The organism is Oerskovia rustica (genome assembly GCF_014836555.1).
In the GTDB taxonomy this organism is placed as follows: domain Bacteria; phylum Actinomycetota; class Actinomycetes; order Actinomycetales; family Cellulomonadaceae; genus Oerskovia; species Oerskovia rustica.
On sequence record NZ_JACSQQ010000006.1, the window covers coordinates 11,410 to 52,760 of the forward strand.

The 41,351-nt window shown below is 70.2% G+C and carries 26 protein-coding genes and 1 pseudogene; 16 read left to right on the forward strand and 11 right to left on the reverse strand.

What is annotated here, in order from left to right; all coding sequences use genetic code 11:
• Positions 1-77: 77 nt before the first annotated feature.
• Complete coding sequence (gene pknB / locus H9652_RS04780) at positions 78-2,216, reverse strand: Stk1 family PASTA domain-containing Ser/Thr kinase (RefSeq protein WP_191795177.1); 2,139 nt, start codon at positions 2,214-2,216, stop codon at positions 78-80.
• 126 nt (positions 2,217-2,342) lie between these two features.
• Here pknB and H9652_RS04785 point away from each other — a divergent pair, with 126 nt between their 5' ends.
• Positions 2,343-2,762 carry an Rv2175c family DNA-binding protein gene (locus H9652_RS04785; RefSeq protein WP_318243979.1) on the forward strand — a complete coding sequence of 140 codons (420 nt, stop codon included), beginning with the start codon at positions 2,343-2,345 and terminating at the stop codon, positions 2,760-2,762.
• 50 nt (positions 2,763-2,812) lie between these two features.
• On the opposite strand, the gene H9652_RS04790 is transcribed toward H9652_RS04785, so the two are convergent.
• Positions 2,813-3,937 (reverse strand): polyprenyl synthetase family protein, encoded by a 1,125-nt coding sequence (locus H9652_RS04790; RefSeq protein WP_191795179.1) that lies wholly within the window; start codon positions 3,935-3,937, stop codon positions 2,813-2,815.
• A 14-nt stretch (positions 3,938-3,951) separates the two neighbouring features.
• The gene (locus H9652_RS04795; protein ID WP_191795181.1) at positions 3,952-4,326 is read right to left on the reverse strand and encodes a hypothetical protein; all 375 of its coding nucleotides are present in this window, start codon (positions 4,324-4,326) and stop codon (positions 3,952-3,954) included.
• 330 nt (positions 4,327-4,656) lie between these two features.
• Between H9652_RS04795 and H9652_RS04800 the strand changes: the two genes are divergently transcribed.
• From H9652_RS04800 to H9652_RS04810, 3 genes are all read left to right on the forward strand, one after another.
• Positions 4,657-5,844 carry a DUF4192 domain-containing protein gene (locus H9652_RS04800; RefSeq protein ID WP_191795183.1) on the forward strand — a complete coding sequence of 396 codons (1,188 nt, stop codon included), beginning with the start codon at positions 4,657-4,659 and terminating at the stop codon, positions 5,842-5,844.
• Between the two features lie 116 nt (positions 5,845-5,960).
• Complete coding sequence (locus H9652_RS04805) at positions 5,961-6,356, forward strand: universal stress protein (RefSeq protein WP_191795184.1); 396 nt, start codon at positions 5,961-5,963, stop codon at positions 6,354-6,356.
• Positions 6,357-6,772: 416 nt separating this feature from the next.
• The gene (locus tag H9652_RS04810) at positions 6,773-8,335 is read left to right on the forward strand and encodes an RNA polymerase sigma factor (RefSeq protein ID WP_191795186.1); all 1,563 of its coding nucleotides are present in this window, start codon (positions 6,773-6,775) and stop codon (positions 8,333-8,335) included.
• 310 nt (positions 8,336-8,645) lie between these two features.
• Here H9652_RS04810 and H9652_RS04815 read toward each other — a convergent pair whose 3' ends face one another.
• A complete protein-coding gene (locus H9652_RS04815) occupies positions 8,646-8,852 on the reverse strand; it encodes a DUF7455 domain-containing protein (protein WP_030152534.1) in 207 nt (68 codons plus the stop codon).
• Between the two features lie 166 nt (positions 8,853-9,018).
• On the opposite strand from H9652_RS04815, the gene H9652_RS04820 reads away from it, so the two are divergent.
• The 3 genes from H9652_RS04820 to H9652_RS04830 are packed head-to-tail and all read left to right on the forward strand — an operon-like array spanning position 9,019 to position 12,219.
• On the forward strand, positions 9,019-11,145 hold the full coding sequence (locus tag H9652_RS04820; RefSeq protein WP_191795188.1) for a DNA gyrase/topoisomerase IV subunit B: 2,127 nt from the start codon (positions 9,019-9,021) through the stop codon (positions 11,143-11,145).
• Between the two features lie 58 nt (positions 11,146-11,203).
• On the forward strand, positions 11,204-11,665 hold the full coding sequence (locus tag H9652_RS20215) for a DUF4430 domain-containing protein (RefSeq protein ID WP_191795189.1): 462 nt from the start codon (positions 11,204-11,206) through the stop codon (positions 11,663-11,665).
• A complete protein-coding gene (locus H9652_RS04830) occupies positions 11,638-12,219 on the forward strand; it encodes a DUF6580 family putative transport protein (RefSeq protein ID WP_191795190.1) in 582 nt (193 codons plus the stop codon). The genes H9652_RS20215 and H9652_RS04830 overlap by 28 nt, the downstream gene beginning before the upstream one ends.
• Before the next feature lie 94 nt (positions 12,220-12,313).
• Here H9652_RS04830 and H9652_RS04835 read toward each other — a convergent pair whose 3' ends face one another.
• The 5 genes from H9652_RS04835 to H9652_RS04855 form a co-directional block, all read right to left on the reverse strand.
• Entirely contained in the window at positions 12,314-12,691 is a 378-nt protein-coding gene (locus H9652_RS04835) for a VOC family protein (RefSeq protein ID WP_191795191.1), read from the reverse strand.
• A gap of 143 nt (positions 12,692-12,834) precedes the next feature.
• Positions 12,835-13,275 carry a VOC family protein gene (locus H9652_RS04840; protein ID WP_191795192.1) on the reverse strand — a complete coding sequence of 147 codons (441 nt, stop codon included), beginning with the start codon at positions 13,273-13,275 and terminating at the stop codon, positions 12,835-12,837.
• Positions 13,276-13,288: 13 nt separating this feature from the next.
• On the reverse strand, positions 13,289-13,942 hold the full coding sequence (locus tag H9652_RS04845) for a dihydrofolate reductase family protein (RefSeq protein WP_191795193.1): 654 nt from the start codon (positions 13,940-13,942) through the stop codon (positions 13,289-13,291).
• A gap of 1,213 nt (positions 13,943-15,155) precedes the next feature.
• On the reverse strand, positions 15,156-18,098 hold the full coding sequence (locus H9652_RS04850; protein ID WP_191795194.1) for a 3'-5' exonuclease: 2,943 nt from the start codon (positions 18,096-18,098) through the stop codon (positions 15,156-15,158).
• Positions 18,099-18,173: 75 nt separating this feature from the next.
• On the reverse strand, positions 18,174-18,827 hold the full coding sequence (locus H9652_RS04855; RefSeq protein ID WP_191795195.1) for a response regulator transcription factor: 654 nt from the start codon (positions 18,825-18,827) through the stop codon (positions 18,174-18,176).
• 551 nt (positions 18,828-19,378) lie between these two features.
• Between H9652_RS04855 and H9652_RS04860 the strand changes: the two genes are divergently transcribed.
• The 7 genes and pseudogenes from H9652_RS04860 (at position 19,379) to H9652_RS04895 (ending at position 34,329) form a co-directional block, all read left to right on the forward strand.
• Complete coding sequence (locus tag H9652_RS04860; protein ID WP_191795196.1) at positions 19,379-24,181, forward strand: DEAD/DEAH box helicase; 4,803 nt, start codon at positions 19,379-19,381, stop codon at positions 24,179-24,181.
• Between the two features lie 8 nt (positions 24,182-24,189).
• Positions 24,190-25,941 (forward strand): UvrD-helicase domain-containing protein, encoded by a 1,752-nt coding sequence (locus H9652_RS20220; RefSeq protein ID WP_191795197.1) that lies wholly within the window; start codon positions 24,190-24,192, stop codon positions 25,939-25,941.
• A 157-nt stretch (positions 25,942-26,098) separates the two neighbouring features.
• Positions 26,099-29,176: a helicase-related protein gene (locus H9652_RS20225; protein WP_191795198.1), complete on the forward strand. Its 3,078-nt coding sequence runs from the start codon at positions 26,099-26,101 to the stop codon at positions 29,174-29,176.
• Entirely contained in the window at positions 29,176-31,245 is a 2,070-nt protein-coding gene (gene drmB, locus H9652_RS04875) for a DUF1998 domain-containing protein (RefSeq protein WP_191795199.1), read from the forward strand. Before H9652_RS20225 ends, drmB begins: the two co-directional genes overlap by 1 nt.
• Positions 31,246-32,006: 761 nt before the next feature.
• Complete coding sequence (locus tag H9652_RS04885; RefSeq protein ID WP_191795201.1) at positions 32,007-33,563, forward strand: DNA cytosine methyltransferase; 1,557 nt, start codon at positions 32,007-32,009, stop codon at positions 33,561-33,563.
• A gap of 33 nt (positions 33,564-33,596) precedes the next feature.
• Positions 33,597-33,851: pseudogene (locus H9652_RS04890) on the forward strand (metal-sulfur cluster assembly factor); the annotation flags it as partial.
• Positions 33,852-34,005: 154 nt separating this feature from the next.
• Positions 34,006-34,329: a hypothetical protein gene (locus H9652_RS04895; protein ID WP_191795203.1), complete on the forward strand. Its 324-nt coding sequence runs from the start codon at positions 34,006-34,008 to the stop codon at positions 34,327-34,329.
• A gap of 62 nt (positions 34,330-34,391) precedes the next feature.
• Here the strand turns inward: H9652_RS04895 and H9652_RS04900 are convergent.
• Positions 34,392-35,256, reverse strand: a protein-coding gene (locus tag H9652_RS04900) for an IS5 family transposase (RefSeq protein WP_318243980.1) whose coding sequence is annotated in 2 segments (ribosomal slippage) — positions 34,392-34,907 and positions 34,909-35,256 — 864 coding nt in all. Because the reading frame shifts where the segments join, the coding sequence is not laid out codon by codon here.
• A 346-nt stretch (positions 35,257-35,602) separates the two neighbouring features.
• On the reverse strand, positions 35,603-39,193 hold the full coding sequence (gene metH / locus H9652_RS04905; RefSeq protein ID WP_191795206.1) for a methionine synthase: 3,591 nt from the start codon (positions 39,191-39,193) through the stop codon (positions 35,603-35,605).
• 92 nt (positions 39,194-39,285) lie between these two features.
• Between metH and H9652_RS04910 the strand changes: the two genes are divergently transcribed.
• Together H9652_RS04910 and H9652_RS04915 are read left to right on the forward strand one after the other, a co-directional pair.
• Positions 39,286-40,404, forward strand: coding sequence for a GNAT family N-acetyltransferase (locus tag H9652_RS04910; protein ID WP_191795209.1), 1,119 nt, complete (start codon positions 39,286-39,288; stop codon positions 40,402-40,404).
• 91 nt (positions 40,405-40,495) lie between these two features.
• Entirely contained in the window at positions 40,496-41,284 is a 789-nt protein-coding gene (locus H9652_RS04915) for a lysoplasmalogenase (RefSeq protein ID WP_318243981.1), read from the forward strand.
• The last annotated feature ends 67 nt before the right edge of the window (positions 41,285-41,351 follow it).

Sequence of the window (41,351 nt, forward strand, 5' to 3'; positions counted from 1 at the left end):
GGGGCGCCCCCGTCGGGCTGCGTCGTGGTGCCGTGCGCGAGGGGCTGTTGCGCGGGCCCTCTATCTCGCGAGACCGGTCAGAAGACGTTGATGACGATCGTCGACCCCTTGGGCGCGGTCTTGCCCGCGCCTCCCGCCGGGTCCTGCGCGTAGACGATGTTGAGCGGGCTGATGCCCTGGGGGTGCCGGATCTCGACCGCGAACCCGGCGTCCTTGAGCATCTTCTCGGCCTCGGTGACGTTGCGGCCGTAGGTGTTCGGGATCTCGACGAGCGGCGGGCCGAGCGAGACGACGAGCGCGACCTTGTCGCCCCGGTGCCCCTCCGTGCCGTTCTCCGGGGTCTGGCTGATGACGAGGCCCGCGGCGACCGTCTCGGAGTAGTCGTCGGTCGAGCTCGGGTCCAGCCCCAGGTCCGTGAGGGCCGTGAGCGCGGCGTCCTTCCCGAGGCCCACGACCTGCGGGATCGTCACCGGGGCGGGGCCCTGCGAGACCGTCAGCACGGGGACCGTCGAGTGCGGCACCGAGGTGCCCTCGGCCTCGGAGACGCTGACCACGGTCCCGGCAGGGACGGTGTCGCTGTAGGCCTCGACGGGGTCCCCGACCGTGAAGCCGGCGTCCTTCAGCGCCTCGGTGGCCTCCTCTGCGGGCTTGCCGACCAGCCCGGTGGGGATCTCGATCATCTTGACGCCGAGCGAGACCAGGAGGTGCACCTCGCCGTCCTTGCGGACCTTCTCTCCCGCACCAGGATCGGTCGAGATGACCGTCCCGGCGGCGAAGGTGTCGTCGTAGGCCTCGGTCACGTCGCTGCGCAGGTCGACCGCGGCGAGGGTCTGCTCGGCCCCGGCCTGCGGGGCACCGACCAGGCCGCCGGGCACGATGGTGTAGGCGCCCGGGCCGCTGAGGAACCACCAGGAGGCACCGGTGAGGGCACCTGCGAGCAGCACGACGATCGCGAGGCCCCACCACCAGGCGCGGCGGCGACGCCCCGCGCGACGGAGCACCTCGTCCTCCGGCCCGTCCTCGGAGCCGGGCGCGTCGCCGTGCGCGGCGACCGTGGCGCGGTCGAGCGCCAGGGTGTGCTGCGTGCCGGCGCGATCGGTGGGCTGGGTGGCGCCCTCGCCGCGGGTCGCCCACAGGCCCGGGAGTGCGGTCGTGGGGGTCGAGTCCGGGGCCGTCGGCGGGGCCGGTGTCCCGGTGGTGCCCGACGGCGTGTCACCGGGCCTGGCGAGCGCTCCCGCGAGGGCGGCGGTCGCGACCCCGAGCACGGCCGTGTCGGGCGAGCCGGTGCTGGGGGCGGGCTCCGCACCCGACGCCGCCGCGGTACGGGTCGGGTGCGACGAGCGCCCCTCGAGGGCGGCGGGGTCGAGAGCCTGCCGGGTCTGGCGGACCAGCGCGAGGGCCGCCGACGCGTCGACCGGCCGGTCCTCGGGCGACCGGGCGGCGAGCGCGCACACGAGGACGTCGACCTCGGCGGGGATCCAGGGCTCGACGTCGGACGGTGCCGGGACGTCGGAGTTGACGTGCTGGAAGGCGACCTGCAGGGGAGTCTCGCCCGTGAAGGGGTGGCGCCCGGTGAGCATCTCGTACGCGAGCACCCCCACGGAGTACACGTCGGTGCGCGCGTCGCAACGTCCCGACGTGATGAGCTCGGGTCCGAGGTATGCCACGGTGCCGAGGATGGTGCTCGTCGCGGTCGACGCGCCCTCGCTCACGGCGCGGGCGAGACCGAAGTCCGCGACCTTGACCCGCCCCGACTCGTCGAGGAGGACGTTCTCCGGCTTGACGTCACGATGGACCAGACCCTTGCGGTGGGCCGCGGCGAGCGCGTCCAGGATCTCCTCGAGCAGGTCGAGCGTCCGCCCCACGCTGAGCGAGCCCTCGTCCTGCAGGACGTGGCGGAGGTTCGTGCCGGGCACGTACTCCATGGTCAGGTAGCTGGTCTCGCCGTCGACCCCCTGGTCGAACACGGCGACCACCCCGGGGTGGGCCAGGCGCGCCGCGGCGCGCGCCTCGCGCCGGAAGCGCGCGACGAACTCGCCGCCGTCGGTGCCCTCCGCGAGGTGCGGGTGCATGACCTTGAGCGCGACCTCGCGGTCGAGGCGCCGGTCCACCGCGAGGTACACGGTCGCCATGCCGCCCCGGGCGATCCTGGACACGACGTGGTACCGCCCGTCGACCAGGCGGCCAACGAACGGATCAGACGTCACAGTTGCCACGTCGGAAGTCTAGGCGTCCCGGAGCGCGGAACCGGTGAGGTCGTGCCCGGACCGCGTGCGGGTCGTGCGGACGGATCGTGACGGTGCCCGGCGGGCGCGAGCTCGCGCGCCACGTACGCTTGACCCGTGACTTCCGTGACTGACCTCGAGCAGCTCGTGACCGAGTGGCTGACCCTTCCCGACCTCGCCGAGGTGCTCGGCACCGACATGACCCAGGCCCGCAAGATCGCCCAGGACAGGCGTGTGGTCGGCGTCAAGCGCGGCGAGCGCTCCTCGTTCCAGATCCCCGCGGCGTTCGTCGTCCCGGCGCACCTGGCCAACCCGGCCAATGCCAAGCCCGCCCCCGAGAACCCCGACGAGGGCCGCCAGGTGGTCCTCATGTCGCTCCAGGGCACGATCGCCCTGCTCACCGACTTCGGGTACTCGGACGTCGAGATCCTGGAGTGGCTCTTCTCGCCCGACGAGGCGCTCGGGTCCACGCCCATGGCCGCGCTGCGCGCCGGACGCAAGGCAGAGGTGCGGCGCGTCGCGCAGGCGCTGCTCTGACACCGTCTCCGCACTGACGGGCACGGCCCCCCACCGGGGCGCCGTGCCGGTCAGGCCGAGCGCTGGACCGCGGCGCGCGCGAGCTCCGCGACCATCTCCGTGCCGGGTGAGGCCAGGCCCGCCGCGTCGAGCGCGGTGAAGGCCTCGTCCGTGAGGTCCGCGATGAGCTGCTCGACCGCGTCCACGGCCCCCGTCTCGACCAGCAGCCCCCGCAGGTTCTCGACCGCGTCCTGGTCCAGGTCGGGGTTCCCGAGGGAATCCAGGAGGAACGCGCTCTGCGTCGGGGTCGCGGTGCGCAGGGCCCGGGACACGAGGACCGTGCGCTTGCCCTCGCGCAGGTCGTCGCCCGCAGGCTTGCCCGTGACGGACGGGTCGCCGTAGACCCCCAGCACGTCGTCGCGGAGCTGGAACGCCTCGCCGAGCGGCAGACCGTACGACGGGACGGCAGCGAGGGCCTCCTCCGGGGCTCCGGCGAGCGCCGCACCGAGCGCGAGGGGGTGCTCGACGCTGTACCGGGCGGACTTCGAGCGGATCACGGCGCGCGCCCGGGCCTCGTCGGCGTCGAGGTCCGTGCCCCACGGCACGGCCTGGGCCAGCACGTCGAGGTACTGGCCGACGGTCACCTCGGTCTGCATGTCGTCGAACAGCGTGCGCGTGCGCAGCGCGACGTCCTCGGGAAGGTCGACGAGCCCCCTGCGGATCTCGGCCTGGCTCGCGATGAGGCACAGGTCGCCGAGCAGGATCGCGCTCGACGAGCCGTACTGCACGTCGCTGCCCGACCAGCCGGCCGCGCGGTGGTGGCTCGCGAACGCGCGGTGCGCCGCCGGGCGGCCGCGGCGGGTGTCCGAGTTGTCCATGACGTCGTCGTGGAACAGGGCTGCGGCCTGGAACAGCTCGAGCGCCGCACCCGTACGCACGGCGGCTGTCCGCCGCCCGTCGTCGACGTGTCCGCCGTGGGCACGCCAGGACCAGTAGCAGAACGCGGCACGCAGGCGCTTGCCTCCCGTGAGGAGGGCGGCGGTCGCCTCGGCCAGCGGCGCGGCGTCCTCGCTGATGGCGGCGAGACGGACCCGTTGGTCCTCGAGGAAGGCGCCGAGCGCGGCGTCCACGTCGGGGCGGAGGTTCTCACGGTCGACCGGCAGGGACGGAGCGGGCGCGGTGGCGTCGGCAGGCATGAGGGCAGCCTAGGTCACGCGGGCGGGAGGACCTGGCCGCTGATCGTGACCAGGCGGGCGACGGTCGTGTCGAGGACCCCGACGGACAGCGTCTCGGTCGCCCCGTCGGGCGTCGCCCGGTTGAAGGCCGCCTGGCCGCTGAGACCGCCGGGGACGCTCCCGGGCAGGGCTGCGAACCCCGCGGCCGTCATCGACGTGGTGTAGAAGTCCAGGACCTCCTGGACGGTCCCGGGGGAGGAGAGGTTCAGCGTCACCTGGCGAAGCGGGACGCCCTCGACGTCGGTCGCCGAGCTCGCCAGGACGTCTGCGTCCGGCGGGACGGGGACGACGTCGGCAGGGAAGCCGGCGACGAGGGACCCGGCGACCGAGGAGTCGTCGAACGTCGGCATCGACGCCTCGGGACCGGGAACCCCGTCGACAGGGAGGGCTCCGTCGTCCGAGGAGGGAGCTTCGGCCCCGGGGCCGGGTTCCGGCCGGTCGGCGGGGGTCGTGCAGCCCGCCAGCGCACCGGCCAGGAGGCAGACCGAGACGACGAGGACCGGTGCCGGACGGCGGCGACCGGACGGTGTCCCGGGGAAAGTCTCGGGGAAAGGTGAAGAGCGACGCACCCCCACACCGTAGTCAGTGCGCGGCACGGAGCCCGACCACAGTCCATCCCGCCGTCCACAGGACCGCCGTCCCGTCCCCGCACGCGCTGCGACGGCGCTGGGATGGGCCGCATGACAACGACGATCCGGGCCCGCGGGCCACGAGAGCTCCTCGCGTACATCCCGTTCCGCCTCGGCTACCGCCCGCAGGACAGCGGCGTCCTGGTCAGCCTGCGCACGTCCCGCGGCCGGGTCGGGCTCGTCGCGCGCGTGGACCTCGACGACCTGGCCGACCTCGAGCACGGACCCCAGGTGGCGCGCACCCTCGTGTCGCACCTCTCCTCGGACGGCGCCGCCCGCGCGGTCCTCGTGCTCTACGCCGACGTCGACCTGCGCGCAGGCGGGGCGCCCGCCGCTCGCGAGCGTGCCGCCGTCGAGCACTGGACCGAGGCCGCCGAGGGCCATCTCGGCGAGCCCGAGGTCTGGGTCGTCTCTGCGACGGGCTACCACGGCGCCGACTGCCAGGACGAGACGTGCTGCCCTCCCGGAGGGCGCCCGCTCGCGGACCTCGAGGCGACCGAGGTGGGCGCGCACATGGTCCTCGCCGGGGCCACCGTCGCGCCGAGCCGGGCGCAGGCGACGTCGATACCGGTGCTCGACGCCGTGCTCCGCCGCAAGGCCTCCCGGGCCGCGAACCGTTGGCGGGCCCGGCGGGACGCCGCGCAGGCCACGCACGACCACGAAGGGCTCACGGCGTGGCGACGGGAAGGTCTCGCCGCCTGGCGTGCCGCGACCGGGGTGGTCGAGCAGGCGCACCGCAGCATCGAGGAGGGTGCTCGGGCCCCGCTCCCCGCCGCCGTGCCGGCCACCGTCCTCGGACGCCTCGAGGTCGCGCTCGAGAGCGTCCCCGTGCGGGACGCGGTGCTGCTCGCGTTCGTCGCCGGCAACGACGAGCTCGCCGCGCTCACCGCCACGGCGGTCGCGGACGAACAGGTCGGGACGGGGACCGCGGCGGCGCTCGCGGCCGTCGTGGACCCCGACTCGGGGCTGCCGCCCGACCCCCTTCGGGCGCGGTGCGCCCGTGAGGTCCTCGAGGCGGTCGCAGGGGCCGGGCGGCGCGGGGCGCAGGCGCCCGCCCTGACGCTCCTGGCGCTCCTCGCGTGGTGGGACGGCGACGGCGTGCTCGCGACCGACAGGCTCGCGGCGGCGCTCGACGCGGACCCGTCCTACCAGCTGGCGCTCCTTCTCGAGCGGGCGCTCGACGCGGGGCTCGCGCCGGGATGGGCTCGGCAGCAGGGTCGCGCGGGACGGGCGACGTGAGGATCAGGGGCGGTTCCGGTACCGTCGCACGTGCCGGGGTGGTCCCGGATCGCGGCCCGAGCGCCACCCGCTCCACGCGCGCCAGCAGGCATGCCCAGGCATGACGGAGGAATCCCATGACAGTCGTTGTCGGTTACCTGTCCACCCCCGAGGGGCGCGAGGCGCTCGCGACCGCGGTCGGCGAGGCGATCGCACGTCGGAGCGAGCTCCTGGTGGTCGTGAGCGACAAGGGCGGGCACACGACTCCCGAGCAGGCCGGCGAGCGGAGCGAGGACATCGCCCGGATCATCGCCCCTCTCGACGCCGCGGGCCTGGAGCACCGGGTCGTCGCGGGCACGGGCGAGGTCGCAGAGGATCTCGTCGGCACGGCCGAGACGAACCAGGCCGAGCTCATCGTGATCGGCCTGCGGCGGCGCAGCCCCGTCGGCAAGCTCATCCTCGGCTCCAACGCGCAGCGCATCCTGCTCGACGCCCCCTGCCCCGTCCTCGCGGTCAAGCCAGACCGGTCCTGACACGAAGGGCCGGTCGAGGAGCGGCCGACCTGACCGTGGACGCACCACAGAGGCGTGGCGTGGACAGGAGAACCGCCGAGCGCTGACCGAGAAGCGGGAGCGGTCCGGCCGCGACCCGGCCGGGCGGTGTGTCCCGGTCTGCCCCGGTGTGCGTCGACGGCGGCGTGGTGAGGGCCGCGTGGTGTGACGCGACCCCCAGCGGAGGGAATCTTCGGCGCGGACGAGGCGTTGACCAGGGGACGACATCCAGCGGAGTGGACGTGTGCAGGCCCGTCGGCGGCGACTCACCCGTGTCGGAACTTCTTCCCCGGCGACCGTTGACGGATCGGCCGGTACAATATAGGTGTCCGCTCATGATCCGAGAGTCCTCCGATCTCCCGGGCACGCCCCTCCAGTGATTGCCGAAAGGTCGGTTTGTGGCGCCCTCTTCACAGAACCCCGCTCTCCCGCACGAGTTCGAACACCCCGCCCTGCAGGAGCTCCTGCGCAAGGGGAGTGAGAACGGTCGGGTCGACGCCGAGAGCTTCCGCAACGCCTGCGAGAGCGCGACGATCGGCGACCCCAAGCGACTGAAGGCCGTGCTCCGTGCACTGGCCGGTGCCGGTGTCGAGGTCGAGATCCCCGTCGCGACGAAGGTCGCCGCGGCCACCTCGTCGCGTTCCACGACGACGTCGCGAGCCGTGAAGCCCGCGACCAAGAAGGCGACGACCCCGCGAGCGAGCGCCGTCACGACGACGCGCACCGCGGCGGCCACCGAGACGGTCGACGCCCCCGAGGCGGCTTCCGCCGAGGACGCCGCACCTGCCGCCAAGGCTCCCGCGACCCGCAAGCGCGCCGCGACCGCCAAGACCGCTGCTCCCAAGGCCGCCGCCACGCGCAAGAAGCGCGGCGCCAAGGACGACGAGGACACCGACGAGGTCGTGGTCGAGGACCTGGTCGAGTCCGACGAGGAGACCGAGACCGCAGCCCCCGCGGCCAAGCCGGGCGAGGAGCCCGACGAGTCGCGCGGCTTCGTGTACTCCGACGCGGACGACGACGACGCCCCGGCCCAGCAGGTCGTGACCGCGGGCGCCACCGCGGACCCGGTCAAGGACTACCTCAAGCAGATCGGCAAGGTCGCGCTGCTGAACGCCGAGCAGGAGGTCGAGCTCGCCAAGCGCATCGAGGCCGGCCTGTTCGCCGAGGAGCGTCTGGGGTCGGGCGACACGTTCGAGCCCAAGCTGCGCCGTGAGCTCGAGTGGATCTCCTCGGACGGGCGCCGGGCGAAGAACCACCTGCTCGAGGCCAACCTGCGTCTGGTCGTCTCGCTCGCCAAGCGCTACACGGGTCGCGGCATGCTGTTCCTGGACCTGATCCAGGAGGGCAACCTCGGTCTGATCCGTGCGGTCGAGAAGTTCGACTACACCAAGGGCTACAAGTTCTCGACGTACGCGACGTGGTGGATCCGTCAGGCCATCACGCGTGCCATGGCCGACCAGGCCCGCACCATCCGTATCCCGGTGCACATGGTCGAGGTCATCAACAAGCTGGCCCGCGTGCAGCGCCAGATGCTCCAGGACCTGGGCCGCGAGCCCACCCCGGAGGAGCTCGCCAAGGAGCTCGACATGACCCCGGAGAAGGTCGTCGAGGTCCAGAAGTACGGCCGCGAGCCCATCTCGCTGCACACGCCGCTCGGTGAGGACGGTGACAGCGAGTTCGGTGACCTCATCGAGGACTCCGAAGCCGTCGTCCCCGCGGACGCCGTGAGCTTCACGCTGCTCCAGGAGCAGCTGCACCAGGTCCTCGACACGCTCTCCGAGCGTGAGGCCGGCGTGGTCTCGATGCGCTTCGGCCTGAGCGACGGGCAGCCCAAGACGCTCGACGAGATCGGCAAGGTCTACGGCGTGACGCGTGAGCGCATCCGTCAGATCGAGTCCAAGACCATGTCGAAGCTGCGTCACCCGAGCCGCTCGCAGGTCCTGCGCGACTACCTGGACTGACCGGTCCGCTCTGCCACGGCCAGAGGCCCGCACCCCGACGGGGTGCGGGCCTTTGTCGTCTCCCTGAAGTCGGCGCTCGATGGCGACGTGGGTCCCGGGGGTGCGCGGCGCCGTCGGGCAGGGGAGCGGTGGCGATGCGACGCGAGGGGGTCGCGGTGTCGGGTGTGCGGCGTCGCCCGCCCGACGGGCGGCGCACCGGTTCCGTGATGCGTCTCGCCGCGGAGAGACGGGGACGAAAGAACCCCGGCCGGTGACGAGCACCGGTCGGGGTTCAGGAGTGCGGCGCGCTACGAGTGCGCGCCGGGTCTTGTCAGCGGGCGCCGTGCTCTGCGAGCAGGCGGTCGGTCTCGTCCTGGACGTGCGTGGCGATGTCTGCGAAAGCAGCGGCGTGCGCGCGTGCGTGGTGGGCGCAGAAGAGCAGCTCCCCACTGGGCATGGTCACGCGCACGTAGGCCTGAGCGCCGCAGCGGTCGCAACGGTCGGCCACGGTCAGCGATGGAGTCGTCGTAGCAGTCACGTGACCATGTAATCACCTCGGGGCGCATTCCTCGTACCGAAAAGGCCCGGGTTCGCTACCCGCGTAGCCGCGCGGTTCCGGGAATACGTCGGGATCGTGTGGAGGTCCGGCCCGGTGCGGCCAGGCTGACCGATCCTGTGGGTGGCAGCGTCTAGGCTTTCCCTTCGTGACGACCACTTCTGAGTCCAGCTACACCGCGCGGCACCTCTCCGTCCTCGAAGGCCTGGAGGCCGTCCGCAAGCGACCCGGCATGTACATCGGGTCGACCGACTCGCGCGGACTCATGCACTGCCTGTGGGAGATCATCGACAACTCGGTCGACGAGGCTCTCGCGGGCAACTGCGACGCGATCGAGGTCGTGCTGCACGCCGACACCTCCGTGACCGTCAAGGACAACGGGCGAGGCATCCCCGTGGACATCGAGCCCAAGACGGGGCTCAGCGGTGTCGAGGTCGTCTTCACCAAGCTGCACGCGGGCGGCAAGTTCGGCGGCGGCTCGTACACGGCATCGGGCGGCCTGCACGGCGTGGGTGCGTCGGTCGTCAACGCCCTGTCCTCACGCCTGGACGTCGAGGTGGACCGCGGCTCCAAGACCTACCGCATGACGTTCCACCGGGGCGAGCCCGGCGTCTTCGCCGACCCCAAGACCGGGCCGGACCCCGACGCGGCGTTCACGCCGTTCGTCGAGCGCTCCGAGCTGGCCGTGGTCGGCAAGGCACCCCGTGGAAAGACCGGCACACGCGTGCGCTACTGGGCCGACCGACAGGTCTTCCCCAAGACCGCCGTGTTCTCCTACGACGAGCTCGTGACGCGCGCGCGCCAGACGACGTTCCTCGTGCCCGGGCTCAAGATCACTCTGCGCGACGAGCGCGGCCTGGCAGGCACCCCGGGCGCCGACGGACCGGTCGAGGAGAGCTTCCAGCACTCGGGCGGCACGGTCGACTTCGTCGACTTCCTCGCCCCCGACCCGGCCGTCACCGCGACGTGGCACCTGACGGGCTCGGGGACGTTCAAGGAGACCGTGCCCGTCCTCGACGACCGCGGGCACCTGACCCCGCAGGAAGTCACGCGTGACTGCGAGGTCGACGTCGCGCTGCGCTGGGGCACCGGCTACGACACCGAGCTGCGGACGTTCGTCAACATCATCTCGACGCCCAAGGGCGGCTCGCACCTCGCGGGCTTCGAGGCGGGGCTGCTCAAGATCCTGCGCAAGGGCGTCGAGACCAACGCCCGCCGCCTCAAGGTCTCCACCAAGGACGCGTCGGAGCGCATCGAGAAGGACGACGTCCTCGCGGGCCTCACGGCAGTGCTGACGGTGCGCCTGGCCGAGCCGCAGTTCGAGGGCCAGACCAAGGAGGTCCTCGGCACGGCCCCCGTGCGTGCGATCGTGGCCCGCGTCATCGAGCAGCAGCTCGGCGCCATGCTGACCTCGACCAAGCGTGACGAGAAGACGCAGGCCTCCCTGCTCCTCGACAAGGTCGTCGCCGAGATGCGCGCACGCATCACCGCGCGCAAGCAGAAGGAGATCTCGCGCCGCAAGAACGCGCTCGAGACCTCGTCGCTACCGTCCAAGCTCGCGGACTGCCGCAGCGACGACGTCGAGCGCAGCGAGCTCTTCATCGTCGAGGGCGACTCGGCGCTCGGCACCGCGAAGCTCGCGCGCAGCTCCGACTTCCAGGCCCTCCTGCCCATCCGCGGGAAGATCCTCAACGTCCAGAAGGCCTCGGTCACGGACATGCTCCGCAACGCCGAGTGCGCCGCGATCATCCAGGTCATCGGCGCGGGCTCGGGGCGCTCGTTCGACCTCGAGGGCGCGCGCTACGGCAAGGTCGTGCTCATGACGGACGCCGACGTCGACGGTGCGCACATCCGCACGCTCCTGCTCACGCTCTTCTTCCGGTACATGCGCCCCCTCGTGGACGCGGGCCGGGTCTACGCGGCAGTGCCGCCCCTGCACCGCGTCGAGGTCATCGGCGCGGGCTCGCGCAAGAACGAGTACATCTACACGTACTCCGAGGGCGAGCTGCGCGACGTCCTCAAGAAGCTCGACAAGTCGGGCAAGCGCTACAAGGAGGACATCCAGCGCTACAAGGGTCTGGGGGAGATGGACGCCGACCAGCTCGCGGAGACCACCATGGACCCGCGCCACCGCACGCTGCGCCGCGTCACCGCAGAGCACGCCGAGGCCGCCGAGCGCGTGTTCGAGCTCCTCATGGGCTCGGACGTCGCGCCGCGCAAGGACTTCATCATCGCTGGGGCGGCGGGCCTGGACCGGGCGCGGATCGACGCGTGACGTCCCGTCTGCTGGGCACCGGCCGCCCGGTCACCGGCTCGTTCGTAGACTTCACGGTGTGAACCCCCAGACTCTCCGTGCCACCCCGGCACGCTCGCTGACCGCCCTCACGTCGCTCCTGCTCGCCGTCGGCCTCCTGGCCGGTTGCGGTGCGGCCGACGACGCACCGGCGGACGACACGTCGGCGTCCTCGTCGGTCGCCGCTGACGACGACGCGTCCGACGCCTCCGACGACTCGACCGACGGCGCTGACGACGCTGCTGACGACTCCGAGCTCTCCTACGAGGGCGTCGCCGGGAAGACGGCGCTCGAGCTGCTGCTCGCTGCCGACCCGAGCGCGACCGTCCAGGGCGAGGGCGACATGGCGTTCGTGACGGGCATCGGCGGCGTCGCCGCGGACCCGGCCGGCGAGTTCTGGGCGCTGTACGTCAACGGTGAGATGGCCCAGGTCGGTGCCGGGTCGCTCGTGACGGAGACGGGAGACGAGATCACGTGGAAGCTCGAGAAGTTCACCTCCTGACGCGTTGGTGGCGCCCCGCGATCGCGGTCGCGGTCGTGGCGCTCGCCGTGGTGTTCCGCCTCGTGCGCGAGGAGATCGGCGCCCCGCCGAACCTCGAGCTCGTGACGTCCGCCGCGTTCGCGGCCGCGGTGCTCGTGCGGCACCGCCTGGCGTTCCTGGCCCCGCTGCTCGTCGCCGTCGTGTCCGACCTGGTGCTCGGCAACACGTCGATCGCGCTGTTCACGTGGAGCGCGTGGCTCGTCATCGGGCTCGCGGCGCTCCTGACCCGCAACACCTCCGGGTGGGGCCGCGTCGGCGCAGCAGCCGGGCTGGGCGTAGGCGGGTCGCTGTGGTTCTTCCTCTGGACCAACTTCGGTGTCTGGTTCCAGGGGCGCGGCGTCTGGTACCCGGCAGGCGTCGACGGGCTCGTGGCGAGCTACGTCGCTGGCCTGCCGTTCCTGCGGACCATGCTGGTCGGGAACCTCGTGCTGCTGCCGGTCGTGGCTGCGGGGACGCTGCTCGTCGAGCGGCTCGAGCGCTCGCGGGGACTCGTGGCCGTCCCGCAGGCGGCATGAGCCCCTGCCTCTGCTCACGTTCGCCGAGGTAGACCCGTGTGTGCGAGGTAGGTCTCCGGGAGGTCTACCTCGCACACACGGGTCTACCTCGGTGTCAGGGGTCCAGACGCTTGCGCAGGAGGCAGAACTCGTTCCCCTCGGGGTCGGCGAGGACGTGCCACGACTCGTCACCCGTCTGCCCGACGTCCGCGCGACATGCGCCCAGGGCAAGCAGGCGTTCGAGCTCGGCGTCCTGGTCCCGGTCGACCGCGTTGATGTCGATGTGCAGGGGGAGCTTGGCCGTCTTCGGGTCGTTGCTGGGGCTCAGGATGATGGTCGGCTGGAGGCCGCCGAACCCGACGTCGGCCGGGCCGATCTCGATCGCCCCCTCCTCCCGTCCGAGCTCGACGTAGCCGAGGACTCCGCTCCAGAACCGCGCGAGCAGCTCGGGGTCGGCGCAGTCGAGGACGAGCTCACTGATGCGGGATGCCATGCCCCGCAGTGTATGAAGGTGATGGCGGTCACGTCAGGCGAATTCCGGGCGTGCCTTGCCTGGCCGTGCCTGCCGCCGACGGTGACGTGCTCCGGCGGCGAGGGTGACGTCGTCGGGCAACGAAGGACCACGAGCCCAGGTGGTCACCCGAGCTCTTCAGCCAGCGCGACGACGATCCCTTCCGGTCCGCGGAGGTAGCAGAGCCGGTAGGCGTCCTCGTACCGCACGATCTCGCCGACGAGCGTGGCCCCGTGCCCACGCAGCCGTTCGACCGTGTCGTCGATGTCGTCGACCGCGAACATCACGCGGTGCAGGCCCAGGGTGTTCGACGGTGCACTGCCCAGGCCGACGTCCACGGCCGCAGGGGAGTGGTACGTGCTGAGCTCGAGCCGGCCAGGACCGTCGGGCACGCGCATCATCGCGATCTCCGACCGCATCCCGTCGAGCCCGACGACGTGCCCCGCCCAGGCGCCCTCGATCGGTGCCCTGCCTTCGAGCTCCATCCCGAGCTCGACGAAGAACGCCACTGCCGCGTCGAGGTCGTCGACGACGATGCCGACGTTGTCGAGTCGCTGGATCGCCATGTCTGGTCCCGTCTCAGGTGTTCTCGGCCTGGCGGTCGACGCCGCGGTCTGCGGCCGCCATGTCGCCCGTCGAGGGCGTGCCGTCGGCTAGACCGTAACGCAGCAGCACGGTGCCCGCAGGGCTGGCGACGGGCGGTTCGAGGAGGGTGAGGTTGGTGGGCACGGCGCCGCCGTCGAACACCGACTTCCCGACGCCGAGGACGATGGGGTGGACCCACAGGTCGAGGCGGTCGAAGAGCTTCTCGCGCAGGAGCGTCTGCACCAGACCCAGGCTGCCGACGACCTTGACGTGCTCGTGCCGGTCGCGGATCTCGCGAACTGCGGCCACGAGGTCGTGGCCGAGCTGCGTCGACCCGGACCAGGAGAGATCCGGCTTGCCCCGCGAGGCGACGTACTTGGGGATGCGGTTGAAGAGGGCGGCGAAGTCGTCGTCCTGACCGCCCTCCTGGTGGGGCCAGTAGGCGGCGAAGATGTCGTACGTGCGGCGGCCGAGCAGCAAAGCGTCGGTGCCCTCGTAGGCGGCGGCGACCTGCTCCCCGGCGACGTCGTCCAGCAGGGGAGCCTGCCAACCGCCGAACGGGAACCCGATCGGGTCCTCGTCGGGGCCGCCGGGCGCCTGCCCGACGAGGTCCAGGGTCGTGAACAGCTCGATCTCGATCGATCCCATGATGTGCTCCGGTGGGTCGGTGGCAGGGTCATGGGGGTAGACCGGGGGGCGGGGGAGAAGTCATCGGGGGCCCGCGACGCCCTCGGCATCGGTGAGGGGGCCGCGGTCGCCGGGCGTGCTGACGATCTAGCCGACGAACAGGTCGTAATGACCGCTGGCAGTGACAGGCGTGGATGCCCTGTGCTCGACGACAACGCGACGGAGGATTGGCGCGGGGGCGCGAGCGTGCGTCAGGTGGTGGCCTGCAAGGACCCATCGCGTGCCGTGTTCGTCCCGGCGGATTCCGCCGGAGATCGTGAAGGTGCCGCAGCCTTCGAAGCTGTCGTGGACGTGCTCGAGACCCTGGTGCGACCGCCACCGGGCCATGAGTCGTTCAACGCCCGCAATGTCGGCCTCCATGGGATCCGGGCGCACGACGGTCTAGGCGCACCCACCTGGGACGTCGTCTATGACAAGGTCGTGGATTTCGCCGACGGCAACGCGCTCGTCGCGCACAAGGCAGCTTTGGACCGCTCGGTCATGACGCAGGAGCGCGGTCCGTGTGCCCGAGGCGAGATGGCCGTGCACGCGCCATGGGTGAAGTCCGTCCAAGACCTCGCGTCTTACCGGCTGCCTGACGCGTTTCGGCCGCGTTGCGCATTCCTCCTCATGCCCACCTCGAGGCCGGGGCCGACTCCCACCAGCGCGCGATCATCTTCGTCGAGCTGTGCCGCTTGCCCGGACCGCCCGGCCTGGACCTGGTCCGACGGCACTTCCGAACGTGGTGATTCGACTGCAACCTCTGCGTCCTTGACATGGCCGCGACCGCCGCGTCCTCGACGCGGCGGTCGCAGTCGGAAGTTCACACCGTCGGGGTGTCACACCGTCGGTGCCACTTCATGAGTCGTGGAGCTGAGGCACACGGACGCAAGGTACGCCTAGGAGCGCGTCGGCTCCCGTGGGCCGACCATGATCGCGCGTGCAGGTGCGGCTAGTGGTCGATCGGCCTGAGTTAGGAGCGGGGCGCGCCCCCGTCGACGACTGGCCGCTATTTAATGCTCTGGCACTTCCCGTTGTAGCTGCGGCAGGTGTAGAAGACTCCGGCCGTCTTGGGGTCGACGCTCCGCTGACTCCCGAGAACGCTCCTGATGCGCTCGGAGCGAACACGTAGAGCCGTGCTGACCATGGGCGCACCCACCGTGGCCTCGACCATGCACGGCCGTGCACACATGAATCAGTGCGCAAGTTCGCTGACCGACGTCCAGGGGAGCCGGGCGTCGACGACGAAGCGACCAGCGACCGCGCCCGCGGAGAGTGTCCCGCCGACGAGCGCCGCGCGGTCGGCCATTCCGGCGATGCCAGAGTGTGGTCGAGGAGCGATCGATGCTCCGGGCTCGCCGTCGGGCATCGGGTTCTGGATAACGAGCGTGATTCCCGTCTCGGGTACGCCGCGCAGAGTGATGTCGATCGGCATCTGCGAGGCGTGCTTGAGGGCGTTGGTGACCGACTCCTGCACGATGCGGTAGCAGGCGCGGGTCACCGCGCTGGGCGCGGTGGCGCCGTCGGCGATGACCACGCTGCTGACGATGCGCGCACCTTGGTTCTTGAGGTCGCTCAGGAGGTCGGCGAGGTCGTCGAAGGACGCGGTAGTGAGCCCGTCGGCCCCGGTACGGAGCGAGGTGAGGACGCTGCGGAGCTCGGTGCCAGCCCGGGCAGCAGCGGCCCGGATGAAGGCTGAGGCCTCGCGCACCCTGGGGTCGCCGGCCGCCACGGTCTCCAGGACGGCTGCCTGCATGGCGATCTGCGCTAGCGAGTGTCCGACGGTGTCGTGCACTTCGCGGGCGAGGGCTTCGCGGGCGAGCGCCTCGCGCTCGTCGATGCGGGTCACATGGCCAGCGGCGCGAACGGCGCCCTCGCTGGTGACCGGGTCTTCCTGGGGGTCTCTGGCGTGCGTGTTGCTGGAGCGCGGATCGGGCAGTAGCCCGTTCGCGGCGCGGTCCCATACGACGGCGACTCGGTCGCGCGCACGGGTGGTCGCGACATAGAGGAGCGACCGCTCCCGCTGGAGGACACCGGGCCGGTCTCCCTCCGGCGACCGGTCGACCGCCTTCAGAGACTCGGTGGTGGCGCCGAACACGAGGACGTTGCGGAACTCCATACCCTTGGACCGGTGCATGGTCATGACGGCGACCCGGCCGGTGACCGGCGTGTCGTTGGCGCCGCAATACCGGTTGGGCACGCCATGCTGGGTCAGGCTTCTGGAGAGCGTGGTGCCGTCGTTGCCGGTCCGGACGAGCACGGCGACCGTCTCGGGTGCGGTCCCGTCGGCCAGCCAGGCACGGACCGTTCGGACGGTGGTCTCGTGAGCCTCGTCCGGCGTGTCGTAGCCCTCGACCACCGGGTGCGGTCCGGACCGGGCAGAGCGGGACCCGGTGCCGTCGACGACGCCGTCCTCCATATCCAGGGTCTCGTGGCTGGCGAGGATGCTGGTGGCGTAGTCGAGGTTCTGGGCAGTGGTGCGGTAGTTCAGCCGCAGCCGACGGGACCTGCCCACCACGTGGATACCGTGCCGGGACAGGACGGTCCGGGGGGCGTAGATGCGCTGCTGGGAGTCCTCCGCGAGGAACAGGTCGTCCGGTCCCGTGGCGACGAGCGCCCGCAGCAGGACGAGCCGCGCCGGGGTGAGGTCCTGCGCCTCGTCGACCAGGACGTGGTCTGCGACCCGTCGACCGGTGGCCGCCGCCGACACGTCGAGCGCGGCCGCGGCGATCAGCGCCTTCTCGTCGTAGTCGGTGGTGCCCGCACTGGCGGCAGCCGCCCGGTACGCCTCGATCACGTCCCACACGGCGAGGCGTTGCGCCCGCGAGAGGGCGACGCCACGGCCCTGCCTCCGCACCTGCAAGTACTGATCTCGGGTCGTGATCCTTCCGGGCACGACGACGGTCCCGGTCTCCGCGGCCAGGAAGTCCGCCGTGCGCACCGAGGGGGCGAGCACCCCGCCGGCTCCCCACAGCGCGGCGTCCCACGCTCCGTGCGTGGTTGCCCGCACGACCTGCGTCCGCGGACGACCGAGGAGCTCCGTGGCAGCGTGCTGGACGTCGAGCCCGTACTCCGCCGCGCGAGAGACCAGGCGCCAGGAGATGGCGTCGACGGTGCCGATGTAGACGCCCGGCTCGCCGAACTGCTTCGCGATCCGCACGGTCTTGTCCAGCAGCAGCAGGTGGGCCCGGAGCGAGGTGGCGAGGGTCTTGTTGTACGTGGTCAGGACGACCCGTGCCGTTGGGTCCTGTGCGTGCAGGTGGCGTGCGCGGTGCAGCAGCACGACGGTCTTACCGGTGCCTGCGCCGCCCGAAAGCCTGAAGGCGCCCCGCGTGGTTGCCGTGGCCTGCTCGAGCTGCTCGGGGTGGAGGAAGACCCGCCAGTGGGCGAAGTCCTCGTCCTCGATCGCGGCCCGCAGGTCGTCGTCGTCCTCGAGGTAGGCGAACAGCATGCGGGACGCCGGGTGATCGAGGGCGCCGATGAGGTCGTCGTCGGTGTCATGCTCGGTGTCGACCGCCGCGGTGTCGACGTGAAACTCGGCGCGAACCTGCTCGACGCTCGTGCCGTCACCGAGCAGGAGGAGCGCGTCCGTCTGAACAGCGGATGGTGCGGCCAGAGCGACCTCCAGCAACCGGTCCTGGTCGGCCGCGAGGATCGCCTCGTGCGCGGTCAGGCTCGCGACACCGAGGTCGAGCAGGTCCTCGAACGTGATGCCGAGTGCCTGGAGCACGGGGACACCGGGCGCGTCGAGGACACGATCGGTGCTCTCGGCCGCAGGGGGCTGCGCCGTGGCTGCGACGCCGGCCGGGTGGACCCGGATCACTTCGGGGACGCTCGTGTGCGGGTTGCGCTGGAAGACGACGCTCCGTGCGTAGGCGATCGCCTCGTCGTGCGGGAACGTGCCCAGGTAGATGTAGCGCGCCTCGTCGTCGGAACCAGTGAGCTTGATGAGCACGGCGCGCCAGAACAGGTTGACGCGACCCGTCCTGGCGCGCTTGTCGGCGGACTGCTCCATGGGCTCGATGTGCAGGCCCGGGGTGGTGTCGTCCTTGCGGAGCTTGTCGATGAACGCGTACGCCTGCGACCGGACGCTGCCGTCGAGCGACGGGATGTCGGCGGGGATTATCACCTGGGGCACAGGGTGAGGCTATCCGCAGGTCAGGGGCGGACGCAGTGGCCTCTCGGCCTGTGGCCCCGCGGCGGCGGGTGAATCTCAGGCTTCGGGGTCTGCAAGGGCGGCGAGGACGGCGATCTCGGCTCGTGTGCTGAGGCCGAGCGTGGTCAGCGCGTGCGCGACGTGCGCCTTGACGGTGTTCTCGGACAGGTGCAGTCTCGTCGCGATCTGGCGGTTGGTCATGCCCGCCACGAGGTGCGCGACAGCGCGCTCCCGGTCGGTGAGGGCGGCGATCCGGGCCCGGGCGTCGGCAGCGCGGTCCACGGGCACGCCGCCCGGCGTGGTCATGCGGCGGATTACGGTGGCCGCGGCGTTGGGACAGAGCGCGCCACCGCCGTCGGCGACGGCGCGCACGTGACCGGCGAGGGTGTCGGGCGCGTCGTCCTTGGATAGGAAGCCTGCCGCCCCGGCGTCGAGCGCCTGGCTGACGGCGTCCTCGGACCCGTACCCCGTGAGCGCGACACAGCGGGGTGGGTTGGGCAAGGCCGCGACCCGCCGGATGGCTTCGACCCCGCCCACGCGGCGCATCTGGAGGTCAATGAGCACGACGTCGGGCCGGTGCTCGGCGACCGCGGCCAGGACTTGGTCGCCGTCGTCGGCCTCGCCCACCACGTTGAGCCCGTGGGCGATGAGGATCGTGCGGATCATGGTCCGCGTGTAGGCGTCGTCGTCCACGATGAGCACTCGAGTCACGAGCCACACAGTAGAGCGAGCGCAGGTCCCGCGTATACCGAGCAGGTGACTGGCGCAACCCGATCGGCGGTCGTGCCGCACCCGACCGGCCGATGTGTGTCGCACAAGACTTCTCGACGAATGGCCATGCCTTGGAGGCACAGACCGCCGTAGTGAGTGGGCATGACGCCCGGATGGTCGCCCCCGGGCCACAGGTGAGTCGGCTCGCTGGACGGACGCCGTCCCTGCGCCTTTGTCGATTCCCCCTCGCCCGGGTCCCGCCTTGCCAGACGGCTCCCGAGCCACCTTCGATCCTGGACAACGTACGAACGACCGGGGGATCTGTTCTCCCCGATCGGACGACAATGATCACCCGATCGGGCGATACCAAACCGACGGCTCTTGCGAGAAGGTTGTCGTCGAGGTCAGGGGACAGCGTCGGCCATCCGAAACCATCGGTTCGATGTAGGTTTCTCACCTGAGTGAATAGGTGTCCACCCGCCGCGTAGCAGACCTGTCCGGCCTTTGTCGTCTGATAGAGGGTTCAGGCGGAAACAGTCGATCGAGAGGCCGTGAAGTTGAAGCAGGTGTGGCAGCGGGGCGAAGGTGCCCTCGCGAGTCTTGTGGCCGAACAGACGGAGACGTGTCTGGCGGTCTACAAGGAGGACCCGAGCCGCGTCGAGCAGGACGCGAACAATGAGCTCCGGATCTCCGAGGGCGGCTACAACAACCGTCAGCTGGAGGAGACCGTCCAGAACGCGGTGGACGCCGCCCGCCGCGGGGGGAGTCGGATCGAGGTCAGGCTGACGGCCGACACCCTTTACGTCGCGAACGACGGCGGACCGGTCTCGGAGGACGGGGTCAATGCACTCCTTGGCTCCGACCTCTCCCGCAAGCAGGGAGACAGCATCGGCCGGTTCGGCATCGGGTTCAAGTCAGTTCTCGCCGTCACTGACCGCCCGAGAATCTTCAGCCGAACCGTGTCGTTCGGCTTCGACAAGTCCTGGGCGGAGTCCACGCTGCGGCGGTACGGGTTCGTGTCCGAGCGCTACCCGACGATGCGTCTCGCGCAGGTGCTCGATCCCCTGGTCCACGCTGCGGCCGACCCTCACCTGAAGGAGCTGATGGATTGGGCGAGCACGGTGATCGTGCTCCCGTTGTCCGCCGGGTTTCTCGGCATGAGCAAGCGCATGATGGCGTTCCGGCCGCAGTTCGTCCTCTTCGCCGCTCACATCCGTGAGGCGAGGTTCTACGACCTGACGACCTGGCCTGCTCGGAGTGGCGGCGACATCGGGCACCCGAAGGCCACCGACAATGTCGTACGCCGGATCTCGAACGGGGACGGCACGGTCGCGGTGGAGGTCGGTGGCGTGTCCGAGGTCTGGAGCATCGCCGAGGCGGTGCACCAGCCGAGCGCGAAGGCTAGGGCAGAGGCCGGACGCATCACCGACCGGGACGACTTGCCCGTCCAGTACGCGACCAGGGTGCCCCCGACGACCGGCATCGGGCAGTTCTGGGCGTACTTTCCGACCCGGGAGTTCACAACCTTGTCCGGCCTCGTCAACGCGCCGTGGAAACTCAGCGATGACCGCCTCGCCGTTCTCGACACACCGTTCAACGAGGAGATCCTGTCATCCGTGCTGCCACGGCTCGTCGGCGAGGCGATCCAGGTCTACGAGTCGACCGACGACCCGGTACGGGTCCTCGACGCCCTCCCGGCGCGTGGCCGCGAGAGCCGCGGATGGGCGGACGAGACGGTCAACGAACCGGTGATCCGGCACCTGCGGACCGTCAGATCCGTGCCCGATGGAACCGGCGCGCTGCGGAAGCCCTCGGAGCTCCGCTGGACCGGCTTCGTCGACGACGTGGAGCGCGGCTGGCTCCAGCAGTGGGCAGAGCACCCCGCAGCGCCGAGGAATCGCTGGGTGCATCCCGGCGCGTACGGCACCCCTGAGCGGCGTTCGAAAGTCGAGCGCCTGCTCTCCGGGAGTGCGGGTCGCGGCGTCGTCGGCGAGGTTTCCACGTCGGCGCCGGTCGCGCAGTGGCTTGAGGAGCTGGTGGCCGACGGGTCAGTGGTGTCGTCCGCGGCTGCGATCCGGCTCGCGGCTCGGATCGCGCAGGAATCGCACCGCATCGCCGATCCCGGGCGACGTTCGCGTGCCGTGCAGGGGGTTCTCGGCGCGCGTCTGATCCGGCTCGAGGACGGCACGTTCCGCAAGCCCGAGAAGGGCAGGGTCTTCGTACGGCAGTCGGAGGCCGACGCCGGCCACGACTTCGTCGACCCCGCGCTCGTCGACGAGCAGGGCGTCAAGGAGGCGCTCGGCGTGCTCGGCGTCGTGGTGTACGACCGCAGCGGCGAGCTCCGCAGTCTCCTGGCCCGCGCCAGGTCCACGGAGGTCCTGCACGACAGAGCGCTCATGGCGCAGACATGGCAGAACATCTGGCAGACAGCGCGGACGATCGAGGACGACGAGAAGGTCTACGAGCTCCTCGTCGAGGACTTCGGGCCCAGTCTGGTCGGTGTCGTCCGTGTCCGCACCGCGGACGGTTCGTGGCGTGGCATCGCCGACGCCTACCTGGAGGGTCGACTGGTCTCACGGGGCACGGGGAGGGACCAGGATCGTCTGATCGACCCGATGTTCCATTCGGACGGCGACGTCCGAGTGCTACGTCGGATCGGGGCGGTAGACGTGCCGACGCACCGTCCTGACCCCCCGGCCGAGCCGTGGTTCCGCGCGTACGAGGGCGTGGTCGTGGACCGGTTCATCGCGGGGCAGAAGGGTTCGACTCCTCAGCGTGACCGGGTCCTCGCGACCGGCTCGACGCCCCCGTGGCCGCTGGAGCCGCTCATCGGGATGTCTGCCGAGGCCCGCGCGGTGGTGACGGACGACATCGTCCGACGAGGTCTGCCTGCGCCGTGGACGGTGCAGCACAGCACCAACGTCAGCTACGGGCGACTGAAGGTGGCGGCGCCCGAGATCTGGTTCCTCGGGAAGCACGGTGCCCTTGACGTGCCCAGATTCGGAACCGTTCGCCCGAGCGAGGTGTTCCAGGCGTCCGAGGCGGTCGATCCGGAGATCTTCCCGACCGCGGAGATGAGCGACGCCTTCGCGAAGCAACTTCGGCTGAAGACCGATCCCAACGACGACCACCAGATGCCGCCCGCGGCCTGGAATGCGCATACCATGCGGGCGGCGTCCTGGACCGGGAACAGGGAAGCGGACGTTCGTCGTGGCAAGCTCTATGGCTGGCTGCCGTTCAAGTTGCCGAACGACCCGCTCCGGTTGGTCGCCCGGGTCGGTTCGCGGTACCAGGAGGTCGCCCCGGAGAACATCGGCGTCACCACGGACCCAGCCGTCTACGACTCGCTGATCGAGGCCCAGGTCCCGGCGCTGCTGCTCGCCGACGACGGGGACTGCGAGCAGTTCGTCACAGCGTGGGACGCCAAGCCCGGTAAGGACCTCCTGCAGGAAGAGATCGTCACCGTCACGGCAGGTGAGCCCGAGTACCTTCTGGACTTGTACCCCCCGATGAAGCTGTGGGTGCCGGTGGCGGACCACGAGGTACTGATCCAGGCCTGCCGGAGCATCGAACGACTCGTCGCCACCCCGGAGGGCCAGCGGGGCCGGCCGGTCGCGCAGCACCGCGACGGCAGCGGCGTCGTCCGGGTCACGGCGACGGACCCGTCGCAGGTCCTCGCCCAGGTCGCCAGGGCGCTCAACCTCGACATGTCGGGCGCGGACATCCGCAAGGTCTTCGACGACGTGGCGCGGCAGAAGACCATGAAGCTCGTCACCGAGGTCAGGAAGGCGAAGTCAGACAATGACCGGCTGCTCGCTGCCGTGGGTGTGGATGTACTTCGCAGGAGCCTGCCCAAGCAGGTCCTCGACATCGTCGAAGACACGAGCGGGAAGTCGAGTCCGCACGAGATCGCGGCCCTCGCCCGCGCCGTGCATGGCGTCAGTATCCTCAAGCAGCCCTCGATCCTGGCGGCGCTCCAGGAGAACGGTCTGGAGCCACCCCGTGAGTGGGCAGGGCGCAGCACGACCCGGCGCTGGGTCGAGGAACTCGGGTTCCCCACCGAGTGGGCAGGGTTCACGGCGAACGCCCGCCCGGCGCAGGAGATGATCGACGGTCCTGCTCGTCTCGAGAAGCTGCACCCCTACCAGGTCGCGGTCACGGAGCGCATCAAGGATCTCTTCCTGGGCACGGGCAGCGACCGGGGCATGGTGGCGCTGCCCACTGGTGCTGGCAAGACGCGGGTAGCGGTCGAGGCGTTGGTCAACGGGCTTCGCCAGGGCTACGTCGCTGACGACGATCCGCTCGTGTGGATCGCGCAGACTGAGGAGCTGTGCGAGCAGGCCGTCGAGACGTGGATGCACATCTGGCGTGCGATCGGCCCGGAGCTGCCCATGAACGTCGGGCGGCTCTGGGGGACGAACTCGGTGGTCGAGGACCCGTCATCGTTCCAGCTCGTCGTGGCGGGCATCGACAAGCTACGGAGCGTTGCGGAGAGGGAGCCGGATAAGTACGAGTGGTTGCGCGGCCCGTCCGTGGTGGTGATCGACGAGGCGCACACCTCGGTCACTCCCGAGTACACGAAGGCGCTCGAATGGCTCGGGCGGAGCGGGCGTACCCGCAAGATCAGCCAGCGCCGTCCGCTGATCGGCCTCACGGCGACCCCCTTCCGCGGCAGGTCGCAGTACGAGACCGAGCGTCTCGTGAGCCGGTACGGCAGCAACCGTCTCGACAAGGGCGCCTTCCAGGATCCCGACAACCCGTACCTCGAGCTCCAGGACATGGGCGTTCTGGCCCAGGTTCGCCAGAAGATCCTCGACGGCGTGAAGGTGAACCTGACCAGTCAGGAGATCGCCGACATCGAGAAGATGAGCCGGCTACCGGCCGGTGTCACCGAGCGTCTGGGCGACGACAACGATCGCACCCTGCGCATCGTGGACCACATCGTGGCCCAGCCCGAAGACTGGACGATGCTCGTGTTCGCCTCGTCGGTCGAGAACTCCCGCACACTTGCCGCCCTGCTCACGCATCGTGGTGTCCCGGCTGTGTCCATCTCGTCCGACACCGAGGCCGCCGCCCGACGGCACTACGTGGAGCAGTTCAGGACAGGCAAGCTCCGGGTGATCACCAACTACGGCGTGCTCACCCAGGGTTTCGACGCCCCGAAGGTGCAGGCCGTGTACGTCACGCGGCCAACGTTCAGCCCCAACGTCTACCAGCAGATGATCGGGCGCGGGCTCCGTGGCCTGCTCAACGGAGGATCCGAGGAAGTGATGATCGTCAACGTGCAGGATAACTTCGCGCAGTTCGGCGACCTGCTCGCTTTCAACCAGTTCGAGTACCTGTGGCAGCGGTGAAGGCGGCCGTGAACCTCGACCCGAGTCAGGTTGCGGCCGTCGAGGTCGATGCGGAGGCCCGGCAGATTGTCGTCGCCGGACCCGGCTCGGGCAAGACGGAGGTGGTCTCGGCGCTGATCGAGCACCTGATCGAGGAGAAGGACCTCGAGCCGACGTCGGAGATCCTCGTCATCAGCTTCTCGAACGCCGCCGTCCACGCGGCGACGGCGCGCCTGGCACGCAAGGGCCTCGACCCGGTGACGGTCCAGACCATGGACTCGCTCGCGCTGGAGATCCTCCGGGACGTGTCCGACGTCGACACGACCGAGCTCTCCTTCGATCGCAGGGTCGAAGCCGCGACGCAGATCCTCCGGGAGGAGGGGTGGGACCGGCTCGATGAACTCCGGCACCTCGTCGTGGACGAGGTTCAGGACGTCGTCGGCCGGCGAGCGGACTTCTTGCTTGCCCTCCTCGATGTCCTCGACGAGGACGCCGGGTTCAGCCTGATCGGCGACCTCGCCCAGGCAATCTACGACTTCCAGCTCGACGACCGGTCGGGTACGACCTCGGCGGACCTCTTAGGGCAAGCCTCGACGAAAGGGGTCGTGGAGGAGAAGGTCCTGACCGGGCAGTACCGGGCTCGCACGCGAGATGCCAAGGGTGCGGCACGCCTGCGCGCAGCCGTCCTGGCGGGTGCCGACGACCTCGACGACTTCGAGGCGGACGTGGTCCACGCGGGCGGGGTGCCAGACGTTGTCCGGCTCGCCCAGGGTTGGGACGGCACCACGGCCTTTCTCACCGAGACCAACGGCCAGGCGATGCTCGTCGCCCGGGAGATCGGGGAGGCGGGCGGTCTGGCCAGGCTCCGGAGACGAGCGGACCAGCGTGTCCTGGCGCGGTGGGTCGTGGAGTCGCTCGCGGACTGGAGGCCCGTCTCCATCCGGCGGGAGGAGCTGTTCGATCGCCTCGGTCCGTTCGCCGTCCGCCACGACCCCGCCGACTTGTGGCGGGCGCTGAGGGCCGTGACCGGAGCGCGAGGCAACGAGCTCGACCTCAGCAGGCTCGTCAGAAGGATCGCGGGCACCCGACCGATCCCACCCCAACTTCTCCACCAGCAAGACGACGGCCTGATCGTGTCCACGGTCCACCGCGCGAAGGGGCTGGAGTTCGACAACGTCGTGCTCGTCGACTTCGCCAGGTTCGGGCGGCAGGAGCGCGACCTGGAGGCGGAACGTCGCCGACGCTTCGTAGCGCTGACCCGCGCCCGGGACCGGATCGTCCGTGCCGACGGGGCACCACGCAGAGTGTTCAAGCACCATGACGAGCGCTGGTATCTCGGTGGCTACAAGAACTGGCAGACCTTCGGATTCGAGCTGCGGACCAGTGACCTGGACACGACCGCGCCGCCCGGCGACGACCTCACCGGGACGCAGGAACACCTCGCGACGAAGGTTCGGACGGGTGACGCCCTGGAGCTCGTTCTGGACCCGGGGCGGTCGACGCTCAGGATTCCGACGTACACGGTGCTGCACGACGGTGTCGTCGTCGCGCGGACGGCCGAGTCGTTCGGCACCGCACTCGCGCGACGGGTCGGGCCGGCCGAGCGTCGTCGCGCGGGGACGCTGCCGTGGCCGAGGGTCTCCCGGGCCAGGGTGGAGGACGTCGTGACAGTCGCCGGGGAGCCGGCTCAGGATTGTGTCGGCCGTCGTGGCCTGTGGCTCGGCGTGACGACCGCAGGAATGCTCGACGTGGAATGGGGGACTGAGAAGGATGATGACTGACCTGAACGCCTGGTACTTGGCGCGCTCCGCCATGGTGGACGCGCTGGTCGCGGACCTGCAGGGAGCGACGGACGCCGACGACCTGCTGACCGAGGCGCCGCTGTCGCGGTTCGTCGTCGGGATCCTGCACCCGCGCTCGGAGGAACCGATCGAGGACGTGCGCGACGACGACGAGTCCGATGTGGGGACGGCCATGGACTCGGGCAACGACCCGGCGGTGGCGCTGGCCCGCATGCGCTACCCGTCGACCATGGGTCTGACCTTCTCGGTCGCGGCGAGCACCTCGTCGGTCGAGGTGGAGGTGTCGGTCGACCGGTACCACGAGCTCGTCGACCCGCAAGAGGTGGCGGCCGCCCGGGAGGAGGTCGCCCGGCGCGCCGAAGAACGTCGGACACTGCTCGGCGACGCGGCCGCAATCCCCGGGACCGAGGAGCCGGAAAAGGCCGAGACCCGGGCGTCCACCCAGAACGACGGCCTGTGGAAGGTCGCCCGCCAGGAGCCGACGACGTTCTCGGTGGACGTGACCGTTCCGGGTATGGGGCAGGAGGGCGTCACCGACGGCCTGGCACTGCGGACCGTGGTCCGGCCCGTGCGCGACGGCGCGGTCAGTGTCACCGTCGTGCTGGTGAACACGCTGGTCCGGCCTGAGAAGGGGTATGCCGACGCGCTGTGCTGGTTCCGCCCTCGCCTGGTGCTCACCACACCCGACGGGCAGTTCGTCGACCGTCGGCCGGATCGCGACCTTGCCTTCCAGGACGACGACGAGCGCGGTGGCGAGCTGCTGTACCGGACTGAGCGCCACCTTGCCGTCGGGCACGGGTGCGCCGTCACCTGGGAGGAGGCCTCGCTCGTGCAGCGGCTCGAGACGACGTTCTTCCCCAGCCACGACCTCCGCCTCGCACGAGCCGAACGGTCCGACGTCCCCCGGCTGGGGATGAAGGCGCTCGGTGTGGACGACGACCGGCGGGCTCTGGCTGGGCTGGTCGACGTCTACGAGCAGTGGATCGCCGGTCAGGAGTCGCGCGTCCCTGGCCTCGAGGCGAGGCACGTCCCGACGGCGGAGCGACACTTGCGTGATGCCCGTCGTGCGGTCGCCCGGATGCGAGACGGCATCGCTGTGCTCGACCGCGATCCGGAGGCGGCCCGTGCTTTCCGGGTCATGAACCAGGTGATGCAGCAGCAACGCGTCCGGCAGGTGATGGTTCGTGGCGGGCACACCGTGCCGCCGGACGTCGAGGGTCAGTGGCGGCCGTTCCAGATGGCCTTCGTGCTGCTCAACCTCGCCAGCCTCGCGGACCCGCGGCACCCCGACCGCGACATGGCCGATCTTCTCTGGTTTCCCACCGGTGGTGGCAAGACCGAGGCCTACCTCGGTCTGATCGCGTTCGTTCTCGTGCTGCGGAGACTTCGAGGCGGACCGGACCAGGGCGCCGGAGTGGGCGTCATCATGCGCTACACCCTGCGACTCCTGACCATCCAGCAGTTCGAGCGGGCCTCGGGTCTCATCTGCGCCCTGGAGGAGTGGCGGCGTCGTGAGGCGGCAGAGCTGCGGGAGTTCTCCATCGGTTTGTGGGTGGGCCAGGGTGCGACTCCGAACGGTGTCAAGGCCGCAGCGGAAGCGCTCAAGAAGATGCGCGACGGCGGGGAGCCGAGCGATAAGGGAAACCCGCGCCAGCTCCTGCGCTGCCCGTGGTGCGGAACACCGCTCCCGGTCGACGCCTACGACGCCGACGTCCGCGAGGACCGGATGACCGTCCGCTGCCCCGGCGACCTCTGCGATTTCCGCGACGGGCTGCCTGTCCACCTCGTCGACACCGACGTGTACACCACGCGTCCTTCACTCGTGATCGGCACGGTGGACAAGTTTGCGATGCTGGCCTGGCGAGGTGAGGCCGGTGTCGTCCTGGGTGCGTTCCACGACGAGAAGCCGGACCTGATCATCCAGGACGAGCTGCATCTGATCAGTGGGCCACTCGGCACGCTGGTCGGCCTCTACGAGACCGCCGTCGACGCGCTGGCGACGTCTGACGAGGGCGTCCGCCCGAAGCTCGTGGCTTCCACGGCGACGATCCGTCGCGCGACCGACCAGGTGAGGGCCGTCTTCGACCGCACGGCACAGCAATTCCCGCCGCCCGGGCTCGACGCCAGCGACTCCTTCTTCGCCGTCGACGCCGATCCGCAGGACCGACCGACCCGCAGGTACGTCGGGGTGATGGCGCCGTCGACCAGCCATGCGACGCTGCTGGTCCGTGTCTACGCCGCGCTCCTGCAGGCAGGCTACGAGCTCGACGCCCCCGACGCGGTGCGCGACGCCTACTGGACGATGCTCGGCTACTTCAACAGCCTCCGCGTGCTCGGCGCCGCCTTCATCCAGTCGCTGGACGATGTCCCTGACCGTATGAAGGTCGTCGCGGCGCGGACCGGCCACCAGGTCCGGGACATCCGCGATCCCCGGGAGATGACGTCTCGCAAGAAGTCGAGCGAGATCCCCGACGAGCTCGCCCGGCTCGGCACGTCGTACCCAGCCGTGGAGTGCCCTGACATCGTCCTGGCGACGAACATGATCTCCGTCGGGGTCGACGTCGACCGGCTCGGCCTGATGGGTGTCATGGGCCAGCCCCAGATGACCTCGGAGTACATCCAGGCGACCTCGCGGGTCGGCCGCGCGCACCCTGGTCTCGTCGTCACGATGTTCAACGCGGCGAAGTCCCGCGATCTGTCGCACTACGAGTCGTTCACCTCCTTTCATCGGGCGCTGTACAAGCAGGTCGAGGCGACCGGGGCGACACCGTTCGCGCGGCGTGCGCTCGATCGCGCGCTCCACGGGCTGCTGGTGATCCTCGCCCGGCACTCCGTCGCCGGGGCGTCCGGGAGCAAGTCGGTCGACGTGCCCGTCACGTCCGATGCCTTCGACGACCTCGTAGAGGTGATCGCGGCGCGGGCACGCTCCGTCGATCCCGACGCGGAGAACAGGGTGCGCGTTGCCCTCGAGGACCTCGTCGAGAGCTGGTTCGACGCCGTCGAGGACGGTCAGGTGCAGAAGTACGAGGGGTGGATCAGCGCGGAGGGTGCTCTCATGGTTCCTGCGGGTGGGGCGCCGTTCGGACAGTCAGGCGAGGTTCCTCCTGTCGAGATCTTCCCGGTGGACGAACCCGCCTGGCCGACCTTGACCAGTCTGCGCAATATCGACCGGGAGAGCACGCTGCGGATCGTGACGCGGAAGCGAGTGAAGTGATGACCACCGCAGAGAAGCCCAAGGCACGCCAGAGCCAGTTGGTTACCACGTACGGCGTCGGGTCCCTCTTTCCCGATGCCGACGCGAGCTACATGATCTGCGGGATCGACGACTGGGACATCGCGTACGCGCAGTCCGTCGAGGAGCCGCGGCTCGCCAGGACGCTCGGTGTCCACACCTTCCACGCGCCACCCACCGGTCGGACGAGGGGTGACGTCCCTGGTGTCCGCTTCCCCGAGTGGCACTACTGCTCCGGCTGCCGACGCGTTGCACCCTTCTGGAGATTCGGCTCCAAGAAGGGTGAGACCACGTGTGCGGACTGCGCTCGCGATCTCACCCCGTCCCGCTTCGTCGCCTGCTGCGAGAATGGCCACATCGAGGACTTCCCGTACTTCCAGTGGGTCCACCGGGGACAGGATGCCGAGGAAGGCGTCGAGCATCAGCTCAGCCTGCGTACGAGCGGGAGCTCCTCGTCGCTCGCGTCCCTCGTCGTTTCCTGCTCGTGCGGCGTCAGGCCCTACGACATGGAGGGCGCCTTCAACGCTGGGGCTTTGCAGGGCATCAGGAAGTGCTCGGGCAGCAAGCCCTGGCTCAACGGCACCACGAACGACACCGATTGCGACCGCCCTCTACGCGTCTTCCAGCGTGGTGCCTCCAACGTGTGGTTCCCCGTGCAGCGTTCCAGCATCTCGATCCCGCCGTGGTCCAGCATCGCGGCGCGGTTCGTGACGAAGCACTGGAGCATGCTCAAGCCGGTTTACGAGCACGCCGGTGAGGCCGCCACCCGGGCCACGGTTGAGGCTGCCGTCAAGGACGAGAAGGACGTCACGGTCGACGCCGTGATCGACGTCATCCGCCAGCGCCTCGGGCTCGACGCCGACGACGCACCGGACGACGACCTCCTGCGGACGCAGGAGTACGAGGCACTCAAGGCCGGGCACGACGGTTCGAACCGGGACACCTTTCAGTGCACCTCCGTCACGGTGGATCCGTCGCTCGACGGGTTGATAGCGCAGGTCGCCCAGGTGAACCGACTTCGTGAGGTGCGCGTGCTCTCGGGTTTCTCCCGGGTCACGCCCGTGGAGTCGGAGACCGGCTCGGCGCGCACGGCACGGCTGTCCTCCGAGAACGTCGGTTGGCTGCCCGCGGTCGAGGTCATCGGGGAGGGGATCTTCGTCCGTCTCGAAGAGTCGACGATCGCCGGCTGGGAGGCGAGCTCGTCCGCGCGGACCAGATTGGAGTTGATCCGATCGGCCCAGGCCGCGCGTGACGCCGCGATGAAGATCGCGACCGAACCTGTCCTCGCACGGTTCGTCGTGTTGCACACACTCGCCCACATGCTGCTCAAGGAGCTTAGCCTCGACGCCGGATATCCCCAGGGGGCGATCCGGGAGCGCGTCTACGCGCTCCCCGGGCAGGCCGGGATCCTCCTGTATACGGCCTCCTCCGACTCCGCGGGGAGCCTCGGTGGACTCGCGGCACTCGGCGCCACCGGGCGCTTCGCGGCGATCTTCCGCAATGCCCTCGAGCGCGCCACATGGTGTTCCAACGACCCGGTGTGCGCCGAGGCGGGCGCGACGGGAACAGACGCACTCAACCTCGCCGCGTGTTACGCCTGCGTCCTGGCGCCTGAGACGAGCTGCGAGCACCGCAACCAGTTCCTCGACAGAGTGATGGTTGTCGGTTCCCCTGATGCACCGCGGGCGGGTCTCGCGTCACCTGCGATGGACGCGCCCCCGACCGAACCGGCGGCCACCGAGCAGGGTCCGTCGGTGCGCCGCGCACCTGTGACGATGCCACCGGCTTGGGCCTACACGCTCGCGTCAGCGGGGGTGACTGCGGTGGAGCGGGCCTTCGCGGAGCAACTCGTGGCGCTGCAGCCTGGCCTTCCCGTGCCGGAGTTCGGGGCGGAGATCGAAGGGTTCATCGTCTCGATGGTCTGGGATGACCGGAAGGTACTTGTCGACCTCGACGGCCTGACCGATGCCGACCATGACCGACTGGTCGGGAAGGGCTGGACCGTTCTGGCGGCAGATCCGGCGCGGGTCACGGCGGCACTCACGAGTTGACGTCTGGCGCGGTCGTACCGCTGGGTACGTCGCGACCGAAGCGGTGACGTCGGGCGGGGATCAGGGCGATCTGCCGTGTTGACCGGGTGATCCCCTGACCACGATGATGCGGTGGCACCAGGCCGTGCTCGGGTGATGCGGAGGCATGTGCTCCGGTCGGCCCGGATGTCGACGTTCGTGGAGTCGGGGTCCGGCGCCGACCGAGCGGGCCGCACGACCCGCGTCCGCCATCGCCGTCAGGTACTCGTGCTCCCAGAAGCGCAGACCGTCCAACCGCTGTCGAGCAACGTCTTGTTCGTGTCCGCGTCGCGGTCCACCTTCATCCGGAGCTTCCGTTCCCACCACTCGGCGTTGGCTCGGGGCCGTGTGGCGTGATCAGGGCACTCGTGCCAGGAGCAGCCGTCGACGAAGACCGCGACCTTGGCACGGGTGAACGTGACATCGATCTTCCGACGTGGCTTTGCCCGGTACCGGGTAGGTCACGCGGTCACGGAGGCCATGGGCGTGCAGCAGTCGTCGGATAGTGAGCTCCGGCTTGGTCTCCTTCCGGCGGGCAATGCTCGTCGTCAGCTCACGTCGGGCGTTGGACGCGCCCGGTTGGTGCCCCAGCCCGGACATGGCGTAGCGCTACCCGCGGCGTGGGTCAGCACGACCGCCGCTGAACACGCCGTGATCGCCTGGCGCGAGGATGGACGCATTGATGCACGTCACGACCAGGCCGGCAGGGCGGCTGCGTGGGAGACCGACGCTACGATGACCGGATGGTAAGCGCCCCCCACGTCCCCGAGCCGATCACGGTCCTCGATCTCTTCGCCGGGTGTGGTGGACTCACCGAGGGGTTCCACCAGTTCCGTCCCGAAGGAATCGGCGAGACGGACCCACCGGTCTTTCGGAGCGTCGGTGCAGTCGAGTGGGATCCGGCCGCTGCTGCGTCGTACGCGATGAACTTCGGTGCGTCGTCGCTCCGTGAACAGTGGGACTTCGAGCCGACCGAGATCTTCCAGGAGGACATCATCGGGTGGACTCCGAAATGGGGTCCCGGTGAGATCGACGTCGTCGTCGGAGGGCCGCCCTGTCAGGGATTCTCGGGGCTGAACCGGAACAAGGTCGGTGCCGAGCGAAACACGCTCTGGCAGGAGTTCATCCGTATCGTCGTCGCGGTCCAGCCAAAGGTCTTCATCATCGAGAACGTGGACCGATTCGTTCGATCTCCGGAGTTCAGTGACCTCCTCAAGCGCATGGGAAGTGGTGACCTCCAGAACTACGAGCCTCGCGACGCACCGGGGACAAAGGCAGACGACCCCCCGCAGCGACGGGCTTCGAGATACCTTCTAAATGCCGCCGACTACGGTGCCCTGCAGGCACGACGCCGGGCCATCTTCATCGGTGTGCGAACGGATGTGTCGTTGCGGACGGCTCGTATGCAGTACCCAGAACCGAAGTTCTCGAAGGAGCTCCTGGAGAATCAGGACCTCCTCGTCGGCCTCGACCTGCCGGAGGGCAAGGAAGCGTGGCGGACGGTCGACGAGCTCTTCGAACGGACCCGGTCATGGGACCTCGGACGAACCGAGCTGCTCCCGAGATCCCGATGGATCGCCGAGGTCGACGAGGAGTTCCAAGGCCCCTTCACGACCCAGGAGCTGCACTTCACGCGCAAGCCAGAAGCAATCTCGGTGGCTCGGTACAACGCGATCCCCCGGAACGGAAATCGAAAGAGCCTGCGCGGGCGCTTCTGGTGCCGATTCGACGACGGCGACGAGGTGCTGATGCAGAAGGATGCGGCCTATCGTGACGACGACGGAAGACTGGTGCCGTGGGGTTCGTACACCGAGGTCGTCGGCGGAGGATTCCTCGGCACCCGGACTTTCACGGTGAACGGGTTCTCGGAACCCCACCTCCTTCGTGGCCGTTCGGGACGAAGCAAGGCCGAGGCCTTCCGTGTGGAGATCGAGGACGACGGCAGGACGCGAGGCGGCATTCTGGCCTATCTGTCGACGGAGTCGTGGGACAAGCACGACGCGGGCGCGGGTGACGTCATGGGCCGGCTCCGTGCGAACAGTCCGTCCGTCACCATCAGGACGGAGTTCTTCAAGCCCGAGAAGGGCCGTTACCTGCACCCGTCCGAGGGGAGGCCGATCACCCACTACGAGGCTGCTCACCTTCAGGGGTTCCCTGACGACTTCCTTTGGTGCGGGTCGAAGACCCAGATAGCCCGGCAGATCGGAAACGCGGTCCCTATCCCGCTCGGGAGGGCAATAGCCAGCGCGATCTACGACTACCTGCGCGCGGGGAGGTTGGAACCGCCTGGAGAGGGGTGATCGCAACTGCGAAGGGTCACGGCTGGTCATGCCATCGACCCTTCAGGCGGCACGGGGAACACTGTCGACCTCGGCCTCGTCTACGGCATCCAGATCGATCAGAGCAACCATGCTGTCATCGATATGACGCTCACGTCCGCTGCCTGCCCGTTGACCGACGTCAACGAGGACCAGTCCGCCCAGGCGCTGGAGGGCCTCGTCAACGGCTTCTGCGTCAACTGGGTCTGGATGTCGCCGTGGGGCCCGGTGAGAATCATCGCCAATGGCCCCACCAGCACCGGGCGCTAGGGCGTGTCTCCCTAGTGCCTTGATCATGGTGGTGCAGAGTGCGGGCGTGCGTCCTAACTCGGAGTTACCAGAGGGACTAATCGGTGTCGGCGAGCGACCTCTAGCCGGGTTGTCAGAGCGGCAATTCCTTGCCCTGTTCGCGAGGCGACCAGGCATGTATGTCGGCCGGGCCACATGGGTTCGCGTCGTCGCATGGCTCGAGGGATACGACATGCACGGGGATCGCTATACAGGTGGGGTGCTCGATGGCTTTAAGGAGTGGCTCCTGACCCGACCTGGCGCACGGGGACCCAACCTGGTCTGGTCCGCGATCGTCTGGGGACTGGCCTTTCCGGGCCGCGAGTCGCCGGGGCCCGCCGAGCTGACCGACGACGACGACCATCACGCCCTCGCGGTCCTGTTCGAGCTCGTTGATGCGTTCCTGGCCGAGAAGGAATCCCGCTTGCGGTGCGGCCGAGAGGCATCCGACGTCCCCTGACATGCTGTCGCGCATGTCCTTGAGTCCGACGCCATCTGGGAATCAGGGCGCGGGCACCCAAATCAGGATCGCTGCGACATGACGGCGCCGCGGAAGATCACGGCGTGCTTGTCGTAGCGGGTCGCGAGTGCTCGCCATTGCTTGATGCGGTTGAAGAACCGCTCGACCGTGTTGCGGCCCCGGTAGGTGACGGGGTCGTAGGTCACAGGGCGTCCGCCGCGTGACCCGCGTCGGCGCCAGTGGGACTGCTGGTCGCGGGGTTCGGGGATGACCGCGATGATGCCGCGCCGGCGCAGCTCGGTCCGGATCTCGCGCGAGGAGTACGCCCTGTCGCCCAACACGGCGTCGGGGGTGGTGCGCGGGCGCCCGGCTCCTGCTCGTGGAACGCGGATCGAGTTGAGCAGGGGCAGGCACATCGGCGCGTCGCCGCCCTGGCCTGGTCCCACGAGCACTGCGAGCGGTCGCCCGTTGCCGTCGACCGCGGCGTGGATCTTCGTCGACAGCCCGCCCCGGGATCGGCCCAGCGCGTGGTCAGCCGGTTCGCGCCGTTCCGGATTCTTGTGATTCGCCAGTGCCCCCTGTGGTCCTGGGCAAGGTCGCGGCGTGCTGGTGCGCCCGGTTGATTGTGGAGTCCACGCTCACCTGCCAGTCGATACCGCCGTTCGCGTCCGCGCGAGCCTGCAAGGCCGTCAGGATCTTGTCCCAGGTCCCGTCGCGGGAGAACCGGGCGTGGCGCTTCCACGCGGTCTGCCACGGGCCAAATCGCTCGGGAAGATCACGCCATGCGACCCCGGTCCGATACCGGTGAACGATCCCCTCGACGACCTGACGATGATCACGCCATGGGCGTGAGCGGCCCGACACCTTCGGCATCAACGGGCCGATTACTGCCCACTGCTCGTCCGACAACTCGCGACCACGATCCACGAGCGCACTCTGCAACATCTCAGCCTTGCGACTAAGGAGACACGCCCTAGGGGTTCGACGTCTGAAGCCCTTCCTTTGATGGTTGGAACCCTTGGGGCTGGCGGCACCACTTGCCTCACGGATTCGGTGCGCAAACGTGGCCGAACGCTGTCCGCGCAGGTCGGGCGCCATTTCGTGTCTTCCGCAGGCGAGGGGCCAGTTCCGGCCCTTGCGGCGACACGCTTACGACACGCCTTGGTACGGACAGATGCATCCAGCGACTGCTGCATCCGTGGCCCGCGGCCAACACCGCAGGCAACAGCCACCGGCAGTCGTGTCGACGTGCCAGGACTCACCCGGGCAACCGTCAGACAGAGAAGTACTTCGCCTCCGGGTGATGGAACACGAACGCGTCGGTCGACTGCTCCGGGTGCAGCTGCAGCTCGTCAGAGAGCACCACGCCCACCCGCTCCGGCCGAAGCAGTTCCACGACCTTGCGCCGGTCCTCCATGTCGGGGCACGCGGGGTAGCCGAGGGAGAACCGCGCCCCGCGGTAGTCGAGGTCGAACATCCCCTGGACGTCAGCAGGGTCTTCGTCCGAGAACCCGAGCTCGGACCGGACGCGGGAGTGCCACATCTCGGCGAGCGCTTCGGTGAGCTGCACGGACAGCCCGTGGAGCTCCATGTACTCGCGGTACTTGTTCGCGGCGAAGAGCTTGGCGGTGTGCACGTCGACGGTGTCGCCCACGGTCACGAGCTGGACGGGCAGGACGTCGTAGCGCCCGGTCTCCTCGACCCAGGAGCGGGGCTTGACGAAGTCCGCGAGGCACAGGTGGCGGTCGCGGCGTTGCCGGGGGAACGTGAAGCGCAGCCGCTCCTCGCCCACGGGACCGCCCGAGCCGCCGTCGGGCGCTCCGATGCCCGCGAGCCCGGGGCCGTGGTGCGCCACGACCACGTCGTCGCCCTCCGACCACACGGGGAAGTACCCGTAGATCACGGACGGGTCGACGATGCCGTCCGTGCGGATCTGCTCGAGCCACGCGTTGAGGCGCGGGCGCCCTTCGGTCTGGACGAGCTCCTCGTACGAGGCTCCGGCTGCGCCGTCCGCATCGGAGGACCGCCCCGGCTTGAGCCCCCACTGCCCCATGAAGGTGGCGCGCTCGTCGAGGAACGCGGCGTAGTCGGCGAGCTGGATGCCTTTGACGATGCGCGTGCCCCAGAAGGGCGGGGCGGGCACGGGGTTGTCCGCGGCGACGTCGGAGCGTGCGGGCAGGTCCTCCAGGGGCGTCTGCGTCACGGTCACGGTCGCGTGGCGGCGCTTCTTGAGGGGAGGCAGCCCGACGGCGTCGCGCGCCTCTCCCCGCGCCACGCGGACGAGCGGTTCCATGAGTCGCAGGCCTTCGAACGCGTCGCGGGCGTAGCGGACCTCGCCCGGGAAGATGCCGGCGAGGTCGTCCTCGACGTAGGTGCGGGTCAGGGCCGCGCCGCCGAGCAGGACCGGCCAGCGGGAGGCGAGCCCGCGCGTGGCGAGCTCCTCGAGGTTCTCGCGCATGACGACGGTCGACTTCACGAGGAGCCCCGACATGCCGATCACGTCGGCGTCGTGCTCCTCGGCCGCGTCGATCATGGCGCCGATCGACTGCTTGATGCCGATGTTGACGACCGTGTACCCGTTGTTGGTGAGGATGATGTCGACGAGGTTCTTGCCGATGTCGTGGACGTCGCCGCGCACGGTCGCCAGGACGATGGTGCCCTTGCCCGCCTCGTCGGTCTTCTCCATGTGCGGTTCGAGCAGCGCGACCGCGGTCTTCATGACCTCGGCGGACTGCAGCACGAACGGGAGCTGCATCTCGCCCTTGCCGAACAGCTCGCCGACGACCTTCATGCCCTCCAGGAGGTGGTCGTTGACGATGTCGAGCGCCTTGATGCCGGAGGCGAGCGCCTCGTCGACGTCGGCCTCGAGGCCCTTGCGCTCGCCGTCGACGATGCGTCGCTCGAGGCGCGGGCCCACGGGCAGCGCTGCCATCTCGGCGGCGCGCGCGTCCTTGAGCGCCGCGGAGTCGACGCCGGAGAAGAGGTCGAGCAGGTGGGCCAGGGGGTCGTGCGTGAGGTTGCCCTCGGCGTCGTACTCGCGCTTGTCCCACACGAGGTCGAGCGCGGCCTGGCGCTGGTCGTCGGGGATCGAGGCGAGCGGCAGGATCTTCGCGGCGTGCACGATCGCGGAGTCGAGCCCGGCCTGCGTGGCCTCGTGCAGGAACACCGAGTTGAGCACGGTGCGCGCGGCCGGGTTGAGGCCGAACGACACGTTGGAGACGCCGAGCGTGGTGTGCACGCCCGGGTAGCGGGCGACCAGCTCGCGGATCGCCTCGATGGTCTCGATCGCGTCGCGCCGCGTCTCCTCCTGGCCAGTCGCGATGGGGAACGTGAGGGTGTCGACGACGATGTCGTCGAGGCGCACGCCCCACTCGCCCACGAGCGTGTCGATGAGGCGCGAGGCGATCGCGACCTTGGTCTCGGCGGTGCGCGCCTGCCCCTCCTCGTCGATCGTGAGGGCGATGACGGCGGCGCCGTGCTCCGTGACGAGCGGCATGATGCGTGCGAAGCGCGAGGTGGGCCCGTCGCCGTCCTCGAAGTTGACCGAGTTCACGATGGCGCGCCCGCCCACGAGCTCGAGGCCTGCCTGGATGACGGCCGGCTCGGTCGAGTCGATCACGAGGGGGAGCGTGGACGCGCTCGCGAGACGCGAGACGACCTCGCGGGCGTCCGCGACGCCGTCGCGCCCCACGTAGTCGATGCAGACGTCGAGCAGGTGGGCGCCGTCGCGCGTCTGCGCCCGCGCGATCTGGACGCACTCCTCCCAGTTCTCGGCGAGCATCGCGTCGCGGAACGCCTTGGAGCCGTTGGCGTTGGTGCGCTCGCCGATCGCGAGGAACGCCGAGTCCTGGTGGAAGTCGACGTGCGAGTACAGGCTCGCGACGCCGTTCTCACGCTCGGGGCTGCGTGGCGCGACGGGCCGTGCGCGCACGGCCTCGACGACCTGGCGCAGGTGCTCGGGCGTCGTGCCGCAGCAGCCGCCCACGAGGCCCAGGCCGAACTCGGTGACGAACTGGGTGTGCGCCGCCGCGAGCTCGCTCGGCGTGAGGGGGTACGAGGCCCCGTTGGCGCCCAGCACCGGTAGCCCGGCGTTGGGCATGCACGTCACGGGGATCTCGGCGTGCTTGGCCAGGTGGCGCAGGTGCTCGCTCATCTCGGCCGGGCCCGTCGCGCAGTTCAGCCCGATCGCGTCGACGCCCAACGACTGCAGCGTCGTGAGGGCCGCACCGATCTCGGAGCCCATGAGCATGGTGCCCGTGGTCTCGACCGTGACCTGCACGATGACCGGCACCGAGCGCCCGACGTCGCGCATCGCGGCGCGCGAGCCGTTGACCGCGGCCTTGGCCTGGAGCAGGTCCTGGCTCGTCTCGACGAGGATCGCGTCGACGCCGCCGTCGAGCAGTCCTGCGGCCTGCTCGGCGAACGTGTCGCGCAGGTTGGCGTACGTCGTGTGCCCCAGGCTGGGGAGCTTGGTGCCGGGTCCCATGGAGCCCAGGACCCACCGCGGCTGCTCGGGGGTCGACCAGGCGTCGGCCCGCTCCCGGGCGATGCGCGCGCCGGCCGCGGCGAGCTCGCGGATACGGTCCTCGATGTCGTAGTCCGACAGGTTGGACCAGTTGGCGCCGAACGTGTTGGTCTCGACGCAGTCGACGCCGACCGCGAGGTACGCGTCGTGCACGGCCGCGATGATGTCGGGCCGCGAGACGTTGAGGATCTCGTTGCAGCCCTCGAGTTGCTGGTAGTCGTCCAGGCTCGGGTCCTGCTCCTGGATCATGGTGCCCATCGCGCCGTCGGCCACGACGACGCGGGTGCGCAGGGCCTCGGCGAAGGCGGCGGAACGGGCGTCGGCGGCGTCGTGGGACATGGGGGGAACTGTAACGCCGGGGGAGCGTGCGCGGCCGGGGCGTCCGGAAAAACAGGGTGCCGCGTCCGGCGCCCGACCCTAGCGTGGTGCCCATGAGCCCAGCACCCTCCGTCCGTCAGACCCTCGCCCCGATCGCCGAGCGCGTCGCCGCGCCCGACGTCGTGCCCGTCCCGCACGTCGAGGGGCTGACCTGGCGGCCCCTGGTGGCCGAGGACACGCCGGCGCTCTTCGGCCTGATCGCGGCCGTCGAGGAGCACGACAAGCACCCGTACCGCACCTCGCTCGAGGAGACCGAGGAGATCTTCGAGGGCGACTGGCGCGACCTGCCCCGCGACACCCTGGTCGGGATCGACGCCGACGGCGAGCCGCGCGCGTACGCGTCGGTCGACACACGGCCCGGGGACACGACGGTCGTGCGCGCGTTCGTCCAGGGTGCCGTGCACCCGCAGTGGCGGGGGCGGGGCGTCGGCCGCCAGGTCATCGCCTGGTCCACGGGGCGCGCCCGCCAGCTACTCGCGGCCTCGGGCAAGGAGCTGCCCGCCCGCATCGCGGGCTATGCCCAGGACGACGACGAGCTCGAGTGCCGCCTGTTCGAGGCCGCGGGGTTCACCGCGAACCGCTTCTACTCGAACCTGCGGCGCGACCTGTCGCTCCCGGTGCCCGAGGTTACCCTCGGCGAGGGGCTGCGCGTCGTGCCGTGGTCGCCCGAGCTCGACGAGGCCACGCGCCTCGCGCACAACGACGCGTTCCGCGACCACTGGGGCAGCGAGCCCGCGACGCCGGAGTCCTGGGTGCACGGGCGCAGCATGTTCGCTCCCGAGTGGAGCGTCCTGGTCGTGGACGACTCGCCCGCACCCTCGGACGGCTCGCCCGTCGAGGGCAGCCTGCCCGACGGCGTCGCTCCCGCCGGGAGCACGGGCGGGGGGCCGGTCGTGGCCGGGTACCTGCTGTCGGGGCGCTACGAGCAGGACTGGCCCGTCCAGGGCTACTCGAGCGGGTACACCGAGACCCTGGGCGTGCGCCGCGCCTACCGCGGGCGCAAGATCGCCGTCGCCCTGCTCAGCGCGGGCATGGCCGCCTACCGGGCGAGCGGCATCGACTTCGCCGAGCTCGACGTCGACACCGAGAACCCGTCCGGCGCCCACGGTCTCTATGCGAGCCTCGGCTACGAGAAGACCGACGGCTCACGGATGTACTCGATCGAGCTCTGAGGCTCTACCGTGTTCCCAGCTCAGCGCGGCAACGGTGCCGCGCTGCTGGGACACCCGTGACGCGGGTGCCCTCGCCTCGAAAGGGAACACCGTGGTTGCCTCGATCTCGCGCGTCTCGCACGCCCCCGTCCCGTCCACCTTCCTGCGGCGGCGCCCAGCGGCGCTCGCGGCCGGGGCGTTCCTGCTGCTCTCGGCGGTGCACCTCGGGGCGCACCTGGCCGGGGCCGAGCAGCTCGCCGAGGTCACGCAGTGGTTCGTCATGCCGCTGCTCGCGCTGGTCGTGTGGGCGGCGACGTCCGGCGCCCGACGGTCGCGCCTCGTGCGCTGGACGCTCGTCGCGCTGGGCTTCTCGTGGCTCGGCGACAGCGCGCCCGACCTGTCGAGCGGTGACGTCTCCTTCCTGACCATGGTCGGGTTCTTCCTGCTCGCCCAGCTCGCGTACGCGGCCGCGTTCTGGCCGCGACGCGGGGAGAGCCTGCTGCGCCGTCCGCTCCTGCTCGTGCCCTACGGGGTCGCGCTCGGGGCCCTGGTCGCGGTGTGCGCCCCGCACGCGGGCGCTCTGCTCGTCCCGGTCATGGTCTACGGCGTGTGCCTGACGGTCATGGCGGTGCTGTCGACCGGGGTGAACCGGGTCGCGGGCGTCGGCGGCGCGATCTTCCTCGTCTCGGACGCGCTCATCGCGCTCGGGGCGTTCGTGCCCGGCTTCGAGGTCCCGGGTCCGCTGTCGTCCGGTTTCTGGGTCATGCTCACGTATCTCGCAGGGCAGGCGCTGCTCGTCGTCGGGATCCTGCGCCGGGACGTGCAGGACGCGTCCGCTGCGGGCCCGGCCGGCGGGGCACCGGCGGTCGCCGGCGGAGCGGCGGGCGCACCGTCGGCCTGAGCGGGCCGTGGTCCTGCTGCGCAGAGCCGGCAGGAACGTGAACGACCGTGGGGTCGACCGGAGCACC

Bases quoted from the DNA above. Each gene is read 5' to 3' on its own strand.
- H9652_RS04800 (WP_191795183.1), top strand. From the start codon at position 4,657: ATGACAACGACGATCCGGGCCCGCGGGCCACGAGAGCTCCTCGCGTAC.
- H9652_RS04845 (WP_191795193.1), bottom strand. From the start codon at position 13,942: ATGGGATCGATCGAGATCGAGCTGTTCACGACCCTGGACCTCGTCGGG.
- H9652_RS04805 (WP_191795184.1), top strand. From the start codon at position 5,961: ATGACAGTCGTTGTCGGTTACCTGTCCACCCCCGAGGGGCGCGAGGCG.
- drmB (WP_191795199.1), top strand. From the start codon at position 29,176: ATGACCACCGCAGAGAAGCCCAAGGCACGCCAGAGCCAGTTGGTTACC.
- H9652_RS04795 (WP_191795181.1), bottom strand. From the start codon at position 4,326: ATGCCGACGTTCGACGACTCCTCGGTCGCCGGGTCCCTCGTCGCCGGC.
- H9652_RS04885 (WP_191795201.1), top strand. From the start codon at position 32,007: ATGGTAAGCGCCCCCCACGTCCCCGAGCCGATCACGGTCCTCGATCTC.
- H9652_RS04835 (WP_191795191.1), bottom strand. From the start codon at position 12,691: ATGGCATCCCGCATCAGTGAGCTCGTCCTCGACTGCGCCGACCCCGAG.
- H9652_RS04840 (WP_191795192.1), bottom strand. From the start codon at position 13,275: ATGGCGATCCAGCGACTCGACAACGTCGGCATCGTCGTCGACGACCTC.
- H9652_RS04910 (WP_191795209.1), top strand. From the start codon at position 39,286: ATGAGCCCAGCACCCTCCGTCCGTCAGACCCTCGCCCCGATCGCCGAG.
- H9652_RS04790 (WP_191795179.1), bottom strand. From the start codon at position 3,937: ATGCCTGCCGACGCCACCGCGCCCGCTCCGTCCCTGCCGGTCGACCGT.
- metH (WP_191795206.1), bottom strand. From the start codon at position 39,193: ATGTCCCACGACGCCGCCGACGCCCGTTCCGCCGCCTTCGCCGAGGCC.
- H9652_RS04895 (WP_191795203.1), top strand. From the start codon at position 34,006: ATGTATGTCGGCCGGGCCACATGGGTTCGCGTCGTCGCATGGCTCGAG.